The 57,671-nt window shown below is 43.7% G+C and carries 48 protein-coding genes, 1 tRNA gene and 1 pseudogene (1 of these 50 only partly in view); 25 read left to right on the forward strand and 25 right to left on the reverse strand.

All coding sequences use genetic code 11. From position 1 onward, the window contains the following. The 3 genes from F6K63_RS17855 to F6K63_RS17865 all read right to left on the reverse strand — a co-directional run. Positions 1-491 (reverse strand): PD-(D/E)XK nuclease family transposase (locus F6K63_RS17855; RefSeq protein ID WP_287263545.1); only part of this gene is annotated, 491 nt, incomplete at its 3' end. Positions 492-567: 76 nt separating this feature from the next. After that, entirely contained in the window at positions 568-1,572 is a 1,005-nt protein-coding gene (locus F6K63_RS17860; RefSeq protein WP_287263546.1) for a PD-(D/E)XK nuclease family transposase, read from the reverse strand. Between the two features lie 307 nt (positions 1,573-1,879). Continuing rightward, complete coding sequence (locus F6K63_RS17865; RefSeq protein ID WP_131826841.1) at positions 1,880-2,077, reverse strand: hypothetical protein; 198 nt, start codon at positions 2,075-2,077, stop codon at positions 1,880-1,882. Positions 2,078-2,257: 180 nt separating this feature from the next. Between F6K63_RS17865 and F6K63_RS17870 the strand changes: the two genes are divergently transcribed. Then, entirely contained in the window at positions 2,258-3,970 is a 1,713-nt protein-coding gene (locus F6K63_RS17870; protein WP_287312798.1) for a dynamin family protein, read from the forward strand. Between the two features lie 847 nt (positions 3,971-4,817). Continuing rightward, positions 4,818-4,991 carry a hypothetical protein gene (locus tag F6K63_RS17875; protein ID WP_008191390.1) on the forward strand — a complete coding sequence of 58 codons (174 nt, stop codon included), beginning with the start codon at positions 4,818-4,820 and terminating at the stop codon, positions 4,989-4,991. 115 nt (positions 4,992-5,106) lie between these two features. Here the strand turns inward: F6K63_RS17875 and F6K63_RS17880 are convergent, their stop codons facing one another. Next, positions 5,107-5,541, reverse strand: a complete 435-nt coding sequence (locus F6K63_RS17880; RefSeq protein WP_008191388.1) for an SRPBCC domain-containing protein — start codon at positions 5,539-5,541, stop codon at positions 5,107-5,109. Between the two features lie 163 nt (positions 5,542-5,704). Here F6K63_RS17880 and F6K63_RS17885 point away from each other — a divergent pair, with 163 nt between their 5' ends. From F6K63_RS17885 to F6K63_RS17905, 5 genes are read left to right on the forward strand one after another with little or no spacing between them, the layout of a single operon-like run. Beyond that, entirely contained in the window at positions 5,705-6,340 is a 636-nt protein-coding gene (locus tag F6K63_RS17885) for a DUF4129 domain-containing protein (protein ID WP_008191386.1), read from the forward strand. A gap of 41 nt (positions 6,341-6,381) precedes the next feature. Beyond that, positions 6,382-7,500: a DUF4350 domain-containing protein gene (locus F6K63_RS17890; RefSeq protein WP_287312799.1), complete on the forward strand. Its 1,119-nt coding sequence runs from the start codon at positions 6,382-6,384 to the stop codon at positions 7,498-7,500. Between the two features lie 4 nt (positions 7,501-7,504). Beyond that, positions 7,505-7,639, forward strand: coding sequence for a hypothetical protein (locus F6K63_RS17895; RefSeq protein ID WP_271969576.1), 135 nt, complete (start codon positions 7,505-7,507; stop codon positions 7,637-7,639). Next, positions 7,636-8,586 (forward strand): AAA family ATPase, encoded by a 951-nt coding sequence (locus F6K63_RS17900; RefSeq protein ID WP_071102385.1) that lies wholly within the window; start codon positions 7,636-7,638, stop codon positions 8,584-8,586. Before F6K63_RS17895 ends, F6K63_RS17900 begins: the two co-directional genes overlap by 4 nt. A gap of 31 nt (positions 8,587-8,617) precedes the next feature. Further along, positions 8,618-10,024: a DUF58 domain-containing protein gene (locus F6K63_RS17905; RefSeq protein ID WP_071102384.1), complete on the forward strand. Its 1,407-nt coding sequence runs from the start codon at positions 8,618-8,620 to the stop codon at positions 10,022-10,024. Here F6K63_RS17905 and F6K63_RS17910 read toward each other — a convergent pair. Continuing rightward, positions 10,016-10,984: a stage II sporulation protein M gene (locus F6K63_RS17910; RefSeq protein WP_071102383.1), complete on the reverse strand. Its 969-nt coding sequence runs from the start codon at positions 10,982-10,984 to the stop codon at positions 10,016-10,018. The genes F6K63_RS17905 and F6K63_RS17910 overlap by 9 nt on opposite strands. 79 nt (positions 10,985-11,063) lie before the next feature. Here F6K63_RS17910 and F6K63_RS17915 point away from each other — a divergent pair, with 79 nt between their 5' ends. From F6K63_RS17915 to F6K63_RS17935, 5 genes are all read left to right on the forward strand, one after another. After that, a complete protein-coding gene (locus F6K63_RS17915) occupies positions 11,064-11,972 on the forward strand; it encodes a DUF975 domain-containing protein (RefSeq protein ID WP_071102382.1) in 909 nt (302 codons plus the stop codon). Next, positions 11,960-12,772 carry an RDD family protein gene (locus tag F6K63_RS17920; protein ID WP_008191368.1) on the forward strand — a complete coding sequence of 271 codons (813 nt, stop codon included), beginning with the start codon at positions 11,960-11,962 and terminating at the stop codon, positions 12,770-12,772. The genes F6K63_RS17915 and F6K63_RS17920 overlap by 13 nt, the downstream gene beginning before the upstream one ends. A 205-nt stretch (positions 12,773-12,977) precedes the next feature. Then, entirely contained in the window at positions 12,978-13,244 is a 267-nt protein-coding gene (gene remA, locus F6K63_RS17925; protein WP_008191366.1) for an extracellular matrix/biofilm regulator RemA, read from the forward strand. 24 nt (positions 13,245-13,268) lie between these two features. Beyond that, entirely contained in the window at positions 13,269-13,823 is a 555-nt protein-coding gene (gene gmk / locus F6K63_RS17930; protein ID WP_008191364.1) for a guanylate kinase, read from the forward strand. A gap of 236 nt (positions 13,824-14,059) precedes the next feature. Next, the gene (locus tag F6K63_RS17935; protein WP_008191363.1) at positions 14,060-14,386 is read left to right on the forward strand and encodes a DUF3082 domain-containing protein; all 327 of its coding nucleotides are present in this window, start codon (positions 14,060-14,062) and stop codon (positions 14,384-14,386) included. A 443-nt stretch (positions 14,387-14,829) separates the two neighbouring features. On the opposite strand, the gene pabB is transcribed toward F6K63_RS17935, so the two are convergent. After that, positions 14,830-16,353, reverse strand: coding sequence for an aminodeoxychorismate synthase component I (gene pabB, locus F6K63_RS17940; protein WP_287312800.1), 1,524 nt, complete (start codon positions 16,351-16,353; stop codon positions 14,830-14,832). A gap of 335 nt (positions 16,354-16,688) precedes the next feature. Further along, positions 16,689-18,266: a dynamin family protein gene (locus F6K63_RS17945; RefSeq protein ID WP_202799293.1), complete on the reverse strand. Its 1,578-nt coding sequence runs from the start codon at positions 18,264-18,266 to the stop codon at positions 16,689-16,691. Between the two features lie 309 nt (positions 18,267-18,575). Here F6K63_RS17945 and F6K63_RS17950 point away from each other — a divergent pair, with 309 nt between their 5' ends. Beyond that, positions 18,576-19,418, forward strand: a complete 843-nt coding sequence (locus tag F6K63_RS17950) for a pentapeptide repeat-containing protein (RefSeq protein ID WP_008191356.1) — start codon at positions 18,576-18,578, stop codon at positions 19,416-19,418. A 133-nt stretch (positions 19,419-19,551) separates the two neighbouring features. Beyond that, a tRNA-Cys gene (locus tag F6K63_RS17955) sits at positions 19,552-19,622 on the forward strand. Positions 19,623-19,680: 58 nt separating this feature from the next. On the opposite strand, the gene F6K63_RS17960 is transcribed toward F6K63_RS17955, so the two are convergent. Together F6K63_RS17960 and F6K63_RS17965 are read right to left on the reverse strand one after the other, a co-directional pair. Next, positions 19,681-22,284 (reverse strand): MBL fold metallo-hydrolase, encoded by a 2,604-nt coding sequence (locus F6K63_RS17960; RefSeq protein ID WP_287312801.1) that lies wholly within the window; start codon positions 22,282-22,284, stop codon positions 19,681-19,683. Between the two features lie 48 nt (positions 22,285-22,332). Beyond that, a pseudogene (locus F6K63_RS17965) lies at positions 22,333-23,593 on the reverse strand (RNA-guided endonuclease InsQ/TnpB family protein). Between the two features lie 306 nt (positions 23,594-23,899). On the opposite strand from F6K63_RS17965, the gene F6K63_RS17970 reads away from it, so the two are divergent. Together F6K63_RS17970 and F6K63_RS17975 are read left to right on the forward strand one after the other, a co-directional pair. Continuing rightward, the gene (locus tag F6K63_RS17970; protein WP_137985229.1) at positions 23,900-24,112 is read left to right on the forward strand and encodes a hypothetical protein; all 213 of its coding nucleotides are present in this window, start codon (positions 23,900-23,902) and stop codon (positions 24,110-24,112) included. 384 nt (positions 24,113-24,496) lie between these two features. Beyond that, on the forward strand, positions 24,497-25,462 hold the full coding sequence (locus tag F6K63_RS17975) for a DMT family transporter (RefSeq protein WP_071102375.1): 966 nt from the start codon (positions 24,497-24,499) through the stop codon (positions 25,460-25,462). 332 nt (positions 25,463-25,794) lie between these two features. On the opposite strand, the gene F6K63_RS17980 is transcribed toward F6K63_RS17975, so the two are convergent. From F6K63_RS17980 to F6K63_RS17990, 3 genes are all read right to left on the reverse strand, one after another. Next, on the reverse strand, positions 25,795-26,646 hold the full coding sequence (locus tag F6K63_RS17980; RefSeq protein ID WP_229419738.1) for a DUF4037 domain-containing protein: 852 nt from the start codon (positions 26,644-26,646) through the stop codon (positions 25,795-25,797). 324 nt (positions 26,647-26,970) lie between these two features. Further along, positions 26,971-27,948, reverse strand: a complete 978-nt coding sequence (gene glk / locus F6K63_RS17985) for a glucokinase (protein WP_287312802.1) — start codon at positions 27,946-27,948, stop codon at positions 26,971-26,973. A gap of 129 nt (positions 27,949-28,077) precedes the next feature. Beyond that, a complete protein-coding gene (locus F6K63_RS17990; RefSeq protein WP_287312803.1) occupies positions 28,078-29,115 on the reverse strand; it encodes a zinc-dependent alcohol dehydrogenase in 1,038 nt (345 codons plus the stop codon). On the opposite strand from F6K63_RS17990, the gene F6K63_RS17995 reads away from it, so the two are divergent. Further along, positions 29,105-29,368, forward strand: coding sequence for a hypothetical protein (locus F6K63_RS17995; RefSeq protein WP_287312804.1), 264 nt, complete (start codon positions 29,105-29,107; stop codon positions 29,366-29,368). The genes F6K63_RS17990 and F6K63_RS17995 overlap by 11 nt on opposite strands. A gap of 175 nt (positions 29,369-29,543) precedes the next feature. Here the strand turns inward: F6K63_RS17995 and hxpB are convergent, their stop codons facing one another. From hxpB to F6K63_RS18010, 3 genes are read right to left on the reverse strand one after another with little or no spacing between them, the layout of a single operon-like run. Next, on the reverse strand, positions 29,544-30,215 hold the full coding sequence (gene hxpB, locus F6K63_RS18000) for a hexitol phosphatase HxpB (RefSeq protein WP_287312805.1): 672 nt from the start codon (positions 30,213-30,215) through the stop codon (positions 29,544-29,546). An 11-nt stretch (positions 30,216-30,226) separates the two neighbouring features. Next, the gene (locus tag F6K63_RS18005) at positions 30,227-31,204 is read right to left on the reverse strand and encodes a zinc-dependent alcohol dehydrogenase (RefSeq protein WP_287312806.1); all 978 of its coding nucleotides are present in this window, start codon (positions 31,202-31,204) and stop codon (positions 30,227-30,229) included. Next, positions 31,204-32,727 carry an aspartate aminotransferase family protein gene (locus F6K63_RS18010; RefSeq protein ID WP_083373510.1) on the reverse strand — a complete coding sequence of 508 codons (1,524 nt, stop codon included), beginning with the start codon at positions 32,725-32,727 and terminating at the stop codon, positions 31,204-31,206. Before F6K63_RS18010 ends, F6K63_RS18005 begins: the two co-directional genes overlap by 1 nt. Before the next feature lie 541 nt (positions 32,728-33,268). On the opposite strand from F6K63_RS18010, the gene F6K63_RS18015 reads away from it, so the two are divergent. Next, entirely contained in the window at positions 33,269-33,451 is a 183-nt protein-coding gene (locus F6K63_RS18015; protein WP_071102371.1) for a hypothetical protein, read from the forward strand. A 143-nt stretch (positions 33,452-33,594) separates the two neighbouring features. Here F6K63_RS18015 and F6K63_RS18020 read toward each other — a convergent pair whose 3' ends face one another. Next, on the reverse strand, positions 33,595-33,750 hold the full coding sequence (locus tag F6K63_RS18020; RefSeq protein ID WP_158026127.1) for a hypothetical protein: 156 nt from the start codon (positions 33,748-33,750) through the stop codon (positions 33,595-33,597). Between the two features lie 477 nt (positions 33,751-34,227). Between F6K63_RS18020 and F6K63_RS18025 the strand changes: the two genes are divergently transcribed. Further along, on the forward strand, positions 34,228-40,254 hold the full coding sequence (locus F6K63_RS18025) for a non-ribosomal peptide synthetase (protein ID WP_287312807.1): 6,027 nt from the start codon (positions 34,228-34,230) through the stop codon (positions 40,252-40,254). Between the two features lie 50 nt (positions 40,255-40,304). Here the strand turns inward: F6K63_RS18025 and F6K63_RS18030 are convergent, their stop codons facing one another. The 7 genes from F6K63_RS18030 to dxs form a co-directional block, all read right to left on the reverse strand. Further along, positions 40,305-41,735: a cytochrome c biogenesis protein gene (locus F6K63_RS18030; RefSeq protein WP_071106286.1), complete on the reverse strand. Its 1,431-nt coding sequence runs from the start codon at positions 41,733-41,735 to the stop codon at positions 40,305-40,307. 205 nt (positions 41,736-41,940) lie between these two features. Then, positions 41,941-42,681, reverse strand: coding sequence for a cytochrome c biogenesis protein CcdA (locus tag F6K63_RS18035; protein WP_287312808.1), 741 nt, complete (start codon positions 42,679-42,681; stop codon positions 41,941-41,943). 192 nt (positions 42,682-42,873) lie between these two features. Further along, on the reverse strand, positions 42,874-43,962 hold the full coding sequence (locus F6K63_RS18040; RefSeq protein WP_353813048.1) for an RNA-guided endonuclease TnpB family protein: 1,089 nt from the start codon (positions 43,960-43,962) through the stop codon (positions 42,874-42,876). Next, positions 43,865-44,452, reverse strand: a complete 588-nt coding sequence (locus F6K63_RS18045; protein ID WP_287256422.1) for an IS607 family transposase — start codon at positions 44,450-44,452, stop codon at positions 43,865-43,867. The genes F6K63_RS18040 and F6K63_RS18045 overlap by 98 nt, the downstream gene beginning before the upstream one ends. 355 nt (positions 44,453-44,807) lie before the next feature. After that, entirely contained in the window at positions 44,808-45,425 is a 618-nt protein-coding gene (locus tag F6K63_RS18050; protein ID WP_008191311.1) for a L,D-transpeptidase, read from the reverse strand. Between the two features lie 379 nt (positions 45,426-45,804). Beyond that, positions 45,805-46,866 (reverse strand): S-methyl-5-thioribose-1-phosphate isomerase, encoded by a 1,062-nt coding sequence (gene mtnA / locus F6K63_RS18055; protein WP_008191309.1) that lies wholly within the window; start codon positions 46,864-46,866, stop codon positions 45,805-45,807. 102 nt (positions 46,867-46,968) lie between these two features. Then, positions 46,969-48,876 (reverse strand): 1-deoxy-D-xylulose-5-phosphate synthase, encoded by a 1,908-nt coding sequence (dxs, locus tag F6K63_RS18060; RefSeq protein ID WP_287312810.1) that lies wholly within the window; start codon positions 48,874-48,876, stop codon positions 46,969-46,971. Positions 48,877-48,965: 89 nt separating this feature from the next. Between dxs and F6K63_RS18065 the strand changes: the two genes are divergently transcribed. Together F6K63_RS18065 and F6K63_RS18070 are read left to right on the forward strand one after the other, a co-directional pair. Beyond that, positions 48,966-50,543, forward strand: coding sequence for a sensor histidine kinase (locus tag F6K63_RS18065; protein WP_071107285.1), 1,578 nt, complete (start codon positions 48,966-48,968; stop codon positions 50,541-50,543). 17 nt (positions 50,544-50,560) lie between these two features. After that, positions 50,561-52,123 carry an ATP-binding protein gene (locus tag F6K63_RS18070; RefSeq protein ID WP_287312811.1) on the forward strand — a complete coding sequence of 521 codons (1,563 nt, stop codon included), beginning with the start codon at positions 50,561-50,563 and terminating at the stop codon, positions 52,121-52,123. Positions 52,124-52,164: 41 nt separating this feature from the next. Here F6K63_RS18070 and F6K63_RS18075 read toward each other — a convergent pair whose 3' ends face one another. Further along, positions 52,165-52,299, reverse strand: a complete 135-nt coding sequence (locus F6K63_RS18075; RefSeq protein ID WP_287312812.1) for a hypothetical protein — start codon at positions 52,297-52,299, stop codon at positions 52,165-52,167. Between the two features lie 162 nt (positions 52,300-52,461). On the opposite strand from F6K63_RS18075, the gene F6K63_RS18080 reads away from it, so the two are divergent. The 4 genes from F6K63_RS18080 (at position 52,462) to F6K63_RS18095 (ending at position 57,092) form a co-directional block, all read left to right on the forward strand. Next, complete coding sequence (locus F6K63_RS18080; RefSeq protein ID WP_287312813.1) at positions 52,462-54,072, forward strand: DUF2079 domain-containing protein; 1,611 nt, start codon at positions 52,462-52,464, stop codon at positions 54,070-54,072. Between the two features lie 239 nt (positions 54,073-54,311). Then, entirely contained in the window at positions 54,312-55,943 is a 1,632-nt protein-coding gene (locus F6K63_RS18085; RefSeq protein WP_287312814.1) for an Hsp70 family protein, read from the forward strand. 285 nt (positions 55,944-56,228) lie between these two features. Continuing rightward, positions 56,229-56,411, forward strand: a complete 183-nt coding sequence (locus F6K63_RS18090) for a hypothetical protein (protein ID WP_131826829.1) — start codon at positions 56,229-56,231, stop codon at positions 56,409-56,411. A 69-nt stretch (positions 56,412-56,480) separates the two neighbouring features. Beyond that, positions 56,481-57,092 carry a Uma2 family endonuclease gene (locus tag F6K63_RS18095; protein WP_287265820.1) on the forward strand — a complete coding sequence of 204 codons (612 nt, stop codon included), beginning with the start codon at positions 56,481-56,483 and terminating at the stop codon, positions 57,090-57,092. A gap of 193 nt (positions 57,093-57,285) precedes the next feature. On the opposite strand, the gene F6K63_RS18100 is transcribed toward F6K63_RS18095, so the two are convergent. Then, positions 57,286-57,671 carry the 3' portion of a hypothetical protein gene (locus F6K63_RS18100; protein WP_008191293.1) on the reverse strand. 751 nt of this gene lie beyond the right edge of the window, so the window shows 386 of its 1,137 coding nt (coding positions 752-1,137); the start codon falls outside the window, past its right edge; the stop codon is at positions 57,286-57,288.

Genomic DNA, 57,671 nt, shown 5'->3' on the forward strand with positions numbered 1-57,671 from the left:
GGAAATATCTGGTACACCTGCTCAATTTTGAACAACTCCTTCTGGAGATTTGATGGCTCTAGTCTATCCTGGATATGACGTCCGATAAAATCTAATTTCCCCTCATATATGTAATCTTCTCCTTGGCCGAGGGGAAAGTAAACTATATTAATGGAGTAGACCTTTTTGACTTTACTATAAGGCTCTCCTTTATCCAGATATTCGGTAATCAGAGTCGAAACTCCAAATAACATCCGCTGAAAGTAATCATTTTCCGAACTATTTTGCACCTCCACCAGCAATAACTCTCCCGCACTATTGAGAGCTAGAATATCCACCCGGTTGAGTTTATTGTCTTGTGTCCCTCGATTACTTTCGCTTTCTAATATCGATTCAATGGTAATCACTTCCCCGAGTAATTCGCTGATAAAGCCTTCGAGGACAACATAATTAGCTTTATCCCGCAGTTGTTTTTTGATCGCCCAGTCAAAGCGTATGTGTGTTGCTGCCATGATTAGTCTTGCTATCTACAAGCACTATGCCATCTCGACTTAATCTCTTTTAGACTTCTAGTTTAACACCTGGCCATTAATTCGGCAGATGTTGGCTAAACTCATCTAAAGAACGAGCTGTTAATGCCGTTGCCATCAAGTTGTCCACTTGTTGGATATCTAAGCCTTGTATTGTTTCAGATATCTCTGAAGGAATCGTTCCAAATCTTAGTTGGAGTATTCGCTCCAAGCTAGCACGACGTTCTTGTTGAATGCCCTGTTCTATGCCCTGTTCTATGCCCTGTTTTATTCCCTGTTTTATGCCCTGTTCTCTACCCTGTTTTATGCCCTCTTCTCTACCCCTTAATTCTCCGACTGCCTCTGCCCCTTCCAGCATACTAATTTCATACCGTTTATCTTCCAGATATTTCTGATAGGCTGCCTTTTCTGTATTCGGGAGATTCTCAATCCTCAGGTTTTCTTTGGCTTGGGCTAATCCCCTGGCTTGGAAGTCTTCCCTGATTTCACTATTTTTCAGGAAATATATCCATTCATCCAAACTGTTTCTAGTCACATCATTAAACTGTTTCACTCTCAAGATGTAATATTCCGGAAATATCTGGTACACCTGCTCAATTTTGAACAACTCCTTCTGGAGATTTGATGGCTCTAGTCTATCCTGGATATGACGTCCGATAAAATCTAATTTCCCCTCATATATGTAATCTTCTCCTTGGCCGAGGGGAAAGTAAACTATATTAATGGAGTAGACCTTTTTGACTTTACTATAAGGCTCTCCTTTATCCAGATATTCGGTAATCAGAGTCGAAACTCCAAATAACATCCGCTGAAAGTAATCATTTTCCGAACTATTTTGCACCTCCACCAGCAATAACTCTCCCGCACTATTGAGAGCTAGAATATCCACCCGGTTGAGTTTATTGTCTTGTGTCCCTCGATTACTTTCGCTTTCTAATATCGATTCAATGGTAATCACTTCCCCGAGTAATTCGCTGATAAAGCCTTCGAGGACAACATAATTAGCTTTATCTCGCAGTTGTTTTTTGATCGCCCAGTCAAAGCGTATGTGTGTTGCTGCCATGATTAGTCTTGCTATCTACAAGCACTATGCCATCTCGACTTAATTTGATTATACTGGATCAGTGGCTCAGTCCTGAGCAATGGTCTTTAGACAAACCTAGCCAAGAGGGATTAAACTGAAACAATAAGCAATAAGCGAATTTTATCCATTTGAGTTGGTTACCGTGAGAGAGATTTTAAAGGTTATTCTTCCTCAACTGCGTCAGCACTTCGAGAAAATTTACAACGATATGAGGGGATTCGGGTCTCGTCAACATTGGGACTCTACCCCCCGATTCATAATGCGATGTTCCGTTCGCGAACGCAAACTAGAATCGAGTGAAATAATATTCAGGGGTAATCCCTGATGGCTGAGTCTTGTTAAGATGCCATGTTCCGTTCGCGAACGCAAACCAGAGTCGAGTGAAATATGTTGACGGCTGACGGCTGAGTCTTGTTAAGATGCGATGTTCCGTTCGCGAACGGAACAAGGAACAGCTTCGCGATCGCATTAGACAAATGACCAATGACTACTGATTAATGACTAATCAAGGGATGATCCCTGACAGCTGAGAGCTGAATGTTTACCTGATCAGTGTTTTTGGCGATATCCTTTTAAAAAAACTATAATCAATCTACCATAGCTAGAAAATTGACTAATTATTTGGTCCTAATTTAGGATAGTATAATCTAGGGGAGTAAGATTAATGAACAATCAAATTATTGATCAAGTATTGTACAACCACAAACTTTATATTGATGACCTATTACAAGATTTGCATAAATTTGTTATTCAAATCAATAAACCGGAATTACAGTCAAAAATAAGGACGATACAAAAAAATAGTAATGAACCGTTTTTGTTAGTTATTGTTGGAGAAGTAAAAGCCGGAAAAAGTAGCTTTATTAATGCCATAATTCAAGAAAAAATTTGTCAAACTGATGTTGAGCCATGTACGGATGTTATTCAAAAAATTGTTTATTCAGAGGAGCAGTTTGAAAAAGAAATTAGCCCAACGTTACGAAAAATTGGTTTACCCATTGATATCTTGAAAACTTTATCAATTGTCGATACTCCTGGAACGAATACGATTCTGAAAAACCACCAAGAGATTACTGAAAACTATATTCCTAACAGTGATTTAGTGTTTTTTGTCTTCTTCGCTAAGAATCCCTATCATAAAACAGCTTGGGAACTCCTGGATTATGTTAGTGAGCAATGGCGTAAAAAAGTAGTCTTTATACTTCAACAGTCTGATTTAACTAAACCAGAAGAATTAAGCCGAAATACTCAGAGAGTTAAAGACTATGCTAGTCAACGACATATTGAGTCTCCTATAGTTTTTGCGACATCAGCGGAATTAGAAAACAATGGGAATGAGGAGGGGAGTGGGTTTAGGGAAGTGAGAGGATTTATTAATGATATGGTTACCGGTGGGGAGACTTACAAAATTAAACTTAAATCAATTAGCGATCGCACTCAAAACGTGATTGATGAATTAGAGCATGAATTAAAATCTATCCAACGGCAACTAGAGCTGGATAAATCATCAGTAGAACGAATCAAAACTAAACTAGCTGTCGGTGAAAAAAAGTCTCAAGATGACATTACTAAACTGGTGGATAAGTTGGCTGCCAACTATGATCTAGTTGCTGAGCAAATAAAATCTGATTTTAGCGCTGGTTTCACCTTTCCTAAACTAATCAATAAGTCCGTTGTTGGTACCGTTAAGAAAAATGCCTCAATCCAAGCCTGGATCGATCAGATCAAGGCTAAGTATGAACCAGAGCTACAGCTCTCGTTAGAAGAAACCTTAAAAGAGGGGACACTCCATTTTTTAGGGGATATTAAAAACCTAATTGATTCGTTAATACAAGATTTGGAGACTATCCAGAATTATTCCAGTAATAGCAATCTATCTATCCGAGTTATGGAGCGCCGTCATGAGGTGTTTGAAGACGTTAAGCAAAAAGCGTCTAAGCTCCTTGAAGATGCTGAGTTTATCAATTCCTTAAAATCAAACGCTAGTGGAGTCGCTACCAATATATTAGGTGGAGCGGCAGTAACAGTAATTGCTGGCCTATTTATGGCGATAACGGAAATAGTAATATTGGATCTTATCGGTGCTGCGTTTGCCGGAGTTGGAATTTTAGTCTCCGGGGGAGCGCTTTATCTGAAAAGAAGAATGATAATTAGCAAGATTGGCAAAAAATTAGAGAGTGATAAAACTAAGTTGATATCTGATATTCATCAGCAACTTACCTTAAAGTGTACTCTGATTTATGAAGAAATTAAAAGAGTATTTGGAGATTTAGACGATTATGTTGAAAAAGAAGAAGAAGGACTAGAACCAATCCTTAAGGACTATAGAACAATCCAGAGCAAGGCTAGAGATTTATTAGTGATTAGTAATGATTAATGGTTATTGGCCGTAACTATTGGGTTATGGCCGATGAATCTGTTCACTATTGCTGGCACAATCATAGTTGTTGAGGCCAACATCTAGAGTACTCATGCCCTGAATAGCTTTAACTGGTAGCTGTATTGCTAGCTTTACTGGTAACTGTACTGATCTCTCAATCAATCCCAAAATCTACTAAACATCACGGGGGAGCACTGTGGCTGTGGTAGTTCTAGCAACTTTAGCTATAGAAAGGCTATCAAATGTGATAGTATAACCTTGAGTGAAAAATTGGGTAGTTTCAGGGGTGAGGTCTATACGCCTCTAGCTTTAGATACGGGGTTAGTCTGACCCCTCACTTAAAAGAATTGAGCTTTTAAAGTATTGAGCGATTCGGCGTTTTATTTCTTTTATTTATGTTATAATGCTATGGCTGGCCTACCACAGGTGAAAATTCGTCGGTATCACCAATTAATCTACGACGTAAAGCGATGGTAGTAGCAAGGGAGCGAAAAACCCTTAAAACGCATGGACTCGACAGAGTACCGACCAAAGCGCCAAAGTTAGTTTTTTTAGTGAAAGGTAGGGCGGGGCACGCCCAAACCCTGGATGACTTATTCCAGTACGCTTGTGGAGATCAGACCGCTGGGTACACTTGCTCAAACTAGATAATACGTTTGTACACGGTTATTCGGTGCGAGGAACGGCAAAACCCTTGTGTATTAAAGTCAGTTCGTCGAAGCAAGAATCCCCCGGCATAAGCGCCGTGGGGAGTGTCAATGTAAGCCTAACTTGGTCAACTTAGACCAGACTTAGCTATATAATAAGGTATTTTTGACTCTAACTCAGGAGTCCCAGGAGGGATATGAGCAGCACAGATAGCAATAAAGACAAGGAACTCCAATTCACTGCTAAAGGAACTGGATCCTCTGGATACATCGATAGGAAACAGCTGAGCGTAAAGCCATTACCCCAAAATCGTCCTATTGCTACAAATGTTAGTGAAGGGACAGATGAACTAATGGGCTATCTTGACTAAGGGATTACTTGTCTGGTAAACCAGTGCTTCCGGGTGTGGTTAAGTCGTTAGTGTCTACAGTGTCATCTTTAACACTTCACCCGGATTAAGCGTGTGCTAGCGCCATACTAACGTTCTAAAACCCCTCAGCATAACGCTTCAACTCCCATGCCATTCGTTTAATACCTCGTAACTCATCCTCTCGGATAAACGGTAGAAACACCCGAGACAATATACCGGAATAAGAGTGTTTGTGGACGTATTTGGTACGACCCACTCCTATTTCTTGCAAATCAAATACACATTCACTACGAAAGCCAGGGATAGAAGACACCCAACTTAGACACACACCAGGCTGAAGTTGTGTCACCAATGGCTCAAATTCTGTCTCTTCTTCATTGGGAAGCCGTCGCAGCGACAGAAAGACTTCTTTCCCCTGCTCAAACCGTAAAGTTGAGTCACAATCAAACAGAAATGTGTTCCAGTACTTCCACTGCTGTTTATGGAACAAAATTTGCCAAACCTTCTGCCTTGGGACATTGATCTCAATGTCAGTATAGAGACTTGTCATGTTAGTAAATAGCAGTTTTACCGGCTTCAAGTACTGTTATTTTAGATTATGGTAAATGGGAAAGCATAGAAGGGTGGACTACACACAATAATAACACGGATGCACGGATGACTTAATCCATGCCCTAAATCCGCTGTTTGATATTATTAGTTATCAGTATCTTATGTCTACTGGTTCCTTTGAAAAAAACAGTTTGGATTGGCAGTTGCAGCTGCTGCAACGACAATTCGGGGAGTGGTGGGAGCTGACAATGTCTCAGGTGCCTCTTGACCAACCCCAAAGCTCACTGCCATCTTGGTTACTGTCTCCTATACTAGGCCAGGGGATTAGGATAACGTTTTGGTTACTTGTGGCTGTAATCCTAAGCTGGCTAGGGGTGCGACTGATCAGAGCATTACATCCTTATATTATTTCTTATTACCAACAACTTACTCAAGCTGCAAACAGAGTGACAAAACGACCAGTTCGAGAATTATCAGTGGTCAATTGGTGGGAGCGATCGCAAAACTATCAGCAGCAGGCTAACTACAGGGAAGCCTGTCGTTGCTTGTATATGGGGATGTTGCAGCAATTACACGATACTGGCATTGCCCCTCGCCATCCTAGTCGCACGGATGGAGAATATCTACAACTCATCCAGCAATTACCGCAACCTAAACCATACCAAATCTTACTGATCACCCACCAGCAGTTGTGTTTTAGTAACGCCGAAGTCTCTAGTCAGGTTTTTGAACGGTGCAAGGAGGCTTATCAACAGATGAAGGTTGTTCGCGTAGCGTGGCCGAAAGGCCAAGGATAAAGTATGTTCGCGTAGCGTGGGTGAAAGGCCAAGGATGAAGGATGAAATTTCCTAAGCGTCGGTTAGGGGTAATTAGTGCGATCGCAATCGTGGTACTAATGATGATTACCCTGGTAGCTGCTCCAGCTAATAATAAAATCAATAGCGGTTCTACTTACAGCCGCGCTCCCTATGGCTATGGCGCTTGGTACGCTTACATGGCAAAACGGGGAACTCCTGTACAGCGTTGGCAAAAACCCTTTGAGGATTTAGCGAATCAGACGGATGCTCAAGGCTCGGTTACCTTATTGCGTGTCACTAGTTGGTTGACAGTAGATGCTATTTATGGTAAAGAGCGAGAATGGATTAAACAGGGCAATAGGATGGTGATTTTGGGAGTCAAGCAGCCGGTTACTGACGCTGCTTTTAGTACTCTCCAAGAGGCTTCCACGGGAAAGGTTAAGGTTAACACCAGGCGGCGATACAAGGGTAATCAGGGGAAGAAAATTTTAAGCGATCGCTTTGGTGCTGTGGTTTGGGAAAAGCCTATTGGTGATGGTAGAGTTATCTTTGCCACTACATCGGATCTGGCTGCCAATGCCTATCAGGACTTTCCGGCTAACTATGAATTATTAGCCCAACTGGTTACTCCCTTGAAAGCAGAGGGGAATTTAACTAACCAAAATCCCGTTTGGGTGGATGAATACCTCCACGGTTACAAAGATGTGGATGTGATCAAGCGAGAAGTAGGTGAGACTCTATTCAGTTATTTAGCGAAAACCCCTCTGTTGCCAGCCTTTATCCAAGGATTAATCATTCTTCTGGTTGCCATCTGGGCTCTGAATCGCCGCTTTGGACAACCATTGACCCGATCTGAACCAGTGGTGGATAACAGCGAAGCCTACATCCGAGCATTAGCAGGTGTTTTGCAAAAAGCAGGCAGCACTGAGTTTGTCTTGGAAGTTGTGGGAAAAGACGAACAACTGCAACTGCAAAAAGCACTGGGATTAGGACAGACTCTGCTTGAGGAGCAAGCTCTAATTGATGCTTGGGTTGAGCAAACTGGACGTCCAGCTACAGAACTGAAACAATTGCTGGAAATCCAATCTAGTAAACGTCGTATTAGGGAGTCAGACTTACTAAAATGGTTGGGAAAATGGCAGAAAATTCGTATTGATTGATGGGATGATCACAACTGCTGGATTTCGGAAACCACGGGATATCAAGCTAACTAATCCCAACCCCAATCAACCAGAGTTTGCCCATGCTATTGTGGTACCACGAAAACTGTCCCACAGGATAGCGAATCAACCCAAATGACCAATGATATCCCTGTCTTGAACCGCCTCAAGCAAACCCTTGGCAAAATAATTGTCGGTCAATCGACCCTAGTCGAACAGTTACTCGTAGCCTTGCTTAGTGGTGGACATGTCATTATTGAGGGGGTACCAGGAACCGGTAAAACCTTGCTTGTCAAAGTTCTAGCAAGGCTAATCCAAGCCGAATTTCGGCGGATTCAGTTAACCCCAGATATTCTACCATCGGATATTTTAGGAACCAATATCTTTGACCTGAATACCCGCAACTTTACCCTCAAAAAGGGACCAGTCTTTACTGAGATTTTGCTAGCTGATGAAATTAACCGCACCCCACCCAAAACCCAAGCAGCGCTGCTAGAGGCAATGGAAGAGCAGCAAGTCACCCTGGACGGGGAAACATTGCCTCTATCTGAATTATTCTGGGTAATTGCTACCCAAAACTCTCTAGAATTTGAAGGCACCTATCCCCTACCAGAAGCTCAGTTAGACCGATTTTTATTCAAGCTGGTAGTGGATTACCCAGATGCAGCGGCAGAAAAGCAAATGTTGCTCAATACTCAGAAAGGATTTCGTGGACGCCGTTTGGATTTAGAACGTCTGAAACCTCTAGCAACTGTAGAACAAATTTTTAGTGCTCGTCAAGAGGTTAAAGCTGTCCAAGTAGACGAGAAGGTGCTGGATTATTTGCTAGCCTTAGTTCAGCAAACCAGGCAAAATCCTGATTTAGCCTTGGGAGCCTCCCCGAGAGCTGCTGTAGCTTGGTTACAAACCAGTAAAGCCCAAGCTGTGTTATCAGGACGGGATTATGTGACACCGGATGATGTAAAAGCGATCGCACTCCCTCTACTACGTCACCGTCTGATTCTGAAACCAGAGGTGCAGTTAGATGGGTTAGAGATCGATGGAGTAATTGCTTCATTACTCAAGCAAGTTCCAGTGCCTAGGTGAGTGGCTCAGCACTCAGCACTCAAAAAAAATTATGATTCCCTCACAACGAACCTATTTACTGTTAATACTAGGTATTGCGATCGCATTATTACTTGCTACTGTTTTTAATCAACAAATCAGTCTAATTAGTACTCTTGTCTTTGATGGAATTGTCCTTGGTATAGCCTTATGGGATGGAAAACGGGTCAAACCTAACCGAGTCAAGGTAACCCGCACCCCTTTACAACGGTTATCCATTGGGCGAGATAATCTGATTGTGCTGTCAGTGGAATCTAGAAATCAGGTTGCTCGAATTCTGATTAAGGACTACTATCCATTAGAGTTTGCTGTTTCCACCCCAACTATCACTGCTACCATTGACCGGAATAGTAACAAGGAACTAACCTATACGGTTCACCCAGCCAAGCGAGGTCAGTTTCACTGGGGAGATATTCACGTGCGCCAGTTGAGTCCTTGGGGCTTGGTGTGGCATGATTGGAAAATCCCAGGGAGTCAGAACGTAGCAGTTTATCCAGACTTAGTTAGTTTGCGATCGCTTTCTATTCGCCTGACCCTGGAAAATACTGGTACCATCGGCCGTTCCCGACGCTTGGGTGGTGGCACAGAATTTGCTGAACTGCGGGACTATGGCATTGGTGATGACACTCGCCTGATTGATTGGAAAGCCACCGCTCGCCGCTCTCGCCCTTTAGTAAGGGTGCTGGAACCGGAAAAAGAGCAGACTTTAATTATATTACTGGACCGGGGACGGTTGATGACTGCACAGGTACTTCAACTGAAGCGGTTTGATTGGGGATTGAATAGTACTCTAGCCCTAGCATTAGCTGGGTTACATCGGGGCGATCGCGTGGGCGTGGGTGTCTTCGATCGAGACATAACGACCTGGATTCCACCAGAACGGGGTCAACATCAACTATCGAAACTCATAGAACGCCTCACTCCGATTCAGCCAGTGTTATTAGAACCGGACTATTTTGGTGCTGTTACAAAACTCGTGAATCAGCAAACTCGTCGTGCTTTAGTCGTACTGATTACAGACATCGTGGATGTTACTGCTTCCGCTGAATTGCTAGCAGCCCTAGAACGCCTCACCCCTCGCTACTTACCGTTTTGTGTCACCCTTCGAGACCCCCTTGTTGACCAATTGGCGCACACTCCGCCTAATACAGCTGAGTTAGAGAAAATTCCTAGTCAAGACCAGCTTTGGCACAGGGAATACCAGGCCCAGGGGAGAAATAGCATTAGTGTTGATCTCAACCCTGACCCGGGGCAAGCCGCTTATACCCGTGCTGTGGCTCTGGATTTAATTGCCCAGCGCCAAGTTGCCTTTGCCCGGTTGAAGCAAAAAGGAGTTTTGGTCTTGGATGCACCAGCGAATCAGATTAGTCAGCAACTGGTTGAGAGCTACTTACGAGTTAAAGCTCGGAATCTACTTTGAAGTATCCTCAAGTTTCTGACTACTACAATATATAACCAAAAGGGTAAACAGTCCGATTCCAACCAAATACTTGAGGAATGATGGCACTAAGGGACTGGGAGATAAAAACCCTTCAATAATACCAGCAATAATCAACATCGGCACAATCCCAAACATCAACTGAGCCGCTTGGGAGCCATAAAATTTCAATGCATCTACCCGGCGATATTGGCCTGGAAACAGAATTGCTCTACCGATTAGTAAACCGGCTCCACCAGCAAAGAAGATAGCGGGTAATTCCAGGGAACCATGGGGAAACACAAATGCCCAGAAGGGATAAGCTAAGTTATTTTGACCCACTAACGTCCCAATGGCACCAATCAGTATTCCGTTGAATGCCATGATATATAGGGTAAAGGCACCGCAGGTAATCCCACCAGCCACTGCCCGAAAGCATACCGATATATTGTTAATCATAATGCCACTGGAGGCTAAGGGTTTCATGCCCAAAATCGAACCCATCCACAATTCCTGGCGATCGCGTACCTGTTCAATTAACTGTTCCGGAACCACCAGGGAGATAAACACTGGATCTTGCCAAGCCAACCACCAGGAAATTAAGGCCCCGAGGAGAAACACTGCGGTTGCGATCGCAATATAACTCCACGTCTGTTGCACTACACCAGGGAAACCCCACCGACAAAACTCCCCTAAACCTTGCCAGTCTTGACGGCGAGAACCTTGATAAACCTGGTTATAGCCCCGAGAGGTGAGTCGTTGTAAATCCTTGACCAGAGTATTGCCTACTTGGTTAGTTCTAGCACGGGCTAAATCCGCTGAGACAGAGCGATACAAACTAGCGAGTTTCTTGATTTGGGATGCTGGTAAAGACTTGATTCCTCGTTTCTCCACTTGTTGCAGGAGAGTATCCAACTGTTTCCAATTTGCTTCCCGCCGCCCAATCCAACGTTTAATATTCATAAAGTTTCCGTGTAATTTTCCTAAACCTCCCTTAAGATAGCGTTAAAACTTGTCTTGCCATCAATAGCCCCATCGACCCATGTCTTATGAGCCTAGTCCCAACCAATCTTTAGGACCACTCAGTATTGGTAATGTCGTTAATGTCGGTTTGCGGATCTACCGCGACAATTTTAAGTTATATTATCGTCTAGCTTTTATCGGTTATCTATGGCTATTAGTTCCCATATATGGCTGGGCTAAGTTTTCTGCCATGTTTGGGCTAATTTCACGTCTAGCGTTTAGGGAAATCATTGAACGTCCAGAAACAGTGAATGAGGCTCGCCGCCATGTCAATCCTCGGATGTGGAGTTTTTTCAGAGCAGGCATCCTAGTATTCTTGATAACTTTTGGAGTAGCAATCCTAGTATCCTTGATAACTTGGGTGGCAATAATGGTAATTATTGTTCTTCTTAGTATCTTGATCGGAGTCCTTGCTTCAATTGCCGGGAATAGCAGTACTATTTTAGATAGTCTCGATACTCTCCCTGAAAATAGTGTTGCTATGGTTATCATAGGATTTCTGGTTTTGAGTATTTTTATGATTGCTTTTTTATTTGGATTTATCTGGTTTATATCTCGGTTGTTGATTTATGAAATAACCCTGGCTATAGAAAATTCTATCGGTGCCAGGGCAGCCATTGGTCGCAGCTGGAAATTAACTCAGGGATTTATATTACGTATTCAAGGGATAGTAGTTGTTGGATTTTTAATATCACTACCAATTTCGATTGCTGTACAGATAGCTACATTCATCATACAAACTCTATTATCTCTTTTGTTTCCTCAAGAATCAGCAATTTTTATCTGGCTTTATTTAGTGCTAGTTTTTGGGTTGAGCTTTGCTAGTGGTGCCTTGTTGGTTCCTTTCTGGCAAGCGATTAAATCAGTGATATACTACGATCTATGTAGTCGTAAAGAAGGCATAGATTTACAGCTATGGGGAAGCTAAGCTCAACACCGATTAATTTTTTTAATCGAGTCACTATACAAACCCCAGAAAGTGTTGAATTAGAATTAACCTTAGCAGGGATTGGCAGTCGAGCTTATGCCTTGCTAATTGATTATATTGTCTTAGGATTAATTTTATTAGTATTTCTAATTGCTTGGGGCTTTTTATCTTCCCAACTGCTGGACTTATTAGACTATTTTTTTGGTATTAATGATTTAGGGTTGTGGCTATTAGCCATTTATCTATTTATTACTTTCTCGATTTACGTGGGTTATTTCGTTTTGTTTGAAACCCTATGGCAGGGACAAACACCAGGTAAGCGCTATGGTAAAATTCGTGTCATTCGTGATGATGCTAGACCAGTGAGACTACAGCAAGCTACCCTACGTGCTTTGCTGAGACCTGTTGATGATTTATGGTTCCTGGGAGTATTTTTAATTATCTTTAGCAAGGGAGAGAAACGCTTGGGAGATTGGTTAGCAGGAACCCTGGTAGTCCAAGAAGAGCAGCCTATGGCTTCTGCTAGCTTCGAGATCTCCGATCAGGCTCAAGCCTTAGCCAATCAGCTCCAAACCCAGGCAGATTTCTCCCCCTTGCAGCCAGAAGACTTTGCTATGATTCGAGAGTATTTGCAGCGGCGGGAGGCAATGACATTTCAGGCAAAAGCGAAGTTAAGCCGACAACTGGCTGATCAGGTCAAAGACATGATTGCCTTGGAAAAGGTACCGTCAGTTGTCACGGCTAACTTGTTTCTGGAGGCTGTGTACCTTGCCTATCAGCAGTTATCATCCCAGGATTAGTGACCCACGCACCCTTGCTCCAGCTTGAGCCATGGGTTGGTTATCTGGGAACAAAATACCCTATGCACTCAAGAGTTAAGACGGATGATTCCCTAAAATCTGGTAAAAAACCGGATTTTAGGCTTGTAAGGCTAAATTAATGTCGCTACTATTGTACTTGAATACTTATACTAGCTTCTCATCCGGCTTTTGCCGTTAGTTGCTCATGGACATTCAGCTGATTAATATTGGTTTTGGTAACATTGTTTCAGCAAACCGAGTTGTAGCAATTGTTTCTCCAGAGTCTGCTCCTATCAAGCGGATCATTACTGAGGCAAAAGAGCGTGGATATCTCATTGATGCAACCTACGGGCGTCGCACCAGAGCGGTAATTGTGACCGATTCCAGCCATGTCATCCTCTCGGCAATTCAGCCAGAAACTGTTGCCCATCGCTTCGTTATCAATAAAGATAGTCACAATGGTAACCATTAAGCTTGAAGCTTAACTAGACTCAACATGGAAGCAGGGAGACTCATTGTATTGACTGGTCCTTCTGGTGTTGGTAAAGGAACCTTGCTGCGCCAGCTCCTGAAGCGACACCCGGAACTTGAGCTTTTGGTTTCAGCAACCACCAGGCAACCACGTCCTGGGGAGGTGCATGGGAAACACTATTACTTTGTCACTCGTGACCAGTTTGAAGAAATGATCATAGGGGATGAGCTTTTAGAGTGGGCTGAGTACGCTGGTAATTACTACGGTACACCTAGTTTGCCAGTCAAGCAGCTTCTTGAGAAGGGTAGGTCAGTTATTTTAGAAATAGAATTGGTTGGGGCAAGGAAAATCAACAAAACCTTTCCCTCTGCCCTGCGTATTTTTGTACTACCCCCAAGTCTAGATGAATTAGAGCAGCGGATTCGCTTGAGGGGTAAGGATAGTGAAGAAGTAATCGCCCAACGCCTTTCTATTGCCAAAGCCGAAATTGAAGCTGCTGATGAATTTGATGTGACTATTGTTAATCAAGACTTCAAAGAAGCCCTACAAAGGTTGGAAGCAGCTATCAAACCATCTTAAAACTAAGTATTACACACAAAGGTAATTACACACACACAAAGGTAATATTATATCTGGTAGCTTCGTTATTGATCCTGGTATCGATAACTGGTTGAGATCTGTCAGGTTATAATCCCCTGTGGGTGAGCCTCCGGAGAGTTCAACGAGTAGAGATAACACCTAGTACAGATAACAAGCTACTGGATAATAGTTTAAACCCTGCTTAATACTTGCTGAATACTGGTCACTAATGACTAATGACAACATCTAACCAAGACACGGAAACCCCTAACAGTACTCAAGCGCTACCTTCCCCCTGGCGCTGCCTTACGGGAGCATTGATTTCTGGAGGATTGACGAGCGCTATTTATTTTATAACTGCCTCGATTGCTACAACCTTTGCTAATAAACCCCTCACGTCTAACTCTCAGACAGCCCTCAAAATTGCGATCGCAGTTCGGACGCTGGTAGTGGGAGTCAGTACCCTAGCCACGTTTATCTTTGGTATTACTACCATTGGTTTGGTAGCTTTGGCAATTCAACAACTTTACCGAACGAAGTTCGGCACTCTACCGCCCAAGTGAGGGTCTACCGATAGGTTATTGTCTGGTAGTTGTTGACTTTCACTACAGCAGTGGACAAAAGGGTTAACTAACAGATATGGTCAATTAACAAACAATTAACAATTAACCATCTCGGTTTGTAAACCATCTAAACTCCAATTCCCCTCCCGTTATAGCCCTTAGACAAGCGCGGGAGACGGGGCGTATAAAGTGCTCCTGCAGGTGACCCACACAGCCCCTTGGAAATTGGATACCGAATTTGTTGCGTATCCTAAATATTTCTGCTATAATAGATATATTATTACACTCGTTCGCTTAGCGTCTCCTAGGGAGAGAAGAGTGTCGGTTTAAGTGCAAGCTGAAAAGCCTCTGCTGGAAACTTAAATCAACAAAAACCTTGAAAAAGTAAGCCCAAGGATTTGATCTGAGGGTGTAGAGGCTGTTTGGTTCAGCCGTTAAGGGTTTTATACTCTTAAGAATCCCTCGCTATAATCTCGTGATTTAGCGACGGGAGTATCAACAATCTCAAACAACTCTGGAGAAAACTCTCCACAAACCGTGTAGACAATCGCACGCACTAGGGCTTCAGCCTTCAGTAGGGTTTCTTCAAATTCCAGCTGGGGATTCGATAAGGCAATCAGAGCACCACCAATACCAATCGATACCTGATTGGGAGTAATCTCAGCAGTTCGGATCACAATGTTAAGGTCTGCAGCACCGTTGAGTGCAAGAAACCCGATCGCTCCGGAATAGATTCCCCTGGCCTGAAGTTCCAATCGATCAATAATCTCCATGGTTGAGATCTTAGGAGCACCAGTCATGGAGCCTCCAGGAAATGTGGCACGGATACAGTCTCCCACCCTTACATCTGGACGCAAACGACCCCGAATTGTACTCACCAGTTGATGAACTGTGGCATAGGTTTCCACATCCATTAACTTAGGGACATGGACACTGCCAATTTCGCAAACCCTGCCCAAATCGTTCCGAAGTAAGTCTACAATCATTATGTTTTCACAACGGTTTTTTTCCTGAGTGCGTAACGCTTCGCACAACAGTCGATCTTCTTCTTCTGTTTGGCCTCGTGCGGCAGTTCCTTTGATGGGTTTAGATTCCACCCAACCTGAGGGGTCAATTTTCAGGAATCGTTCTGGGGATGAACAAGCCACAGCTAGCTCGCCAAATTTTAGGAAGGCAGAGTAGGGTGCAGGATTGAGTTGGCGCAACCTTCGGTAAAATGCCAAGGGGTCAAGTTCGATATTGGCATAAATTTTGTTAGTCAAGCAAATTTCGTAGCTTTCTCCAGCTTTAATTTGATCGAGACTTTCTTGAATATCTTCCAGATATCTCTGGTAGGAACGACTCAATCGAAAGCTAACTTTTCGATGAGTATAGTCTAACTCAATGGGAGGCAAAGGAGGTAGAGTACAAAGCTGTTTTTCGATACCTTCAAACCAAGCATTTGTTTGCTCAGTTTCCCCTTTTTTAGTCAGACACAACAGATAGGTTACTTGCTCTTGATGGTCAAAAGCAATAATTCGGTCTGCTAAGAGAAACATCGCATCTGGAAATTGCGATTGATGGACTATATTTCCTCCACATTCTGCTTTTAGTTCGTAACCAAAGTAGCCAACAAAACCACAGTTAAAGTCAAACGGAAGCCCTTCTAAACAGTTGTATCGACGCTCAAGTTCTCTGTGTAGATAGGAGAAGATACTTTCTCTACGATGTGTTGTTTGGCCTGAGCAGTTAATGGTAAGTTTTTGGTCAGTAATCGAGTATTGCACTACCAGGCTGTTTGGTCCTGTACCATCTCCCATAAAAGAAAAACGAGATAGACCAGGTTCTACGCGAGAGCTGTCTAGCCAGAATGCTGTCGGTTGTGAGCCAAATAGATGAACAAACACTCGTTCCGAATCAGGGTAGACCGTGAGCTTGCGACTATGAATATTAAAAATCATTTGATGAAACAGCCGTGACTTAAGCATTCAGCCGTCAGCTATCATGCTTAAAATAAACATCGACAGGGAGAATTTAATAGTTCGAGATTTTACAGAATTGAAAGTGTGGGCAAAAGCCCATCTAAGCATATGCGCTACGCGCACGCGTGCGCGTTCAGCAGTCAGTGGTCAGCGGTCAGTGGTCAGCTTATTTTATTCAAAAGCACGGATTGCGCTACGCGCACGCTGCGCGAACAGTAACCTGGCCAATAACTGATAGCTGATAGCACCTCAAGTAGCACCATCTGTAGCGCATAAGCTGATAACTGATAGCTGATAGCTAATAGCTGATAGCTGATAGCTGAATGCTTACGCTGTGACAGCTATAGCTGCTCTACCTCCTTTAAAATATCGTTAATCTCCTGCCGGAGACTTTGTAAATTATCCTCCAATGATTGACTGGCAGCGAGTTTATGCTCAATTTCCCCCAGTCTCGGCTTCAGAGAGTCAGTGAACTGCTTGAGGCTGTTTACCAATTCTTGCTGCAAACCTTGTTTTAGCTTATCGGTATAGTTATTCTGCAACTCACGCAAGGTTTCATCAAGCTGTTGGGTTGCCTTATCACGCTGCTTAGGAACCGCATTGAAGCTAAACATGGTCAACATCAGAGCTAGTACAAAAGCTGACAGATCAAATAGTGCAGCAGTGGCTACCACATGTCCGCCAATTCCTGTTGCTGCGGCGGCAGTTCCCAAGGTCAAAAAATTGTTGAGTCCCTTTTCTGAGGCTACCTTAAGATTTTCAGAGATAGAAGTGGTATCAATTTTACCACTATTAAGTTCGGGAACCTGAAACGAGTCTTCTGAGAGGCTTGCTGCTACTTGTAAATCTTCCCTAGCTTCCCGAATAATTTGTTCTCGATATTTCACAAGAGTTGATGCTGCTTCCTTAACAATTTCCTCCATCTGCTGCTCAAGTTTTACCTCCTTAATCGCCCTAGCTACTTTTTCTTCCAGTAGGTCGTCTTCCCTAATAATACGCTTTTTCAATAGGCTAATGAAGGCGAAATTATCCTGGATTACTTTATGTAATTGTTGAATTAGATTGGTAAACAGGTCACGAATTTTTTCTCTAAAGACACCAAAAATCAGGTCATATTGCTCAATTCGCTCATCGATTCGCAACAGAGATCGGTCAAATATCGTCTTTTCGGCAATGACTTTCTGCCGTGCCTCATGGTTCTTTTTCTCTAACTGCTCTAGGTAAACTAACAAAGAGTTCTGAGGACCCTGAAGTTTTAGCCGTATTTTTTCGGTTTCTGCCAGAAACTCTAGTAGGAAGTCTCGTAGGGTGTCGATGTCGTTGCCAGTGCGTGTTGATACTGTAAATAAAGGTGGTACTTCTGTAAAGACATCATGAAGTCCATCTTTGACGTGTGAGATAATCTGTTCACTCTCTTGTGGGGTGACCAGATCCACTTTATTAATAATAACGATTACTTTACGTACCCAGATCTTACTGACTAACGAGAGAAAGTCCAGCTCTGATTTAGTCAGAGGTCGTTCCACTGAGGTGACAAACAGGATGATATCAGCATGCTGTAGATAATTCTCTGTAAGTTCTTGGTGACGTTCAATGATAGAGTTTGTGCCTGGGCTATCAATAAAGACAATGCCATCAAACCCCTCTGGGTAATAGGGTTGAATCGAGTTTGTGGTCGGAAGTATGCCCACAGCAGCTAGCTCGTCATTACTCAACCGATTCAGCACACTGGATTTTCCGGCATTAAATTCTCCACAGACAAAGATCGAGAAGGGATTTTCCAGTTGCTGTTTGAGGGCATCAAGATCAGGGCAAGAGACATTGAAAAGCAGCTCTGCTTCCACAAAGAGTAGTTTTACACCTTTGATGGTGTTGAGGCTGCGGTTAAAGAGATGCTCTTGTTGAACAGGAAGGGTCACCACGTTACTATGAGCGAAATGAGCGAACAGATCTCATTATATTAGCAAGTATTAGCAAGATACAGAAGAATAAATCCAAAGCATACGCTAATTAACCATAGGCCCAGCGTCACTTTAAGGTAAGTTTATTGACTGGCGGGATAGATTACCCTCACTTCCGTGATCAGTTTAGCCGTGAGGTCACCAACCTCGATTAACCAACCATTAACACTTGAAAGTCTGGCTTGCTAGATTAGAAACTGAAAGGCTTGACAGCCTGACGCTGATACTATCTCAGCTCTAACTGGCTTCCCAACGCTCCAAATAACTATGAAACTCCCAAAAGATCGTATCCCTGAAGACCAAGCCCACCAAGTATTCGCCCTAGCGGCTCAACTCTATGCTCAGCACAACCAAAGCTATTCTGTAAAGGAGTTGATTGAAGCAGGTAAAGAGGCACAAATTCCGCCAGAATTTATGGAAAAAGCCCTTGCTGAGATTAAAAAGCGATCGCATTCTAAATCCCTACTCCCCAAACATCATAGTAATCGGTCTGGTCTGATGTTGATTGGTATGGGTACAGTCTTACTCGCTCTTGCGGGTATAGGATGGTTAGCTAATTTTGTAGAACCTAGACGAGTCGCAGAAGCGGAGCTATTGGAATCTACACCAGTCCCAGAAGCAGCGCCAACAGAGGTAAGTGTGCCTCAAGACCAATCCACAGCGTTTGGGGATAATCTAGGGTCAGGGCATATTAATAAGTGTACACCCCTGATCGATAAATACCTCAGCGGTGCTAACCTAAGTGGAGCAGATTGTACGAATGTGGACTTGTCAGGAGCAGATTTGACTAATGCTAACCTGACTGGTGCTAATTTCAGCCGTGCTGATTTAAGTCAGGCTAACTTAAGTAATGCCAATCTCACTGGTGCCGATTTTGCTGGAGCAGATTTAGCCAATGCGGATTTAAGCGGTGCTAACCTGACTGGTGCCAATTTAAGTAATACAGATTTAAAAGGATCTAACTTGACTGGTGCCAATCTCAATGGTACCGATCTGGCGAGGGCAGACTTAGAAAGGTCTGATCTCAGGGATGCTATGACCAATGGTGCTAATTTCGAGAATACTAATCTAAATCAGGTAACTTGGCCTAACGGTAGCATTAACCAGTAAAAAAACTACTTATAAGCGTTCTTTGCGTCTTCGTTGACTAGGTCAGCACCGGAGAAAGGGGACGCACTGGACGCGGAAAAATTTGTAATATGGGTAATTAAACAGAAATAGTATGATATAATAAGAAACTAGTGGCGGCATAGCCAAGTGGTAAGGCAGGGGCCTGCAAAGCCTTTATCCCCAGTTCGAATCTGGGTGCCGCCTTTTTTAAATGGATAAGCTCGGGAAAATCTCGGAGATATTGAGTAGGAGAGCGCTCCTGCTAGTAATCAACTTCCTCTGCCAACAGAAGGTCAGTGTCAAGAGTTGACAAATCCTGGACTTTAGATTGAAATTGATCACAGATTGCCAAGGGATCAACCCTCCGCTCAAACAAAGGACTATCAGGAGATTCACAAAATCTACCACTGAAAAACTGACACACGGCACAGCAATCCTTTCCACTCTTAAGCCCTGCTTCAATTTCTTCTTCCTGAAGTATCATTTCCGGTTGCATGGGAGCAAGCTTGAGATTCACACCATCCCATCGCGCTTTGATAATGCCGCTGATACTCAAGGTCTGCCATCGAGGGTCTTTTTCCACTACCTCTTCGGGAACTCGCAACCAAGCATCGGTCCCAAAGGTCTCCACCATCACGTCAAACTCTTGGGGTTGCTGAATCTTAGCAAGCTGCTGTCGGGAAAGCTGTTCCGGTGCTACTCCTAATTCAATTTTATCCCCCACAGCAGGAATATGAATATAGAACAAGGACTGATTGTCTCCAGACCGGGCTACTTGGTGTAAGGCTTCTAATTCTCCGTGAATTAAGACTAGGTGCTTGGGCTTTACCTTGTTGATTACTTGTCCGAGTCCCACCTTATCGGTATGGGCAGAGAGGTTAAACCGTTTGATTTGAGCTTTGACGGTAATTGGTTTCCCATCTAGTTCAATAGTGTCCCCAGTCTTGAGACTTTGCAGGAGTCGGCCAGGGGATTCTTCATCAGTGTAGCCAGAAATAAAGATGGCAGCATTCTCTCGCTCTAGCAGTACTGAGGCATAATAGACTGAAGGTCCACCGGTCAGCATACCGGAACTGGCCACAATTACACTGGGTTTTGCGATCGCAATCGGACGTTCCCGAAAGTGTTCGATAGAAATAATCGGGGGTGTACTGGTTTTATCAAAGAATGGTTCCTGGCCGTTAATCTTAACTAAGTTTTGAACTGGAATAGGCAATAAGTCCAGGTTTTCTCGAAATACCTCTGTGACTGCTCTGACCAATCCATCCACAAAGATGGGAACTGTTAATTTATTAAATAGCTTAGAGGTGCGGATCGCTAACAAGATTTCCTGAGCTCTACCCAAAGCAAAAGAGGGAATCAAGACATTGCCCCCAGCTTGCACTACTTCAGCAATGGATTCCATCAATGCAGTTTCTTGATTTCTTCTAGCAGGGTGGACAGAGGAACCATAGGTAGACTCAGTAATTAAAATATCTGCTTCAGGAAGCTCAGCTAAATTCAAGCCGTTAGTGGTGCGACTATTGGTAGTGTGGAAGTCTCCGGTGTAGAGTAAAGACATATCCTTATAGCGCAGATAGATACAAGCCGCACCCAAGATATGCCCGGCATTGATAAACCTTACCATTAGTCCTGGTAAGGGCTCAAAGTCTTTGCCTACTGGTTGAGTTTCCAATTGAAACAAGGTTTGTTCTAAATCGGCCTCATCAAATAACTCGGGAGAGTCTTCATTCAGTTGCTGTATCTTAAGTCCATCCCTGAGCATGACATGGGCGATTTCCCTGGTGCCATGAGTGGAAATCATCCGCGCACCAGGGTAGCGGCTGTGAAAGACGGGCACAGCACCAAGGTGGTCTTGATGGCTATGGGAGATCAGGAGCAGGTTAGGATTATGCAGATAGTCCAAGGCGGGCAAAGGGTCGTAGCCTTTGGGTCGAGTGCCACAGTCTAAGACTACTTCATAGGGACCAATCAGAATTTTGAAACAACTGGCACCAATGCTTCTAGCTGCTCCTAAAGGAGTAACAATTAAACGATCATAGGATTGAGAATCAACACTTGCAGATGGGATATCCGGAAACTGGTAATAATATACATGGATATAGTTTCCCTTCAAACTCACTCGTGCTTGTTGCTGGGTTGAAGGGGAGAACGCTTCCCATTCCCATCTTGTTCGACCTCGCTGTTTAGGCAAGTCTAATTGCCAATCGTTGACACCAGTTTTCTGTTTCAACGTGGCTAAGACTCTATCAATGGTTTCCGTCGGGGGAGCAGCTAGTGTAGATTTGGAGGGATTTAGGTCATCTGATAGCCTGGTCAGAGCCTGCTGTAACAAGGTTGTTTGGGTTTGTTGAAATGTTGACTCATGTTTATACTTCCTAGACTCGACCGGTTTGTGGCTGCGGTTTTTCTTCGAAGCTGGGCGGCTATTGGAATTGTGCTCTACTTGGGGTAAAGCTCGATGTAAAATCAGGGTATCCCGTTGGCGCTTAGCAACTACTTCCCACAGTTCCCCAATTTTCATGTGCTTGCTAGAGCCCAAGACACTGATCTTCAGGGTTTTCTGTCCTGGTCTGGACACTTTAAGTTGTACAAACTGTCCCCGTTTTCCTAACTGCACGACTCTGCCAGCGATTAACCATTGCTCCTCCTGGACTGTCTCAGTCATCGCTTCTAGGTAGAGAGAGCCAATTACACCATCTGAGCTAGTATTAGGGGCGACTTGCCAGGAATGGATTCCAGTAGGAATCTCATCAGTGGGTAAGGTTTTGATTTTAAATCGAAGGCCATCCTGACTGAGGAGATAGTTTACCTGAGCTACTGACTCGATGTTTCCAGTTAAGGTGCATTGGATGGTGTTGGTCATCGCTGTAGTGCCATTAGCAGTGGACTGTGTGACTATTCCTACATCAAATCAAAGATTATGATGTAGGCTTCTCAGATTTACAAATGAGACTTGCTGATCCTCAATATCTTGTATCGATTTACCACAGCCATTCAGCGGCAGTCCAACCGCCATTAACGCACGATTCAAAATGTTGATACCACTGTTCCAGTCACGGTCAATCGAAACACCACAACTGGAACAATGATGAACGCGCTCACTTAAACTTTTCAAGGGCCCTAGATCCACAATTGAAGCACTCAATACTTGTCCGACGGGGGTCAACTTTCTGGAGTAACAAACCGCGTTTGACCGCTACTGCTTGTAAAATTTCCATAAATGCCCCCCACGCCGCATCATGTATTGATTTGGCCAGTTTTGTTCTGGCAAGTCCTTTGATGTTTAAATCTTCATGAGCAATCAGGTCGTAATTACTACATAACCAATGAGCAACTTGATAATGAAATTCCTTTCGGCAACGGGTTAAATGAAGGTGCAATAAAGCCACTTGATTCTTAGCTTTTTCCCAGTTTTTAGAACCCTTAACACGACGCGACATAACCCGTTGGGCTTTTGCTAACTTGTCTTGAGCCTTTCGGTAAAACTGAGGAATTGCAATAGCCTCACCATCTGATGTGGTTAAAAATTTTTCTAAACCCACATCAATACCAACAGACGATTTAACTGAATCTACAGGAAGAAACTCAGGGACAGTATCATCTTTCATTGAAATGCAACAATACCAACCGTCTGCTTTTTTAACGATAGTGCATTGTTTGAGAGTGAAACCGTCCGGTATAGGTCTGTGCATTACCACAGGTATCTCACCAATCCGACTCAGCTCAAGCACTCCATCTTTTAGATGTGCTCCCGCTCTGGAATTGTTAACCCGTGGGAATACAAAAGATCGCAAGTCACCAGTTTTCTTAAACCGTGGTCGTCCCCCTCGTTGACCATTAACATCAGGTTTTCGCCATCTATCCCATGCTTTATTAAGCCGTTGTAGGTTAACCGGCTGAGTTTCTGTGTAGATTTGTTTGTACTCAGGGAACCACCGCTTAGTTTCTTTAAGGGCGGCTTGCTGGGTGTAGTAGTTGACAGGTTCCGGAATTTCACCAATCGGCTCACTCACAAGACTGCAACGGTCAATCGGGGTTCTAGTCCGCTTGAGCCAGTCAAGCCGTTGCCCTAGAGCATAGTTCCAGTGACGACGCAACAATTCAAGCCATCTCTCCATGATGGCTATCTGTTCGTCACTAGGCTTGATTCGATAGCAGTAAGTTAACAGCATAATGTGATTGTACTACTTGCGATCTGTTGAGAACCAAGATACCCCGTCGGGCAATTCCCCTCCCGCGCTTATCAAAGATTATAACGGGAGACCCCTTGCCCGTTTAGTTAGGAATTTTCTGGATTAGTTGCCACTTTAATGGTAGACAAGAGAATGGGAAATGATACCAAATTACTTGGGTAGTTACTGATAATCCTCTATTATACCAGATCCGGTAGAGTGTAGCAGATATCGGATTCACTGATTAGGCTCAAAGGCTCGCGACTGAGGTTCAGAGGATAAACCGACCCAACAGTTGTTCAAAGAATGCCTCGTCGTGCTTTAGGGATGGTCGCCCGATCACCCCAAAGGGATGCTCCTTCAGAGCCGCTACGGGAACGCAATAGTGCGATTCGGGCAAAGCCCGACCCTTCGCGAACGCTATATCGCCATATCGCAATAATAGTAAGCCTAACTCTGGGATACATTGCCAATACTATCGGACAGGATATTATATCAAATCCGTTTAATTGTCCATAATAAAAATTACGATATTGTTAATCATCACTAATCCTCCAGACGTGATATAAAAATTTGATACTGATTACCTTTGATTTGGTGAGCAGGATACTTTATGATTAGACTATTATTTATTTGGAGCAGAATAGTAGGTTATAGCTTAGCTAAACTATACTAAGCTATCAGCTAATCAGCTATTCATGATGAGTGTAAGATAACAGACCAAAAAGACCCAAGTAACGTCAGCATCACCCACGAGGAAAAAACCTCTCCTCTATAGACGTTAACTCTAACGTCTATACTCTCCTAGGTTGATCAACCCAATGATTGCCTTAATTTAGCTATCAAATGATAGCTAAATACTTACAAATTACGGTATTTTTAGTCAGCATCTAACACCAAAAAATGAAAGCGATAGTAACAGAATACAATAGAGAGCAAACATCAGAATTACTACCAATACTATTATTAGTAATTGCCTTACTTGCTTTATCTATAACAGCCATCTTAATCAGGTTTTCTCTTCAAGAAATAAGTGCTAATGCCACAGTATTCAATCGTCTTTGGATAGCTACTCTAGTCTTTGGTTTGTGGAATGGATTCAGCCAAGTACGTACTCAAACATCCCAGAAGAACTCTGAACCACAGTCAGGTTACAAAATTGTCGATATCTTACTTTTGGTAGGCGTAGCGATCTCTCATCTGGGTGGTCGATTTCTATGGACTTGGTCTTTAACTAAGACTAGCGTTGCTAATGGTAATGTACTAGGAGCTCTAACACCATTTTTCGCTACTCTAGGAGGATGGTTATTATTTAAGCAGCGTTTTGACCGTAGATTTCTCATTGGTCTGGCACTTGCCTTGTTAGGGGCAACTACTTTACAAATAGAGGATTTTCTAAAGTCGCCCAATAACTTTATCGGTGATAGTGCTGCCTTAGCATCTTCTGTATTTTATGCAGTCAACTTTTTACTATTAGAACAACTGCGAACCAAGTTTTCTGTAGAAGGAATCCTGATTTGGCGCTGTGCTTTGGGAACACTTTTTATGATCCCAGTGGTTCTGATATTCAGTGATCAAATTTTCCCGATTTCTTGGTCAGGATGGTTAGCAGTGATTTCCCTAGCTCTTGTCTGCGAAGCTGTGGGACATGGTTTAGTAGTATACAGCCTCAAGCACTTTTCTTCAGGCTTTGTTTCCTTAGTATTGCTTCTCGATCCACTAGTTGCTGCTATTCTGGCCTGGATTCTATTTTCAGAAAACTTAAGTATTCTTAACTTACTAGGTTTTGCTGTGATTATGGAGGGAATTTATCTAGCAAAAACTGGCAAAGGTGCTGATAAGCCAACTATTAAGGAAGAAAACAGCTAATACCATTGGCCGTTATGGATGCTACAACTAGTTATATCAAGTCTGGTTGAATACCCATCAATTTTGGGGAGATGGGGAGATGGGGAGATGGGGAGATGGGGGAGATTTTTATTAAGGGTAATTCTCCTGACATGATATAGCACTACGCATTCAGATGTTTAACATTCATAAACTCCGAAACTTAGTCATAGCTTACTTTTGACTTCTGACGCAAGAACCTTGCTGACTTGCGCGTAGCGCTATATTAGTCGGTAATTGGTAATTGGTATAGCAGTTCTCAATCGATTGAGAACTGCTATAATAGTTTTTATTTCATGACGGCGCTACTTTGCTCAATCCCTTTGTTTGATGTAACCTTCGACTATAAGTAACTGTTCTAAACCATCAATAAGACGATTAATATGAGCAATTAGAGTTGGAGGTGAAGACAAGGAATTTGTAATGTTATAAATTTCTTTTTCTATCCCATCTGGAACTTTGGAACATAGATTTATTACTTGTTCTAGGATTCGTTTTTCCCCTGGATGAGGAACAGAATTGATAGCAAAAATAATATCAAAATAACTTTCTAACAAGGCAGTAGTTCGATGGATGACACTGATATCATCTTGGCGATAGATTGCCAATTGTAACTGATGAGTATAAGCAGAAATAGTTTGCCTCAAGATTGGATAGTTTTTAGCAATAATGGCTTGTTTGAGGGGTTCAGGATAGGGCTGGTTTACCTTTTGTTGTAGCTGTTTAAACCAACCATCAGCATCATACAAACAGACAGAGGTTAGGATATTCCACCAAAAGCAGGTAGAATATCCAATGGAAGCTTGATGGTTGACGAGGATACGTGAAAGCTGTTCTTCAATCCATTGGGGGGTACGATACATCACATCCACACCAAATCCAGATTTGAGATCAATCCACTCATCACCTGTTTCCCAAAATTGATTGTTAATTTCTATGCGCTCTGCAAATGGTTTTGCGATCGCAGCTCGAATTTCTACAGGGATATCTTCCTTGACATAGACATAAAAATCGTAGTCTGATCTCTCGTCGGAAACCTGTTGGCTTTGAGAACCGGCTAATGCTACAGCGATAACTTGATCTAAAGCAGCAAACTCAGTCGCTATAGTTTTGGCTAAGGTATGAATAGTGTTAATTAAGGGAATATATTTAGAAACTATACCCACAATTCTCTCTAAACTGTTTGTAATGAAATGCCTCTCCGAGAGTAGAGCGTTTGTAAGCTATAAGCTATCAGCTATCAGCATATGCTTTGATATATTTTTCCCCAGACTTTCAATTCTAATTAATCTCGAACTATTAGGTGCGACCCGTGGCTAATTTAATTCGCCAAGGTCAAGCGCACCTTTAAATTTTACCCTTTGCCCACGCTACGCGAACGGCGCACGCTACTTGAGGTGAGGTTTATTTTAAGCACCTCAAGTAGCGTGAGCCAATGGCTCACGGCTGATAGCTGATAGCTGACTTACGTATTAATAAATTAGGATTAGTTATGTTTCAGAGAGACTTCTGCGAGCATACCAAGCAGCACCCTGCAAAGCGGCCTGGTCATTAAGAATCACATATATAGGAATAGACTTCAGCAAATCCACCATCTTATCCTTATTAATAAAATTTTCCATAAACAGAGGTTCACGCAGCTTATCGAGAATGCGAGGGGGAATCCCTCCACCGATATAAACACCCCCAGTTGCGAAAAACTTAAGGGCAGCATTTGCGGCTTCAGATGCCAAGATTGAGACAAACATCTCTAAAGCTTGCACACAAAGGGGACATTTATTGGCCAGAGCTGCATTACTAATCGCTGCGGCTGGCTCTCCTTTGCTCATTTCTTCTGCTAACCATTCAGGGGTGTTTCCATGTCCGCTATCCCGCAAATAATTATACATACGAACCAAGCCAGGACCTCCTACAAGAATCTCGTAGCTCACCCGTTTGTATTCTTGCTGAACATAACGCATCAGTCCAACTTGAAGTTCATCCAAAGGAGCAAAGTCAGTACTTCCACCTTCAGATGCGATCGCATGAACTCGACCTTTCACCTCAACGGTTGCTGCTTCTCCTAAGCCAGTACCAGGTGATACTACTGCTCGATTGCCCCCTGGTATTTTAGTGCCGACATTAAGAGTGACTAACTGATCATCTTTTAGGGTTTCTATGCCATAAGCATTGGCTTCTACATCGTTGAGCAAGTTAACCGGAACACCTATAACTGAAACTAATTTAGCTGCTTCTACTTTATCCCAGGGTAAATTAGTCAATTTACACACACCTTCCTTGATTGGACCAGGTAAGCCGAAACAAGCAATTTTAATGGGATGGTCACAGCTTTCAACGAAAGCCCCTACCAGCTCCTCAAAACTGTGATAGTCTTTGCACTTATAAGTGCTTTTTTGGACTACAGAGAGGTTCTCGTCAAATATCGCTAATCGGCAATTTGTTCCGCCTAAGTCACCTGCTAATATCATAAGTAATTCAAAATTACAAATAAAAAAATGCTATCAACGTTTTAAGTTAATTATACCTTAATCAGTAAGCATTCAGCCGTCAGCCGTCAGCCGTCAGCTGATAGCTGATAGCTTACCTTAATCAACTTCTTAAAAATCAATCACTAAAGCTCGGCAATCCGGTTGATTGTGGATATCAACTGCTTCTGTTGTTAATTTTGAGAAGGGAATAGTATTGGTAATAATCGGTTCTAGATCAATCTTCTTTGTGCAAATTAGTTCTATGGCCTGACGAAAATGCTCTGGAGTATATCGATAGCTACCATAAATCTTGAGGGAACGATAATGAATTAAATTAGGATTGCCCCGAAACTCAGTTCCCGGGGGTGTTCCACCAAACCCAACTGCGGTACCGCCACACCTGAGCAGGGTCAATGCCTGCTCATAGGTTTCCCCAGAGCCAACGGCTTCAATAACCACATCAGCACCATAACCGTCGGTTTGAGCCATCACTATCTCTTTGAGAGACTCTCGGGTAACATTAACGGTACAATCAGCCCCCAAAGCTGATGCCTGTTCCAGAGAATCATCATGTTTGCCAGCTAGAATAATTTTGGTAGCACCTCTCAAGCTCGCTAGCTGAAGGAAGGTCAGTCCGACACCGCCATCACCAATAATTACCACGCAATCGGACAAACCAATATTAGATAAGTCAATACCCTGAAGGATACAGGCTAGTGTTTCTGTAAAGGCAGCAAATTCATAGGGAATCGATGAAGGCAGTTCAACAATTCCGCTAGCCAGGGAAGCCGGAACGCATACAAACTCAGCCATGCCACCGGGTTGTAACTTAGTTGGGTTGAGGCAATGGCCTAATGCTCCTCGCTGACAGTAAAAACACTCTCCACAGGGTTTTTCTGGGTTGACGGTAACGCGCATCCCTGGTTTGACTTTGGTAACACCCTCCCCTACAGCAACAACATCTCCTGCCAGCATCCTACCAAAAATGACTGGAGGATTATGTTTGGCGTGTCCCACTAATACCGCCCGTGCGTGCATCGCACAAAAGAAACACTTCTGAACCTTTATCAATACTTCCCCTGGGCTAGGTAATGGTCGGTCTATTTTTTCTAAGCGAAAGTTCTCACGTCCTGGACCATACCAGACCGCAGCCTGCATGGTTGTCATAATATATTGCTCCAATGTTGTTTATTGTGGGTGGATCTCATTAAAGCTGTTTGACTCTGTGGGTGGAATGGGCATCTGGGTGGAATGGGCATCTGGGTGGAATGGGCATCTGGGTGGAATGGGCATCTGGGTGGAATGGGCATCTGGGTGGAATGGGCATCTGGGTGGAATGGGCATCTGGGTGGAATGGGCATCTTGCCCGTTTCATTTCCGAGCGGGCTGTCCTAACTCTGGCTACGAGGCGGAAAATTAGGGCCCCCCTAAAGCACCACTAGCAACTCATTAAAGCTGTTTGACCCTGTGGTGCGTTACGGGCAGCAACCTAACCCTGGCTACGAGGCGGAAAATTAGGGCTCCCCTAACGCACCCTACGAAACTAACCTTTAGTGCTCTGCTAGTTTAAGCTACATGTTTAGCCTAGGTTGAGCCTAGCTATCATGAGCTAAAAACTTTTTCAGCCAAGGCTCAGTGATTTGTTCTAGGGATTCAAGGGTGACATCTGCGATCGCAAAACGTTTATCCTCTAGATTTTCTGGTGCTGGAACTGCAATACATGCCATGCTGGCAGCTTTGGCACTAATCACGCCACGAACCGAGTCCTCTAAGGCAACACACTTGGTTGGTTCTATACCCAGACGACGGCTAGCGGTGAGATATACTGCTGGATGGGGTTTACCAAATTCCTCCGCTTCTGCTGATGTAATCACATCAAAGGCATCCTTTAAATCGAGCCGTTTGAGTACTGTATCAATTAGACCGATGGGAGATGAGGTGGCTAGGGCTAGGGGTAAGTTTAATTCCCGACACAAGTTTACGGTTTCAATTGCACCTGGCATCGGTTGTCCCATGGTCATCAATAGGTCACTCATCCGAGCAATCATTGTTCGACATACCTCAGCTTGGCTCATACCAGTCCAAGGAAATCGAGCATACCAATACTTGACCACCTCATCGTTTCGCAAACCCATTGTTTGAGAAGACATACTCTCGTTCATGGGAATGCCAAGGTCATTGAAGACTTCGATTTCTACCTTAGACCAAAACGGCTCACTATCAATTAGTAAACCATCCATATCAAAGATCACAGCTACATCCTGCATCAGAATCTTCCTCAAGCGTCGAGATCTACAACAGTTCGGGTTCCAGGCTGTGGACTCCAATTAGTCAATTCTATAGGAAGCTTCTCGAGAGGGATAAACCGACCCAACAGTTGTTCAAAGAATGCCTCGTCGCCCTTGATGGATGCGATCGCCGCCGCAATGGTTTCGTCGGTAGCGCCAGCAAAAGACGTCACTACCGCAATCTCTCGCATAAATAACTCATGGGGAGAAATCGGTAAAGAAATTCCTTGTTTAGGAACACCATAGATACAGACTAAACCGCCTTTACGAACAAGATCTAGTGCTGTAGCCAGACCCCCTGGTGAACCGGAACATTCCACCACCACATGTGCCTGGTTTGGTTCTGGAACTTCGATCCGTTCAATTCCCAATTTGTTTAGCCAAGGGAGCGGCTCTTTGGTGATATCGTAAACTTTAATTTCTCCCTTGAAGTTGGGGGAATGATTTAGGAGGTAGGTAATTAGAGTACCTGAAATACCCCCCCCAATCACCAGGACTTTAGGGCGTGAAGTAGCTAATAGATTAACACCAGCTAGAATCCGTTTTACTCCCCTTACTGCACAACTTAAAGGCTCAATGAGCACCCCTAAAGATGGATTGGAGAATTCAAAAGGATGTAGGGAATTTATAGGAGCACAAATTTGATCAGCATACCCTCCATGTTCATTTACTCCAAGTTCTTGGAGATTGATGCAATGACTAGTTAATCCCTCTAAACAATAACTACATTTTCCACAGGAAATCTCATTATTGAGGGCAAAATGACCTTTTTGATTAGGCAGGCTACAGACTACTTCATGACCAAGAATACAATCTTTATCTAAGCCTGCTGCGGTTAGTTGCTGGTCTGTTTTACAGACTCCCACAAATTCTACCTTAGCAATGACTTCATTATCTTGAGTCTTGCTAGGCTCAGGAAAATCGCGAATGTCTACTTGATTGGCTTTGGATAAAACTGCTGCTCTCATTAAATAGCTCCTGCGGTTTCAGGGGTTGGACATAATAGGATATCAAGTTTGTGTAGGACTTGATCTAAAACACCAATAGTGCAATCAATTTCCTCGTAGCTGATATCAAGATAAGGAGCAAATTTCAAAACGTTCAGGTCGTATCCTCCGGTTTGGAGAATCATGCGCCAACTCTGGTCTTTCCAAATAAAATCATTATCCTGAGCAATGCTTGCTGCTAGTTTGGCAGACCCTTTGTAAGGTATACCCTTTTCATCAGCAAAAACCATGTTAAGTATAAGTCCGAGTCCATCTACGCTATAGACACAGGAATGACGGGCTTGGAGTTCTTTTAGTTTGCTCAAAAAGTACAAACCTTTTGCTGGCACTGATCTTTCGTAGTCTTGTGCCAGCATATAACGCCATGTTGCTAAAGCAGCAGCAGTTCCGAGAGGATGGTTAGCAAAATTGCTGTGAGCGTGTCCAGGAGTGAAAAAGTCTGGTGCTACTAGGTCTTCTCGCGCCCAGACTAAGCTAACTGGACTCAAACCATTGGTGAAGGATTTGCTCAAAGTAATAATATCTGGCACAAACCCAAAATGTTCGAAGGCAAATAATTTACCAGTACGGTACATCCCAACTTGAATTTCGTCATCAAAGACAAGAAGTCCGTGCTTTTGTCGTAACTCACTGATAAACCCTTTAAAGAAATCCCTGGGTGGGATGGTGTAGCCTCGTCCTTGACAAGGTTCTACAACTATCGCACCCACTTCTGAACTGGTCTCACTTGCGATGCCATAAAATTCGTTGGAGAATGCCTTCCGAATCATGCTCTCGCAGTATAAGTCACAGGTTTCCCGTTCCTTTTCATAGAAACACTGAGCGCAGTTAGCAAACGGAAACATAACTGCCCGTTCTGAGAACTCATTAAAATACTGTCGATATCGATGACTACTCGAAAGGTTGAGAGTACCAAGAGAGCGACCATGATAACCACCCATCATCACAGCTACTTTATTCTTGCGGGTGTTTTTACGAATAATCTTTAGGGCATCTTCCACCACAAGTGCGCCGCCCACATTAAAAGATACTCGGCCTTTGACACCTGTTCTTTCATACATCGCATCTACTACTTGTTTGGCGATTAATAATTTTTCACGATGTAGAAAGTCGCCATTGGCTTGAGGTAATGTATGGAGTTGTTTAGTAACCTCTGATTCAATCTCTGGATTGCGATACCCAAAGTTACAACTTGAGTGCCACATTCCCGTATCGATATAAGATTTGCCTTCATCGTCGAAAACCAATCCACCCTTACAACCAGTTACAATGATCGGTCGCTCTTGATAGTGAACAGTATCCCCCCAACATAGATATTCCTGATCAATTTCGCGCAGAGCCTGGCTATCGATTGTAGTTGGTGAATCTAGTCTTTCTTTATCTAAGACCGAATTTATTTTGATGCCTTGGTGCAAGGACATTTCTGTACTATTGCCACACCATTCTTCAGCCGTTTTTGACGATCCTTGATTAATCTCGGTCATGATCTCACTTTTTTTATTGTTTTACCTTTTTTGCACAGGGTAAGCGCAATAATCAATAAAGATGCAGTCTGATCAGCACTATTTAAAACAATTACAATAGTACTACAAATCACTTCTTAATATGAGCCTAATCCTTGCTATTGCTCTGGATCATATTTTGGGTTAATTTTTATTGCGCTTACCGGAATTTTCTGCACCCAGAGTATCCTATCACAGGATAATGAAATGATCTGGATTTAAAATATTAACAAATTGTTAAGCTTAACCAAAACAAGATTATTACCCAGAAATATTGACAATCTATTAAATATATGATAAAAAAAATTTATCAAAAATACTAACTATAAACGGTGTAACTTCAAGTCAGTTCCATAACACTTTATAAATTTTTATATATGTGATAATTTTTTATTATCAAAAACCCTAACTATAAACGGTATAACTTCAAGTCAGTTGCTTTATCCTTTACGCCATAAAGCTTTGATTAGTATTTTTAGGGAGCAGGGACTTCGGAGCAGGTAACAGGAAATAAGGAATAGCGATGCAGCAAGGGAACAGGGGAGGCAGTGCGGTCTTGGGGAGGCAGCGCATGGGTCTGTGTGCGGACGCAGGTTCCGCACACAAACCCATGCGCCACTCGCGGTCTGCCGTGGTTCCCCCCACTCGCGCTTGGGATCAAGACGGGAACAGGGAAAAAATTCTGTTTACCTCAGGTGCGACCTGAGGGTCGCACCTGTGGATATTATTTCTACGGCTATTTTTTTTGAATTTCAATTTAATCCAATCGACAAGCTATCGATAAAAGGTTTTTTTTGGTAAAGACTTAGGGAAAGTTAACTCTTCTCTGATGCCAACAATGAACACCCGTTACCGCTGTTGAGTAATGCCACAATCGGCGGCATCAACTAATCGAAAAACTACCTGGTATTTAACCCCGTCATAGTTACCTGAAGTATGGAGTTGTTCCAGTCTCTTAAGATGATCATCCCAGTCTTGCCAATCCTTCGTTGTTTTAACTAACACGACGGCATAGTCACTCTGGAAGAGCCCTATAAATATCGTAAAAATGTGCTAACTTTTTTAAAGTTTTGTTTCACAAGTAAACACCTCTCCCAAAGTACTATTTAGAATAATATTGGTTTCCTAACGACTTGGCAATAATGGCGTACGCAGAACACGAATACTAGGGATTTGCCAGCTCTACCTTGAGCACTAAAAGCTAAATTGCTCGATTAATTTGCCTGATCGTTTTGTCTTACTATATAACCTAATTCGATGCTCTCACTTTCAACGCACAATCACTCAATTATCGCCCTTAGTAAGGTGGGAATACCTTGACCTAATAAGCACCTGGGTCGAACACAAATGCAGACTAGTTAAGAGTTGTGAGCAAGCTAAAGAATTCAACTACTTCTTTGGCTTGACTGTGGACTGACAACTTGATTGTTGAATTATTGGTATCTGACTTTTTTTTGAACTGCTTGTTAAGGGATTAGCTAAGTGACGAGTTGTGTAAATTATTTTTCCAATGGGGATTCGAAATTCTTGAGTTTAGTTAATTTATTAGGCGAAAGAGCGCAAGCAATGCCTGATCAGCTCGCCTATATCTTTCTGCAAAACGGAGAAACCGAATCAGGGAGTCTTACCTATGGGGAATTAGATAGACAAGCAACAGCGATCGCATCTCATCTCCAATCAATGCCAGGAGAACGAGCTTTACTGTTATACCCTTCTGGATTAGAGTTCATTAGCGCTTTTATGGGCTGCTTATATGCCGGGGTAGTGGCTGTTCCGGTTTATCCTCCCAGACGCAATCAGAAACTATCTCGGTTGCTTTCTATTGCCAATGATGCCCAAGCGAAGCTAGCACTTACAACTACATCAATATTGGCTGACATTGATCGAAGGTGGGAACGGGAACCTGAGTTATCATCCGACTTGAAGTGGGTAGCTACAGATACCATTGAAACTAATCGGGGCGAGTTTGTACCTAAATCAATAAAGCGGTCGAGTTTGGCGTTTTTGCAATATACTTCCGGTTCTACAGGAACACCCAAAGGGGTAATGGTTACTCATGGGAATCTGATCCAAAATTCCACAGACCTAGATCGCGGATGGGAGCATAACTCGGATAGTGTAATTGTAACTTGGCTCCCAACATTCCATGATATGGGACTCATATACGGGATGCTCCAACCCATATACAAGGGATGCAAATGTATTATGCTGCCACCAGCGTCCTTCATACAAAAACCGATTCGCTGGCTAAAGGCGATTTCTGATTACGGAGGGACTCATAGTGGCGCACCTAATTTTGCTTATGCACTGTGTGTCGAAAAAACAACTCCAGAACAAAGGAATCAGCTAGACCTCAGTAGTTGGAGCATGGCTCTTAATGGAGCAGAACCTGTTGGAGCCGATGTTTTAGAGAAGTTTGCACAAGTTTTTGAAGTCAGTAGATTCGACAAAAGGGCTTTCTGTCCCGGTTATGGCATGGCAGAAGCAACTCTAAAGATTTCTGCTGTACGCGCTAAAGATAAGCCGATTTACTATCATATTGATGCCACTGCTCTAGAACAAAATTACGTTGTAGAATTTACTGATGAGAAACATTTAGAAAAACGAACTCTTGTTGGTTGTGGTAGAAGTGAGATGGATACCAAAGTTATCATTGTTAATCCACAAACCTGTTGTCGTAGTGCTTCTGAAGAAATTGGGGAAATTTGGGTTAGCGGTGGCAGTGTAACTTCTGGGTATTGGAATCGCCCCGAAGCCACACAAAAAACGTTTCAAGCTTACTTGAAAGATACAGGAGAGGGACCTTTTTTACGTACAGGGGACTTAGGATTTTCTAGTAATGGAGAACTGTTTGTTACAGGAAGACTAAAGGATCTAATTATAATTAGAGGTCGCAATCATTATCCCCAAGATATTGAATTAACATTTGAAAACAGCCATCCTGCTTTACGAAGTCATTGTAGTGCTGCCTTTTCTGTAGAGAGGGATGGAGAGGAACGCTTGGTGGTTGCTGGTGAGGTGGAACGAACTTACCTACGGAAGCTGAACACAGATGAGGTAGTTAGAGAAATTCAAATCGCCGTATCAACAGAACATGAATTAGACATTGATGGGGTAGTCTTGTTGAAGACAGCAAGTATCCCTAAGACGTCTAGTGGTAAAATTCAACGTCGTGCTTGTAAGCAAGGATTTTTAGAAGGGAGTTTAAATGTCGTAGGCCAGTGGCAGAAAACTTTATCCCAACCTGAATACGTAGCACCACGCACCCCAACCGAAGAAATAATCGCCAACATCTTCGCTCTGGTTCTAGGAGTGAAAGATGTAGGAATACATGACAACTTCTTTGAACTCGGAGGACATTCTCTACTTGCCACTCAATTAATTTCCCAACTGCGAGTAACCTTCAACAGAGAAATACCCCTAAGACAAGTATTTGAAAGCCCGACAATCGCTCTTATTTCGCCGAAATTAACCCAATTACTGACCACAGAAAACCAATTAAGTCTTCCTTTGATTCAACCAAGAACCGATAGTGAACAATTACCCCTATCATCGGCTCAAAAAAGACTGTGGTTCCTCAACCAACTAGAAGGAATTAGTGTCACTTATAACATACCAGCAGCCTTTAGAATCACTGGCAACTTGATCATTAACGCCCTAGAACAAGCCTTATCAGAAATAATCAGTCGTCACGAAGTAATACGGACAAGTTTCTCCACTATTAATGGCACACCAACACAGGTAATTCACCCCGACAGCACCATTAACATCAATGTGGTGGACTTACAACAATACCCAGAAGCAGAACGGGAAACTATCTTACACCAACTTTTACAACAGGAAGCCACAACCCCCTTTGACCTAGAGGTAGCACCATTAATCCGATCTAAATTATGGCAACTAGACACTACCGAGTATGTGTTAGTGCTGACCATGCACCATATAGTCTCTGATGGTTGGTCAATGGGGATATTAATCGAAGAACTATCAAGTTTATATCAAGCTTTTGTTGCATCAGAACCATCCCCCTTACCCGAATTAGCGATTCAATATGCTGACTTTGCTCTTTGGCAAAGACAATGGTTAAGTGGGGAAATCCTAGAAAACCAACTTAATTACTGGAAACAGGAATTAGAGGCTGCTCCAGAATTATTACAATTACCCACAGACCATCCTCGTCCCCATGTAATGAGTTACCAGGGCAGTAGTGAAAGTTTTAGTTTAAGCACTGAATTAACCCAGAAGTTGCAACAGTTGTCCAGGAACTCGGGTAGTACCTTATTTATGACGCTACAGGCAGCTTTTGCCACCTTACTGTCTCGTTACAGTGGGCAAAAAGATATTTTAATTGGTTCACCCATAGCCAATCGCAACCGCCAGGAAATCGAGTCACTGATTGGCTTTTTTGTCAATACTTTGGTGTTGAGAACCCGTTTTGAAGATAATCCCAGTTTTTCGCAGTTGCTTACACAAGTAAGGGAAACCACACTACTCGCTTATGAACATCAGGATGTACCGTTTGAACAGGTAGTATCCGCATTGCAACCCCAACGGTCTTTGAGTCATGCCCCCCTGTTCCAGGTGATGTTTGTGCTACAGAATGCACCGATGGGGAAATTAGACTTACCCGGTGTGAGTTTGAGTGAGTTCAATCAACAAAGTACTACGTCTAAGTTTGATTTGCTCGTGTCAATGACGGAAACAGACATGAGATTGATAGGTGAATGGGAGTACAACACGGACTTATTTGATCGGTCTACCATTGCTCGCATGGCCACTCATTTCCAGAACTTGTTGTCAGCAATTGTGGAAAATCCCCAACTAGTGGTGGGTGAGTTACCTTTATTGAGTGCAGAGGAACGTCATCAACTGTTGGTGGAGTGGAATGATACTGCAACGGAATACTCAAAAGAAAAATGTATTCATCAGTTATTTGAAGAGCAGGTAGAGAAAACACCAGATGCTGTGGCCGTGGTGTTTGAACAAGAGCAGTTGACTTACCATCAATTAAATCAAAAGGCGAATCAACTAGCACATCACCTACAAAACTTAGGAGTAGGACCAGAAGTATTGGTGGGTATTTGTGTGGAACGTTCTGTACAGATGGTGGTAGGACTGTTGGCGATACTCAAGGCGGGTGGTGCTTATGTACCCCTGGACTCTAATTATCCTCACCAACGACTGAGTTATATGTTGGGCGATTCGGGTGTTGAAGTGTTGTTGACTCAACAGTCGTTACTAGAATCTTTGCCACAAAATCAAGCCCAGGTGGTTTGCTTGGATAGTGATTGGGGTGCCATAGAGCAATATAGTGGGGAGAATCTTGATGTTGGGGTTCATTCACATAATTTGGCTTATGTGATTTATACTTCTGGTTCTACTGGTCAACCTAAGGGGGTTGCCATGAACCATAGTCCTCTGGTTAATCTTATCCTGTGGCAGTTGAAAAACTCCTCTGCCAAATACGGCACAAAAACTGGGCAATTTACACCGATAAGCTTTGATGTCTCCTTCCAAGAAATCTTATCTACTTGGTGTTCAGGTGGAACATTAGTATTGATACCAGAAGATGTACGAAGAGATGGAACTGCCTTATTGCAATTGCTCAAACAACAAGGTATCGAAAGACTCTTTCTACCGTTTGTGGCTCTAGAATACTTAGCGACTAGTGCTTTGACTAGTCCGGAATGTCTACCCTCTACACTGTGTGAATTGATTACCGCAGGAGAACAGTTACAAATTACTCCCACCCTCAGGAACTTTTTTGAAAAACTGTCTAATTGCCGTCTAGAAAATCAGTATGGACCAACAGAAACTCATGTGGTCAGTGCTTTTAAATTAAATGGTTTTCCCAGTGATTGGTCATCACTTCCCCCCATAGGTCGCCCCATCGCCAACACCCAAATCTATATCCTAGACAAAAACCTGGAACCAGTACCCATAGGCGTACCCGGAGAATTATACCTAGGAGGTGATGGACTAGCCAGAGGATACCTAAATCGCCCAGAACTAACATCAGAAAAATTCATCCCAAATCCCTTGTGTAGTTCCTTTTCAGAACGACTCTACAAAACCGGAGACCTGGCGAGATACCGACGAGACGGTAACATTGAATTTCTCGGTCGGATCGATAACCAAGTCAAAATCAGGGGTTTCCGCATCGAACTAGGGGAAATAGAATCAGTACTGTCCACCCATCCCCACATCCAACAAACCGCAGTAATTGTAACAGAAGATGTTCCTGGTCACAAACGCCTAGTCGCCTATTATGTCAGTCAGTCCGAATCACTAAGCACCAAGCAACTACGAGAATTCCTCTTTCAGAAACTACCAGACTATATGGTGCCCAGTGCCTTCGTTACCTTAGACACCCTGCCCTTAACACCAAACGGCAAAGTAGACCGCAAATCCCTACCGGCACCTGATGGGGAAATTGCCCGAGAACATAAATACGTCGCAGCACGTACAACCATAGAACTTCAACTGACTCAAATCTGGTCAGACGTTTTGAATCTCACCTCTGTCGGAGTACAAGATAACTTCTTTGAACTGGGCGGTCATTCCCTTAATGCTGTCCGTCTAATGTCCCAGATTCAACAACAATTCCAAATCAATTTACCTTTAGCAACCCTTTTCCAAAGTCCCACCATTGAACAACTAGCGAGCCTTCTGGGTTCTTCAGTAAATACACAAAACCCCATCTTAGTGGGCATTAAAACCAGTGGAAACCAAACTCCCTTATTCTGTATTCACCCGGTTGGTGGTAATGTCCTGTGTTATGCCGAGTTAGCTCGTCATTTAGCTCAAGATTATCCAGTATATGGTTTACAATCTCTCGGTTTAGATGGACAACAGCAACCCTTAACTTCTGTTGAGGAGATGGCATCCCATTATATTGAGGCAATAAAGCCAATTCATTCCCAAGGACCATTACACCTAATAGGCTGGTCTTTCGGAGGTGTAATTGCTTATGAGATGGCACAACAATTACAGGCTAAAAATGAGCCAGTGGCTCTTCTAACGTTAATAGACAGTTATGCACCCACTTTAATTCGGAAACCTTCAGAAATAGATCAAGCCATGATAGTAAATCTATTGGCTCAAGATTTGGGAGGTCTTTATGGTCAAGAGTTAGATATATCCCATGAAACACTTAGACAACTTGAAGCATCCCAGCAAGTTTTGCATCTATTTGAGCAAGCCAAACAGCAAGGGATATTCCCATCAGACCTAGAAATAGAGCAAATGCGTTCTTTATGGGAAGTTTTTCAAGCAAATCTAGCAGCAAACTCTTATTATCAACCACAAGCTTATCCAGGTTCAGTTCTCCTTCTAAATGCTAGTCAAACTTCCCCAGCAGGACTTGAAGACCCAACCCACGGCTGGGGTTCTCTAGTTCTAGGTGATATCCAAACTCACACTATTACTGGAGACCATTTCACTATTATGAAAGCCCCTCAAGTTGAGGGTCTAACTGCAGAATTGAACAACTATCTATTGAACAACTAGCATGTCTTGGCCGCACTGGCTCCCCTCTTCCCTTGCTGCATCGCTAAATACTAAGCAGATTTAGCCAGTAAAGGTTCTACGGTCTGGGAGGATTCACCGACCTGCTCTAAAATATCAATCAATTCCCGTTCAAAGGTGACCAAAGCACGATTGGTTTTCCCACCAATATAAAAGCGATCGCCTTTTTGTAATGCCCAAATCTGAGAGTGGGAGACATAACTCATCAGTACCCCTAACATCAGTAAGCCAAAGCCAGTGTAAACAAAGGGAATACCGGGGTCAGCTTTAATTTGTAAGCCAGTACTGCCGATGACATCTTTAATTTTAAGTATCACGCCATTGACCTTAATCCCCATACCAGGACGAACGGTTGAAACGAGATTACCCGTTCCATCATAGACAAACAGCGTTCCCTGCAAATCCCTAGCTAAAATAGATACCCCTTCACTTAAATCAGGTTTTGTGGGAACCCAAGTGCCCCAAATCCTTCCTTCACCATTAGTGGGAAGTTGTGCCATGGGAAGCTGGAAAATTGGACTATTATTCAACTGCACCTGAACCCCAGCAATCCCCCAATCCGTTTGGTAAAAGGTGACACCTCGATATCTTAGGGGCTTATTGACATAAATAGTTTCTTGGTCAATGTCTTCACCTTGACTATCCAAAACTGACAGATTGGAGTAAAATTGATCAATATCCCCGGATGGAGTGTAATCAATCCAGAAACGATTCACCCGCACTGACAAATCTTTGGGGATTTGGGGCCAAGCAAACGGACCGGCATCAATAATGTTTCTAACTTGGAATGTATTGCCACTGGTAACCATTTCCTGAGCCGTAAATCCTGTCATTGAGCCCCAAATTGACCCTCCCAGGATAATCAACATACTAGCGTGAACTACGATTGGACCAATCCGTCCGATAATTCCTTTACGGGCGTAGATAGTATCCCCCTCTTGGAATACCTTGTAACGCCGCTTCTCTAACAACTCAGTGAGGGAAGTAAAAGACCCCTTGTCCAACTCTACACTCAAAGCAAGTTTCCCAAACTGGCGGGGTTCTTTGTAAAACTTCCAATTCCGGGCTGCTTTTAAAGCTGGAAATTGACGAGTGAAGGTACAGGCGGTCAGACTACTACCGAATAAAACTAATAAGGACAAAAACCACCAAGTCCGGTAGACATGATCTAACCCTAGGAGCAACAAGACCTTCCAACTGAGGAAACCAAACAAAGCTGGGTCTTCAGGATAATTAGCTTGGTAAAAGGCCAGAGATTCCCCCTGTTCAATAACTGTACCGCTGATGCTAAAGAATGCGATCGCAAGTAGCAAGATAATCGCTAGCCGTAAGTTAGCCAGCACTGATAATAACCGACGCCACAACCGACTGCCACTAGTCAATGATGAGTTTTCTGATGAGTTTTCTGATGAGTTTTCTGATGAATTTTTTGATGAGTTTTCTGATGAGTTTTCTAAAGTCATATCCAGTCTAGTTAATTACTTGTTTTCTGAATAGGATGAGCAGATTTATGAAAAGAATCTCAGTAAGTATATGCGCTACGCGCATGAGCTGATAACTGATAGCTGATACGCGACACGCTGATACGCGACACGCTGATAGCTGATACGCGACACGCTGATAGCTAATAGCTGATAGCTTACGACGCACTCAGCACTCAGTACTCAGTCAAAAAATTCCCACAGGAATCCGAGACAACAACGAAAACACACCAAATCCCACCAATAGCGCACCACTTACTGGTGTAATCCAAGCCGACCACTGTCGCAATTCTAATAATCGTTTAATTGAAGCAGTAAAGGTACCTGCCAAGATCAAGGGTGCCACATAACCAGCTGTATAAGACAACAGCAAGGCACCACCTAAGACTAAATCTTTAGTTGAGACAACCCAAGCCAGTAAGGTGGCTAATACCGGTGTACTGCAAGGAGAAGCGACTAAACCGAAGGTCAAACCAATGAGATAAGAGCGTAACCCTTTCGGCCATTCCTGGGAAATCCAATCCATACCACCCCAAGTTGGAAACTGTAGCGGTAGTGCTTCTAGTAAATTCAACCCCATAATAATGGCGATTAGGCTGACAATAATGGGTAAGCCAACACCGATTTGACCATAGACTCGCCCGATAGATGCTGCGATAATTCCTAATGCAGCTAAGGTTGTGGCTAAGCCTAAGGCAAACCATACCGATTGGGTAGCAGCTTGCAGCCGTCCTTGATTTTCATAACCACCGATGTAGCCAATCGTGATCGGTAGCATTGATAGCATACAGGGGGTTAGGCTAGTCAGCAACCCAGCAGCAAAGATGATGGCTATGCTGACTAGGCTCAGGTGAGTCAGTTGGCTGTCAACCAGGTTATTAGCGAATTGTTGGAGTTGATAGAGTTGAGTCGAGAATGTGTCAAGCATAGGGAATTTTAACACCCAGTTTGCTTGAATTTTAGCGTATTGAACCCGATACTTTTTGGCTACTAAAGTCTACTAGTGCAGTCTTTAGCTCACCAATGCAAGCTGCTCTCGCAGCCAGGGTGTATCTACCAAAGCACGAAGAAATATTCCACGTGCGCCATTGATGTCTCGTTCGCGAAGCGTGACCAAAGGTCAATCCATTGACCGACCATCAATCTTTGACCTAATGGTCTTACTTCCACCGATGTTTACCATTTCTCCGGTCCAGCTCACAGTCTTGCTGGTATAGGCTTCGCAAACATCTACTACTGTCTTTCCGGTCTCAGAGGCTTTATGCTTCAAGAACTCTTTGAACCTAAAGTGAGAGAATGTCAGCAAGTTTCGCACAGTCTTTGATCTGATTTTTCTTTTTCCTTTCCTGGACATTTCAGATGTCTCAAAAGTTGGAAGCAATATCACGTCAAAGTTGTCTACTAAAAACCTAGCAGCTTTCTGATGGATCTCATTTATCAGGTTTTTAATTCTGATAATGATTCGCCTTGCAGCTTTTCTCATTCGTCGTTTTTGATTTCTCTTGGCCTTACTTATTTTTGACAATAAGTTATCAAGATGAGTACAAAGTCGTTGAATACGAGAAAAATCTCCGTGGCCAATTTTACCTATGGAATTCTCACTGAAAAACGTCAAGAATGTTCTAACACCGGGGTCTATCGCTACTACTATACCTTGGCTCTCGGCTTTTCTTTGAATAGTTTGATGAGGGATTGTCAAATAATAATCCCCGTTGTTGCTGGTCAATCTACAGTCGCCCCTATTTTCAGGTAAAATCTCAGAAAAAGTCAAACCTCCCAACTTTGTATGATAAATGCCTTTTGCTGAGACTGCCGACTTGGGGATGTAGCAAGACTGAACAGGGTTCTTTCTAGACCTAAACCTAACTCGATTTATTTGTCCAGTCTTTTTGTATTTTTTCTTGGCCTCCCTGACAGCGGTACAAGCATCCTTAATCGCTATAGATTTAATTTGATAAGGTACTTCCTTGCACCACTCGGGAAGGTCATTTAATATCCCAGTTTTAATGGCTTTCCAATTAGCTTTAACTTCGCCATTTTGAAGTATCTTGACGGTCTTGTTGAAGACGTAACGAGACACTCCAAACCACTTCCGGATCAGGGAACGCTGTTCAGCACTTAGGAATATCCTGATCTTCTTTGATTTTTGTCCCGTACTTTCGGAGTCCGTGGACGCGGCAAGAGAAGACGTGAATGATGGACAGAAGATCTGCGGTGAGTTCGGATTCTGGACAACTTTTAGGCTGGTCGAGAACCAAGATTTTTCCACCGTTGAAACTGACCAGGTACTCAAACAGTTCAAAACCGAATCGGGTAAGCCGGTCTCTACAGGCAACAACAATCGTGAGCTGACAACCCTGCATAAGTCGTCCCAGTATGGTTTTAAGTCCTTTCCTTTTGTAGTTGAGTCCTGAACCGATGTCTTGGATGATTTCCGCTTCCGGGAAGAGCGAGTGCATGTACGCGACTTGCCTGGCGAGGTCATCTCTTTGCTTGGAACTACTGACCCTGCAATAACAGATGGTTGATGGCTCTGGAGCTTGTTGTCTTCCCAGAGTGGCAAGACTAGCTGTACAGAACATTCTGTATCCACTTGGGGTTCGCTCACATTTGATAGTGCCATTGTCTGCATACTTCCTAAGTGTGGTTTGAGAGAGTCCCGTAAGTTCGACCGCCTTACGGAGAGGTACTAATGCCATGTCTCTACTCTAACAAACCCCCTGAGACTTTACTAGGCTTTATTACACTTTCTATAACTGTCCACTAACCCTCAAGTAGAGTGGCCAAATCCCAGGGATATAGCAGTCGCCAGGGCAGTTAGGACATGACAAAAGTCTCACACCCTTTGTAAGCGATGCAGCGCGGTCTTGGGGGTTTCCCCCATGAGCGACTGCATCAAGAAGCGCAAGAGTTTTACTTCTGACTTCTGACTTCTGACTTCTGACTTCTGACTTCTGCTATATATACCAAAAAGCTTGAATCACCATCTTGTGCCCACCCTGATCAAGCTGCCTCAATCCCCTAGCTTTAGCTAGGGGCAGCTGTCAACAATAACTATTCCTGTACTGTTACAGATGTTCCCAAAGCCACTCTGTTATACAAAGCTTTGACATCATCATTACGCATCCGGATGCAACCGTGAGACACTGCTTGTCCCACCAGTTCCTCATCATTGGTACCATGAAACCCGATGTAGTTTGTTCCATCACTCCAAAATGCCATCCACCTTGGACCAAGAGGGTTTTCTGGTCCTGGAGCAACGACTTCACCAGTTAGAGGATGCTTCCAAACTGGATTTTGAACCATCTGTGTCACTTGGAAATTGCCTGTAGGGGTTTCCCAACCAGGCTGACCGATGGCAACTGGATAACTGGCTTCGAGTTTATCTCCTCGATAAACATAAAGACGACGCTCACTTAGTTTAATCACTAAACGAGGGGTATTATTAAAGAAATCTTCTTCTTGCCGCAGATAGTGATTGACTTCTTCGAGAGGGGACAATTCTGGTGTTTCAAGCCTTGGCAGAAAGCTTTCATACTGAATTTTTTTCCAGTTAGTTACACTAGTATTGGTTAGATCAGCGGCGGCGGTGGCTACCTCTGCGTATAATAACGGGATAGCTACACCTAAGCCGCACACAATTAAGTGTTGGGTGGAAAGTTTTCCGTTCACGATTTCCTCTTAGCTATTTGATATTTTATGTGCATATTTTAATTGATCATGTTTTGTTCACTGTTGAGCGTTGACTGTTGACGGTTCTACAGCTGCAGGGCTTTGATCTAAACACCCATGATCTAAACACCCATGATCTAAACACCCATGATCTAAACACCCATAGCTATCGGACTTTATCCTTTAGAGGTTGCTGAACTAAGGAACTGACTCAAACATAGTTGGGTCAGTTATAGCGTTTCTCACTCCTTATCAGGTACATTCAATTTTATTACCCCGACTCCCCACTCCCTCGGTGCGCTTGACCCGTAATTAAATTCGCCACGGGTCGCACCGCTCCCTACTCCCTAATCCCTAATCCCTAAAACCAAGATAGATTTCAAACTGACTGCTTAATGTTAAGTTGTGACAGCTCACTGGGGGCTAATGCGCCTTTTTCAGTAATAATGGCAGTGATTAACTCCGCTGGAGTTACATCAAAAGCTGGGTTATAAAATTCCACTTTAGGAGGACAAATCACTGTCTCCCCAATCTGATAAATTTCTGAGGGGTGACGTTCTTCAATGGGAATCTCTTCGCCAGTAGATAGCTGAAAATCAATGGTTGAGATCGGAGCAGCCACAAAGAAAGGTATCTGATGAGCTTGAGCAATCAGAGCTACACTATAGGTACCAATTTTGTTAGCCGTATCCCCATTGGCAGCAATGCGATCAGCTCCCACTACAACCGCATCAATTAGCCCTTGTTTCATACAATGGGCGGCCATGCTATCGGTAATTAAAGTAACGGGAATACCTTCTTCGACGCATTCCCAGGTCGTTAACCTAGCACCTTGCAAGCGGGGGCGGGTTTCGTCAGCATATAATCTGGCTAATCGCCCATCCCGCCAGGCCGAACGCACCACTCCCAAGGCAGTACCATACCCAGCTGTTGCCAACGCTCCTGCATTACAATGGGTCAGAAGACAGAGTTTGTCGGGGGTTGTCGGTAATACTTCTAATCCGCGATCGCCTATGGATTGACAGGTTTGTAAATCCTCCAGCTGAATTTGTTGAGCTGTTTCAAGTAAGGAAGCTTTAATCTCTTCTACTGTCCCGATCGTTTCATAGGCATTTTTAAGCATCCGCATGATTGCCCAAAACAAATTCACGGCTGTAGGACGAGTTTGCCGCAACTGTTGCGCTACAATTTCAAGCTCTGCGAGGAAAGCCTTACGTTCTTTTGTTTTAATCTCTCTTGCGCCAAGGTAAATGCCATAAGCCGCTGCTACTCCAATAGCTGGCGCTCCCCGAACAATCATAGTTTTAATCGCCTCAACCATATCTTCACAGCGGCTGATTTCTACAATGGAATATTTGCCGGGTAAGCGGTTTTGGTCAATGAGGATAACTCGGTCGTTTTCCCAAACAACGGGATAAACTTGGTATGTGGATGGGTTCATATAAGTTCGATATATTGTTAATTGTTAATTGTTAATTGTTAATTGCTATTTTGTTAACGGTTAACAGTTAACAGTTAACTGTCAACTGTTAACATTGATAGATTAACTAACAGAAGATGGCTGTCTATTAAAGAACGCTGCCCTGATCTGTTCAGCAATTTGAGAGCCAGTCAGCCCCAAATCAGCTTTTGATTCATCGGGCTTGGCATGATCCACTAATTGATCCGGTACACCAAAGCGCTTGAGGGGAACTAATATATCATTGTCCATGAGTGCTTCTGCCACCGCTGAACCAAAGCCACCCATTAAGCACCCTTCTTCTAGGGTAACTACACGACCAATTTTCTGAGCCAAGGGGAAGATTAATTCTGTATCTAGGGGCTTGACAAAACGAGCATTAATCACCGTTGCTTCAATACCATGCTCGCTAAGAATTTCAGCGGTTTGCATGGCGGTGTAAACCATAGTGCCGTACCCTACCATTAACAGGTCGTCACCATTACGCAAGAGTTCTGCTTTACCAATGGGTAGTGCTTCCCAACCATCTTCCATCAGGGGAACGCCATAGCCACTACCCCGAGGATAGCGCATGGCAATCGGACCATCGGTGTGGTTTATTCCTGTAACTACCATACGTTGCAGTTCAGCTTCGTCTTTGGGAGCCATAATTACCATATTGGGAATGCATCGCAAATAGGAGATATCATACATCCCTTGGTGAGTAGGGCCATCAGCACCCACAATTCCTGCACGGTCGAGGCAGAAAAAGACCGGTAGGTTTTGGATACAAACGTCGTGAATAATTTGGTCGTAAGCCCGTTGTAAGAAGGTGGAGTAAATAGCTGCAACCGGTCGCATTCCTTCACAGGCTAGGCCAGCTGCTAGGGTGACGGCGTGTTGTTCCGCAATCCCCACATCTATGTATTGGTCAGGGAGTTTTTCTTGCAATTTATTCAACCCTGTCCCGGTAGCCATAGCTGCCGTGATGCCAATGATTTTGGGATTATTCTGAGCTAGTGTGACTAGGGTGTGGGCAAAAACTTTGGAATAGCCGGGGGGTTTGGGTTTTTTAGCTGGAAGGGCTTTACCCGTAGCTAGGTTGAAGGGACTTTGGGCATGGTAACCCACTTTGTCCGCTTCTGCGATCGCATACCCCTTGCCTTTCGTAGTTGCCACATGCACCAGCACTGGTCCATCTAGCTTGTGGGCGTTGGTAAAGGTGGAAATTAACTCCTCTAGATTGTGACCATCTACCGGTCCGATGTAAGTAAAGCCAAGTTCTTCAAATACTGCTCCGACCTTAGGTACGGCTAAACGCTTCATCCCTTCCTTGAGCCGTTGCAAGTCTGGGGATAAAGACTCACCGACAAAGGGGAGATTTTTGAACTGTTCCTCTAAATTGTCAGTAAGAAACTGCATCGGCTCAGAAAGCCGCACTTTGTTGAGGTAACGGGGAATAGCCCCCACATTGGGGGAGATGGACATCTCATTATCATTGAGCACCACCAGTAGTTTAGTATGGGGTAAATGCCCTGCATGATTGATGGCTTCCAAGGCCATGCCACCGGTCAGAGCACCATCACCAATAACTGCTGCCACTTTGAAGTTTTGCCCTTTGCGGTCTCGGGCGAGGGCCATACCCAAAGCGGAAGAAATACTGGTGGACGCATGACCCGCTCCAAAGTGATCAAACTTATTCTCGCAGCGCTTTAGATAACCAGCAATACCATCTTTCTGCCGTAGGGTATGGAATCGGTTATAGCGCCCCGTGAGCATTTTGTGGGGATAAGCTTGGTGTCCAACGTCCCAGACTACCTTATCATAGTCAAGGTCAAGTGTTTGATACAGACCTAAGGTTAATTCTACCACTCCCAAGCCTGGTCCTAAGTGACCACCACTAGTAGCTATGGTTTGGAGATGTTTCTCGCGAATTTGACGGGCAATTTCCTCTAGTTGACGAATCGATAGACCGTGCAACTGATTTGGATGAGTAATTTCACTGAGATGCATACCGTCTCTTTGAATTGCTACTGGATTGTGTTAATGTTTATCTTTCGACTCCCTAAAAGTATCCAATAATTTGGCGCTTCGAGGGTTATATGGAAGCTAAAGATTACCTGAAAAATGGCATTTCTGGTCAACTTTCCATTGTAAATTTTCCTTGCGACCAGCAGCCGATCACCATTGCTCCCGATACTCCAGTAACGGAAGCGATCGCTACGATGAATCAAACTGGAAGGAGTTATGTGCTGGTAGTACAGCAGCAGCAATTGGTAGGCATTTTTACAGAACGGGATGTGGTCAAAGTAGCATCAGCCGGAATGGTTAACTCAGGGGTTTCCATTGCTGATGTGATGACTCTTGAGTTAATTACCTTGCCCATCATACCGACACCGGACATTTTCTTGGTAGAGTCCCAATTACGTCAACACGAGATTCGTCACCTACCCCTAGTGGATGAACAAGGTCAAGTAGTGCGTGTGGTGACCCCCCACACCATGGCAGCAATCCTCTCTGCTATCGTGACTAAGGTCGAAGACTTACAGCAACAGTTGACTCACAAAGAAGGGGAATTAGTGGCAGCTAATCAGCGATGGCAGCAGGAATTTGCTGTCAATCAGCAGTTTGAGCAGGAATTGGGGGAAAATGAACATGCCTGGCAGTTGAGCCAAGAACGTCTTGAGAGTATTCTGACTTCCCTAGAAGCAGTGGTATGGTCTTTTGATCCTTCGATTGACAAACTGCTTTATCTTAACAGTGCTACCGAGCAAGTCTATGGTCGCAGTATCACTGAGTTCTTCGGAAACTTATGCCTGTGGGAATCAGTGGTTCACCCAGACGATCTCGAAACCTATCAACTGGCAGAGCAAACCCTGCTGTCAACTGGTGCCAAAGATATTGACTACAGAATTTTGCGACCGGATGGAGCTGTGAGTTGGATTCGCCATCGTGCTCACCTCCTCACAGATGCTAATAACACTCCAATTCGGATCGATAACATAGCCATCGACATCACACAGCTCAAACAGGTCGAGGAAAACCTCAAAGCTACCCTAGTTGAGAAAGAGGTGCTGCTCAAAGAAATTCACCATCGGGTCAAAAACAACTTACAAATTGTTTCTGGCTTGCTACACTTGCAATCCCAGACAATAGATGAACCCCAAACCCGACTACACCTGTCGGAAGCTCGCCATCGCCTTGAAGCCATGGCTCTAATTCACAAGAAACTTTATGGTGCCTCAGTGATAGGCAACCTGGATGTAGTCGATTATATCCAGAACCTAGCGGTGAACTTATTGGTAGCTTATCAAGTAACTAGCGATAGGATTCAGTTGAACACCACTATTGAACCCATTCCGCTCAGTATTGATCAGGCCATCCCTTGCGGTCTAATCATCAATGAACTGGTATCCAATTCCCTGAAGTACGGATTTCCCAATGGACGCTCTGGTGAGATTCACATTCAATTGCACCATAGCGGGGACGATCAGGTTGAATTGATTGTCCGAGATAATGGGGTTGGTTTACCAGAAGAGTTAGATTGGCGTAATACCCAGTCTTTAGGATTATCGTTAGTTTATGACCTGGCAACGGAGCAATTAGACGGGAGTATGTTTCAGGGCCATAGCGAGGGCACAGCTTTCCGAATAGTATTCTCAACAGCAACAATTGTATAGGCAATAGGACAACAATCGTGGTGACCAGGGTATTAGTTGTAGAAGACGAAGTTATTGTTGCTAAGACAATTGCTAGCCAACTTAAGCAACTGGGGTATATGGTATCAGCTACCGCTTCATCTGGCTCTCAAGCCATTACCAAAGCCGCTCAAACTAAGCCTGACTTAGTGCTGATGGACATTTTCCTCAAAGGCAAGATGGATGGTATTACTGCTGCTAGGCAAATCCGTGAACATTTACGTATTCCTATCGTCTATTTAACTGCCTATGCGGATGAAGATACCTTGCAACGGGCTAAGGTTACCCAACCCTTTGGTTATGTGACTAAACCGTTTAACGAGAGAGACTTGCGAGTTGCTATTGAAATGGCTCTTCAGCAATACCACATCGAGCAGTCGTTGCAGAACAGCCAAGCTCAGTTGGCATCCATTTTAAACTCTATCGATGATGCAGTTATTGCTACCACGACCCAAGGTACCATTACCTTTATGAATGCTTCCGCTGAAGCTCTGACTGGCTGGAAGCCATCGGAGGTATGGGGGCGAGATGTGACCTCAGTGTTCCCAATTGTTAATGACCTGACCGGTAATCTAGTCAAGTATCCCCTAGATAAAGTAATCAAGACCGGACAAGTTGTCTATCTGGGCGAGCATAACTCTTTGATTACAAAGGACGGTGCTCGAATTCCCGTTGGTAATAGTGCCTCACCCCTCAAAGACCAACTGGGAAACGTGAATGGAGTAGTGCTCGCGTTTTGGGATATCAGCGAGGATCCTCAGACAGAAATGTTAGAGCAGGTGTTGGAAAAAGAGCAAGAAATCCAAGATTTCCGCTCCCAGTTCGTCTCCACCGTTTGCCACGAATTCCGTAATCCCCTCAGTGTGATCCTAACTGCCGCTGAATTACTCAAGCGCTATGGTAATCTGGCCACTCAGGAGCAAAAGCAGCGTTATCTAAAACGAATTACTATTTCAGTAGAGCGCATGACTGAGTTGATGGAAGAGGTGTTGCTAATCGGTCAAGCTGAAGTAGGTCGGCTAGAATTTATTCCAACTCCGATGAACTTAGAGCAATTCTGCCAGGATTTAATGGCAGAACTATGCCTAGATGAAGCCAGCCGCAACCGGATTGTTTTTACCTCTGACGGGGTCTATACAGAAGTCTGTATGGATGATAAGCTTATACATTACATTATAACTAATCTGCTTACCAATGCTCTGAAGTATTCTCCTTCTGATGAAATCGTCACCTTTCACCTAACCTGTGATCTGAAACAGCAGTTGGTTGTGTTCCGCATCCAGGATAAAGGAATTGGGATTGCTGAAGCAGACCAAAAGAAAATTTTCGAGTCCTTTTATCGAGCCAAAAATGTGGGGACAATTCAAGGGACTGGTCTGGGACTATCGATTGTGAAACGCTGTGTGGAACAGCATCAGGGAGAGATTGAACTGACTAGTCAATTGGGCGTTGGGACAACATTTACGATTAAAATTCCCATAGTAAGTAATGGGGAAGTTAGACCTCAAACCTCAGACCTCAGAAGTGCTGATTGGGAATGGCTCGGGAGTAGTCACAATTAGCTATAGCAATTCTCAAACTAATGAGGTCAAAATTATGGGCTTTAGGGAGCAGGGAGCAGGGAGCAGGGAGCAGGGAGCAGGGAGCAGGGAGCAGGGAGCAGGGAGCAGGGAGCAGGGAGCAGGGAGCAGGGAGCAGGGAGCAGGGAGCAGGCAAGAGGCATGCTAGCAAGAGGCAATAGGCATGCTAGCAATAGGCATGCTAGCAAGAGGTAAAAAAATATTTGTACCTCATAGCTATGAGAAACGCTATATCTTTTTCCCGATAAGCGTGAGGGTATGTTGAAAACAAGAGTAGTTTAAAAAAAGCTAAAATTTCTGGAGCTTAATACCAAGGACAAATGACAAAAAAACCTGGGTTAAAACTTGCTATTACTGCAGCGATCGCATTTTTTTTATTCACCTTAATTTTTACTATACATCGACACTATACCTTTTATTCTTCTTACGACCAAGGAATTTTTAATCAAGTCTTCTGGAATGGAAGTCACGGTCGCTTCTTTCAGAGTACTCTTTCATCCCAGCTGTCTACTAATGTAGTTCATAATGGGGAAGTTCCAGATGTCTATTACCACCGATTAGGGCAACACTTTACTCCCGCGCTATTACTTTGGTTACCGTTATATGCTTTGTTTCCATTTCCCGCTACCCTAACCGTTTTGCAGGTAACCTTGGTAACAGCTGCTGGTGTAGTTTTGTATATCCTGGCCAGACAGTATCTGCAACCGATGTTAGCAGCAATGATTACGGTTAGCTTTTACTGTGCTAATGCTATTCTTGGTCCAACTTTAGCCAATTTCCATGACATCTGCCAAATTCCCCTGTTTGTGTTTGGGCTACTGCTAGCTATGGAAAAACGATGGTGGTGGCTGTTTTGGTTGCTGGCAATTTTGATTTTAGCTGTACGGGAAGATTCCGGGATAGGTTTGTTTGGTGTGGGATTCTATTTAATCGTCAGTCGGCGCTACCCTCGCATTGGTCTGGCAGTTTGTACCCTCAGCTTCGGTTACATACTTGTCTTGACCAATCTAATTATGCCTCTATTTTCGGAAGATATTTCTCAACGGTTCATGATCGAGCGTTTTGGTCAGTACGCTGATGGGGATGAGGCGTCTACTCTGGAAATTATTAAGGGTATGCTGACTAATCCTTGGCGTTTACTAGTAGAACTGTTTACTCCCTTTTTTGGCACCATTCAGTATTTATTAGGTCAATGGTTACCGTTAGCATTTATACCAGCTATTGCTCCCGCTTCTTGGTCTATCGCAGCATTTCCTTTGCTAAAACTCCTGTTGGGTAAAGGTCAATCAGTGCTTGCGATTAATATCCGCTATGCGATGACCGTAGTACCTGGGCTATTCTATGGCGCGATACTTTGGTGGTCAGCTCATCCCCAATTTAGTCAAGCTGTGATCTCTGCTAGGTCTAAGTTTCGGCGCTTTTGGATTTTTTGTCTAACCCTTGCGGTAGTGTTGACCATTACCTCTAGCCCAAATCGAACCTTTTATTTCCTCCTTCCGGATTCCTACCAACCCTTCGTCTATGTGCCGTTAACGCAACAGTGGTCTCGTGTGAGGTCGATCCGGTCATTACTGGCTCAGATTCCCCGAAATGCTAGTGTCTCAGCTACTACCTATCTAGTCCCTCATCTGTCAGGACGTCGGGAAATCATCCGCTTAGGGGATTTACAGTTGCGCAATGATAATGGCGAGGTGGTGAAGGTGGATTATGCGATCGCAGATTTATGGCGGTTACAACGCTATCAAATTGCGTTTAAGCATGATGGTCAGCGGTTGCGCTCTTTAGTTAACATGATTGACCGGGTCACCAAGGCTAACGAGTATGGCATCATTGATTTTAAAGATGGTGTGATTTTGATGCAAAAAGGAGTAGCATCTAATCCAGAGGCGATGGCAGCATGGCTAAGCTTTAGGCAAGAGTTAGATGTCTAAAGGGAACAGGGAATCGGGAATCGGGAATCGGGAATCGGGAATATGGCATCAGCAAAGGGAATCGGGAATCGGGAATCGGGAATCGGGAATCGGGAATATGACATCAAAAATTATCACAATTCCGACAGGGATTGCTAAAGCGTCTTCCTGGGTACAGGTGTCCTGGCTATTGAGTGGTTCAGCCATAAACTGATATTTATTAATAAATAATATTAATAAGATCAGTTCAATAAACATTAATGCCTAGCACCAGTACTACGTCCTACGCTATTGACTTTGGCACGAGCAATACGGTAATCACTCGCTGGAACCCAGTCACGGAAAAGCCAGAAACTATCACCTTACCAGGACTTGCACTGCAACTTAGTCAAAATCCTCCGTTAATTCCGAGTTTGGTGTATGTGGAAGATGCGGCTCAGGGTAAGGTGATTGTTGGACAGGCAGTACGCGATCGCGGTTTGGACCTCAGCAGTGACCCTCGATTCTTCCGCAGCTTCAAACGGGGGATTGGTGCTGAGGTTCAGGGATTTCTGCCAGAACTGGATGGTACCGTGATCACCTTTGAACAAGTTGGGGAATGGTTCCTCAACCAAATTATTGAAAACCTATCAGCCCTCCAGTCAGAGGCGGGGGATTCTGGGATTGAATCGGTGATTCTGACTGTGCCTGTGGATAGCTTTGAAGCTTACCGCCATTGGCTTAGTACAATCTGCCAATCGTTGCCAGTGGAACAGGTGAGGATGCTGGATGAACCGACAGCGGCTGCCTTGGGCTATGGTATTGCGGAAGGGGATACTCTGCTAGTTATAGACTTTGGTGGTGGCACTCTGGATTTATCTCTGGTGCAGCTGAATCAGGAGGCTCAAGGGAATAAAAAACCCCTCGGGTTTATTCTTAAGTGGGGGGAAAAGTCGTTTGGTGAAGGGTCTAGCCAGAAGGTGAAAATTGCCCGTGTGCTGGCGAAAGTGGGACAAAACTTGGGTGGGACAGATATTGATAACTGGCTGGTCGATTATTTTGTGGAAACTCAAGGGTTAATGCGATCGCCTTTGACTACTCGACTCGCAGAACGCCTGAAAATTCAACTGTCTGAGCAGTCTGAGGCCACTGAAGTCTATTTTAATGATGAAACCTTCGAGAGTTACGAACTAAAACTAGACCGGGAGACGTTTGAAACTATCCTCAAAGAACACCAGTTTTTTGATACTCTTGATGATAAGATGACGGAAGTGCTGCAACAAGCAAGACGCAATGGTATAGAAGTGCCAGATATAGATGGTGTCTTGTTAGTGGGTGGCACGGTGAAGATCCCAGCGGTTCAGGCATGGGTAAACCAGTACTTCGATTCAAACAAGGTTCGTTGCCAAAAACCCTTTGAAGCGATCGCAACTGGCGCACTTCAGCTCAGCCAAGGTATCGAAGTCCAAGATTTCCTCTACCATAGCTACGGAATTCGCTATTGGGATAGACGGTTAAAGCGTCACAACTGGCACTCAATCATTAGAGAAGGACAGCCTTACCCCATGAGTGAGCCCGTAGAACTCTTCTTAGGAGCATCGGTAGAGAATCAACCGAGTATAGAGCTAATTTTAGGAGAGTTAGGCTCCCAAACTGGTGGCACAGAGATTTATTTTGAAGGCGATCGCTTGATTACTCGTCAGTTAGGCCAGGGCGAAAACGCTGTGCAACCCCTGAATGATAGGGATGGGGCAAGAAGTCTGGCTAAATTAACACCCCTGGGCAATCCCGGAAGCGATCGCATTAAACTCCAGTTTCAAGTTGATGGTGAACGTTACTTGAGAGTTACTGTAGATGATTTACTTACCAATGAAACCTTATTGGCAAATCAGGTAGTCGCTCAGTTAAGTTAATTGCTCAGATCATGTTCCGTTGAACACTTATAAATAGTAGGTGATAGTGCGTAGGGTGAGTTAGGGGCGGGCTTGCCCTCATGTTAAAACCTAGCGCTAGTGTTGAAATAGCCCGTCCCGTAACGCACCACCCAAGGGCTCGCTGCTAATGTTGGAGGCAGTCGTGCGTCGTGCGTAGGGTGAGTTAGGGGCGGGCTTGCCCTCATGTTAAAACCTAGCGCTAGTATTGAAATAGCCCGTCCCGTAACGCACCACCCAAGGGCTTGTTGCTAATGTTGGAGGCAGTTGGGCATCAATCCAAATGTTCATGCTGTCAGTGTTCAGCTGTCAGCCGTGGCACAGGCTTTGGCCTTGGCCTTTTGGCCTTTTGGCCACGCTACGCGAACGGCCACGCTGTGCGAACGATGCTGTGGCTTAACTCAGATTAAAGCAATGCTTACCTGTTTTATTCAAAAGCACCTCAAGTAGCGCATAAGCTGATAGCTTACATTTTAGTTAGGTGTTGATAACAGTAAGGTTTTAGTAGGAGACCGCTCTATGATTTTATCAGCAACCACAACCGGTATCAGTCCAGAAGAATTTATTGCTCAGTATGGAGATGATGAACGCTACGAACTCATTGATGGAGAGCTAATTGAGATGGAACCAACTGGCCCCCACGAGCAAGTAGTTGCGTTGATTAGCCGAAAGCTTAACGTAGAAATAGATCGTTTAGATGTACCTTATTTTATCCCACACCGTTGCTTAATTCAGCCCTTGGGAACCTTCAACGCTTTCAGACCAGATCTTGTTGTCCTTGATGAGGGAGAATTGGTAAACGAACCACTTTGGGCAAGGGAACCAGTGATAACTCTGGGTACTACAGTAAAACTTGTGGTTGAAGTCGTTAGTACAAATTGGCAGAATGATTATGCTCGTAAGTATGAAGATTACGAAGCTTTGGGGATTCCAGAATACTGGATTGTGGATTATCTCGGTATTGGCGGAAAATACTTTATTGGTAGCCCCAAGCAACCGACGGTAACGGTCTGTTGTTTGGTAAATGATCAATATCAGAACGTAATGTTTCGTAGAGGGGATTGTCTCAAATCTTATCTTTTTCCTAACCTTAAGTTATCTACAGACAAATTATTTATAGGGCTGCGCTGAGGCAAGGGGGAAGGATCTCTAGTTTGATCCAGTGGTGCGTTACGGGCCGGGCTATCTCAACCGATGTCAACAGGGGGAAAATCAAGGGGAGCCCGTCTTATCACGCACCCTACGCCACTGTTCCCTAAAACCCTAAAATTTGTACCTCACCTAATTAAAAACCGCTATAACCTATTTGTAAATTAGATAATTTCTATTTTTCCGGAATAACCGGCAAATTACGTAATTCAGTATTGAGTTTACCTTTGTAATAAGAACTCTCTAAATAGGATGTAAATTGCAGGATATCTATCTGGTTTAATTCTAGTGGAACTCCATCAAAATCAATAATGGCTTCTATCGGTACATCCTTAATCAAGCTATTTTTTACATAACCTATGCGATTACTACTGTATGTACCAAATTCAACTTTTGTGGCTACATATTCTTTACCTTGATCCAATAGTCTACTTCTTTGAGAAGAAGTGCGATTGGAATATAAACGCAACTGAACATTTTCTTTAGTGCTTGTAATTAATATAGCACAACTTATGGATTGAGTACTTGAATTTACATTTAAGGATTTTTGGCAATTTTTAA

The sequence above is a fragment of the Moorena sp. SIO1G6 genome (genome assembly GCF_010672795.1).
Lineage (GTDB): Bacteria > Cyanobacteriota > Cyanobacteriia > Cyanobacteriales > Coleofasciculaceae > Moorena > Moorena producens.

Excerpts from the sequence above, each read along its gene's own strand:
- F6K63_RS17860 (WP_287263546.1), bottom strand. The coding sequence starts at position 1,572 with ATGGCAGCAACACACATACGCTTTGACTGGGCGATCAAAAAACAACTG.
- F6K63_RS17870 (WP_287312798.1), top strand. The coding sequence starts at position 2,258 with ATGAACAATCAAATTATTGATCAAGTATTGTACAACCACAAACTTTAT.
- F6K63_RS17875 (WP_008191390.1), top strand. The coding sequence starts at position 4,818 with ATGAGCAGCACAGATAGCAATAAAGACAAGGAACTCCAATTCACTGCT.
- F6K63_RS17880 (WP_008191388.1), bottom strand. The coding sequence starts at position 5,541 with ATGACAAGTCTCTATACTGACATTGAGATCAATGTCCCAAGGCAGAAG.
- F6K63_RS17885 (WP_008191386.1), top strand. The coding sequence starts at position 5,705 with ATGTCTACTGGTTCCTTTGAAAAAAACAGTTTGGATTGGCAGTTGCAG.
- F6K63_RS17890 (WP_287312799.1), top strand. The coding sequence starts at position 6,382 with ATGAAATTTCCTAAGCGTCGGTTAGGGGTAATTAGTGCGATCGCAATC.
- F6K63_RS17895 (WP_271969576.1), top strand. The coding sequence starts at position 7,505 with ATGATCACAACTGCTGGATTTCGGAAACCACGGGATATCAAGCTAACT.
- F6K63_RS17900 (WP_071102385.1), top strand. The coding sequence starts at position 7,636 with ATGACCAATGATATCCCTGTCTTGAACCGCCTCAAGCAAACCCTTGGC.
- F6K63_RS17905 (WP_071102384.1), top strand. The coding sequence starts at position 8,618 with ATGATTCCCTCACAACGAACCTATTTACTGTTAATACTAGGTATTGCG.
- F6K63_RS17910 (WP_071102383.1), bottom strand. The coding sequence starts at position 10,984 with ATGAATATTAAACGTTGGATTGGGCGGCGGGAAGCAAATTGGAAACAG.
- F6K63_RS17915 (WP_071102382.1), top strand. The coding sequence starts at position 11,064 with ATGTCTTATGAGCCTAGTCCCAACCAATCTTTAGGACCACTCAGTATT.
- F6K63_RS17920 (WP_008191368.1), top strand. The coding sequence starts at position 11,960 with ATGGGGAAGCTAAGCTCAACACCGATTAATTTTTTTAATCGAGTCACT.
- remA (WP_008191366.1), top strand. The coding sequence starts at position 12,978 with ATGGACATTCAGCTGATTAATATTGGTTTTGGTAACATTGTTTCAGCA.
- gmk (WP_008191364.1), top strand. The coding sequence starts at position 13,269 with ATGGAAGCAGGGAGACTCATTGTATTGACTGGTCCTTCTGGTGTTGGT.
- F6K63_RS17935 (WP_008191363.1), top strand. The coding sequence starts at position 14,060 with ATGACAACATCTAACCAAGACACGGAAACCCCTAACAGTACTCAAGCG.
- pabB (WP_287312800.1), bottom strand. The coding sequence starts at position 16,353 with ATGCTTAAGTCACGGCTGTTTCATCAAATGATTTTTAATATTCATAGT.
- F6K63_RS17950 (WP_008191356.1), top strand. The coding sequence starts at position 18,576 with ATGAAACTCCCAAAAGATCGTATCCCTGAAGACCAAGCCCACCAAGTA.
- F6K63_RS17960 (WP_287312801.1), bottom strand. The coding sequence starts at position 22,284 with ATGACCAACACCATCCAATGCACCTTAACTGGAAACATCGAGTCAGTA.
- F6K63_RS17970 (WP_137985229.1), top strand. The coding sequence starts at position 23,900 with ATGCCTCGTCGTGCTTTAGGGATGGTCGCCCGATCACCCCAAAGGGAT.
- F6K63_RS17975 (WP_071102375.1), top strand. The coding sequence starts at position 24,497 with ATGAAAGCGATAGTAACAGAATACAATAGAGAGCAAACATCAGAATTA.
- glk (WP_287312802.1), bottom strand. The coding sequence starts at position 27,948 with ATGATATTAGCAGGTGACTTAGGCGGAACAAATTGCCGATTAGCGATA.
- F6K63_RS17995 (WP_287312804.1), top strand. The coding sequence starts at position 29,105 with ATGGTTGTCATAATATATTGCTCCAATGTTGTTTATTGTGGGTGGATC.
- F6K63_RS17990 (WP_287312803.1), bottom strand. The coding sequence starts at position 29,115 with ATGACAACCATGCAGGCTGCGGTCTGGTATGGTCCAGGACGTGAGAAC.
- hxpB (WP_287312805.1), bottom strand. The coding sequence starts at position 30,215 with ATGCAGGATGTAGCTGTGATCTTTGATATGGATGGTTTACTAATTGAT.
- F6K63_RS18005 (WP_287312806.1), bottom strand. The coding sequence starts at position 31,204 with ATGAGAGCAGCAGTTTTATCCAAAGCCAATCAAGTAGACATTCGCGAT.
- F6K63_RS18010 (WP_083373510.1), bottom strand. The coding sequence starts at position 32,727 with ATGACCGAGATTAATCAAGGATCGTCAAAAACGGCTGAAGAATGGTGT.
- F6K63_RS18015 (WP_071102371.1), top strand. The coding sequence starts at position 33,269 with ATGCAGCAAGGGAACAGGGGAGGCAGTGCGGTCTTGGGGAGGCAGCGC.
- F6K63_RS18030 (WP_071106286.1), bottom strand. The coding sequence starts at position 41,735 with ATGACTTTAGAAAACTCATCAGAAAACTCATCAAAAAATTCATCAGAA.
- F6K63_RS18035 (WP_287312808.1), bottom strand. The coding sequence starts at position 42,681 with ATGCTTGACACATTCTCGACTCAACTCTATCAACTCCAACAATTCGCT.
- F6K63_RS18045 (WP_287256422.1), bottom strand. The coding sequence starts at position 44,452 with ATGGCATTAGTACCTCTCCGTAAGGCGGTCGAACTTACGGGACTCTCT.
- mtnA (WP_008191309.1), bottom strand. The coding sequence starts at position 46,866 with ATGAACCCATCCACATACCAAGTTTATCCCGTTGTTTGGGAAAACGAC.
- dxs (WP_287312810.1), bottom strand. The coding sequence starts at position 48,876 with ATGCATCTCAGTGAAATTACTCATCCAAATCAGTTGCACGGTCTATCG.
- F6K63_RS18065 (WP_071107285.1), top strand. The coding sequence starts at position 48,966 with ATGGAAGCTAAAGATTACCTGAAAAATGGCATTTCTGGTCAACTTTCC.
- F6K63_RS18080 (WP_287312813.1), top strand. The coding sequence starts at position 52,462 with ATGACAAAAAAACCTGGGTTAAAACTTGCTATTACTGCAGCGATCGCA.
- F6K63_RS18085 (WP_287312814.1), top strand. The coding sequence starts at position 54,312 with ATGCCTAGCACCAGTACTACGTCCTACGCTATTGACTTTGGCACGAGC.
- F6K63_RS18095 (WP_287265820.1), top strand. The coding sequence starts at position 56,481 with ATGATTTTATCAGCAACCACAACCGGTATCAGTCCAGAAGAATTTATT.